Below are 57,057 nucleotides of genomic sequence, written 5' to 3'. Positions count from 1 at the left end.
GTGGTTCGGCCTATATCGCCAACGTCATTCCGTGGCGGCCTCCGGGCAACCGCACGCCGACGCCGCACGAGACGGAAATCTGCCGGCCCTTCATCGAAAGGCAGATCGAGCTGGTCAATCCCAAGGTGCTGATCAATCTCGGCGGCCCATCGGCCAAGACGCTGCTCAACACGACTGAGGGGATTCTGCGCCTGCGCGGCAACTGGCGGGTGCACACGACTGCATCGGGCAAAGCCATTCCGGCGATGCCGACGCTGCACCCGGCCTATCTGCTCAGAACGCCTGCGCACAAGAAGCTGGCCTGGCGGGATTTTCTCGAGGTCAAGGCAAAGTTGAGGGGGCTGGCGTGAGCGCCCTTCCCTTCTCCCCTTGCGGGCTAAGGTAGAGCTATAACCTTCCAAGTAATTGAATCACGTCTCTCGCCCCCGTACTCCTCCCCCGATGACCACATCCGAACCCTCCGCCGGCAGCCTGATCCGCGAGTGGCGCATGCGGCGGCGCATGAGCCAGCTCGACCTCGCCATGGAAGCCGATATCTCGCAGCGGCATCTTTCCTTCGTCGAGAGCGGCCGCGCCCAGCCGTCGCGCGATATGGTGTTGCATCTGGCTGAGCAGCTGTCGATCCCGCTGCGACAGCGCAACCAGCTCCTGCTCGCCGCGGGCTTCGCGCCGAGCTTCAGCGAAAAGCCGCTCACCGACCGAACGCTTGCGCCAGCGATGGCCGCGGTCGAGACCGTGCTCAAGGGCCACGAGCCCTTTCCGGCACTGGCGGTGGACCGGCACTGGAACCTCGTTTCCGCCAATGGCGCGATCGCCCCGTTCCTTGCCGATATTTCCGAGCCGTCCCTGCTCCAGCCGCCGGTCAATGTGCTGAGGCTCAGCCTTCATCCGGGCGGCGTGGCGCCGCGCATCGTCAACCTGGCGGAATGGCGCGCGCATCTGCTGGAGCGGCTCAAGCACCAGAACGACGCCACCGGCGACCCGGTGCTGATCGAGCTGGAGCGCGAATTGCGGACCTATCCGTCCGGGCTGAAGAGCGGCCGGCCGGGGCCGGTCGAGCCAAGCGGCATCGTCCACCCGCTCAAGCTCGCGCATGGCGATGCGGTGCTTTCCTTCATCAGCACCATCACCGTCTTCGGCACGCCGCTCGACGTCACCCTGTCGGAGCTGGCGATCGAATCCTTTTTCCCGGCCGACGAGCAGACACGGGCGGTGCTGGTGCGGCTGGCGAAGGAGCGGAGCTCTCAATAGCTCAAAGTTAGAAGGCCGTGGGACAGCACCCCCCTCTGTCCTGCCGGACATCAGGACAGAGGGGGGTGAAGGAACTCGGGGCATGAGATTCACGCAGCGGAACTATCCCTGCGGCGGTGCGGCTTTCCTGGTGCGCGTGCGCTCCAGGCCGAGCTGCCGTTCGCGCCAGATGATGAAGATGCCGGCGGCGACCACGATCACGCCGCCGGCAAGCGTGTTGAGCGAGGTTACGTCGCCGAAGACGAAATAGCCGACGACGACGCCGAGGATCATCGAGGTATATTCGAACGGCGCCACAACCGAGGCTTCGGCGTGGCGGTAGGCCGCCGTCATCAGGATCTGGCCGAGCCCGCCGCAGAAGCCCGCGACGACGAGCAGCGCAGCCTGCATCGGCGTCAACGCCTGCCAGCCGAAGGGCAACGTGAAGAGCGACAGCACCGAAGCCGTCGAGGAGAACCACAGCACGATGGTCGCCGTCTTCTCCGTCTGTACGAGATTGCGCACCAGAAGCATGGCGACCGCCGAGATCGCCGCGGCGATCAGCGCGGCCATGACGCCCAACACCTCCTGGTCGTCGAGGCCCGCGCCCGAATTGAGCAGCGTCAGTTCCGGCCAGGAGATGATCAGCACACCGGCAAGACCGATCGCGACCGCGCTCCAGCTATAGACGCGGATCGTCTCGCCGAGGAAAACCGAGGAGAACACCACGACCAGCAGCGGCTGCGCATAGTTCAGCGTGATCGCCTCGGGGAGCGGCAGCCTGGTCAGCGCGAAGAAGCCGAGCCCCATGGCGCCGACACCGACCAGGCCGCGCGCGATATGGTTAAACGGCCGCCTGGTCGTGAACGCGGTGGCGAGCTCGCCCTTGAAGGCCAGAAACGCGATGATCGGGAAGATGGCGAAGAAAGAGCGGAAGAAGACGATCTGCCCGGCCGGCACGTCGCCGGCCGTCTTGATGCAGGTCTGCATGCCGACGAAAACCGTCACCGAGACGATCTTCAGCGTGATGCCGCGCAGCGTGTTGTGGCCGACGGCATGATCGACGGTCATATTGCCTCGGAAGAAGGGTCGGAAAACGAAGCCGCGAAATAGGCCAAGAGCAATTCCAGGAAAAGGGTGTAACGGTTTTCCGTCCGGAATTGCGAAACACAACCTATGCCGCAGTTTTGTCGAGTGGCCGTTTCGTGTAAAGAGCGCGCACCTTAAAATTCTTGGACCAGCCAAGCTGGCCTTCCGCCCGAAATCGACAGGAAAAGTCTAGGAATGCGCACCGATACCGGCCATGTCTTCAGGCTCGAAGATTATCGCCCCAGCGACTATCTCATCCCCGCAACCAGCCTGGACTTCCGCCTGTCGCCGGACGCGACCCATGTCACCGCGCTGCTCACCATCGAGCGACGCGAGGACATCGCCGCCTCGGCGCCGCTGGTGCTCGACGGCGACGGGCTGACGCTGCTCGGCGTTGCCATCGATGGACGTGCGCTTCCGACCGGCGACTATGAGGCGACGCCGGACCGGCTGACGATCCTGAAGCCACCCGCGGCGCAGCGCTTCGAGCTGCGCCTGGAGACGGAGATCGCGCCCTCGCGCAACGAGGCGCTGATGGGCCTCTACCGCTCCAACAACGTCTATTGCACGCAATGCGAGGCCGAGGGCTTTCGCCGCATCACCTATTTCCTCGACCGTCCCGACATCCTGTCGGTATACACCGTGCGCATCGAGGCCCCGCACAACGAGGCGCCGCTCTTGCTTTCCAACGGCAATCCCGTCGAACGCGGCGCGCTCGCCGACGGCCGGCACTACGCGGTCTGGCACGACCCCTTCCCGAAACCCTCCTATCTTTTCGCGCTGGTGGCGGGCGCGCTCGGCAAGGTGGCGGGCAGCTTCACCACAATGTCCGGCCGGGAGGTCGAGCTCGGCATCTATGTCGAACCCGGCAAGGAGCGGCTTGCCGGCTATGCGATGGACGCGCTGAAACGCTCGATGAAATGGGACGAGGACGCCTTCGGCCGCGAATACGACCTCGACGTCTTCAACATCGTCGCCGTGTCCGACTTCAACATGGGCGCGATGGAGAACAAGGGCCTCAACGTCTTCAACGACAAATATGTGCTGGCCGACGAGGAGACCGCGACGGATGCCGACTTCGCCAATATCGAGGCGATCATCGCGCATGAATATTTCCACAATTGGACTGGCAACAGAATCACTTGCCGCGACTGGTTCCAGCTCTGCCTGAAGGAAGGGCTGACGGTTTACCGCGACCACGAATTCTCCGCCGACCAGCGTTCGCGGGCGGTAAGGCGCATTGCCGAGGTGCGCACGCTGCGCGCGCACCAGTTCCCGGAAGACCAGGGGCCGTTGGCGCATCCGGTCAGGCCGCGCCGCTACCGCGAGATCAACAACTTCTACACGGCGACCGTCTACGAAAAGGGTTCGGAAGTGGTGCGCATGATCCGCACCATCCTCGGCGCGGAGACCTTCCGTGCCGGCATGGACCTTTATTTCGAGCGGCATGACGGCCAGGCCGCGACGATCGAAGACTTCTTGAAAGTCTTCGAGGACGTCTCGGGCCGTGACCTCGCGCAATTCGCGCTTTGGTATCACCAGGCCGGCACGCCGAACCTGACTGTGAGCTCCACGCACAATGCGGCGGCCAAGGAGTTCACACTGGAGATCGAACAGTCGGTGCCGCCGACGCCGTCCGAAAGCCGCAAGCGGCTGATGCATATTCCTTTAGCCTTCGGCCTGGTCGGCGCCAACGGCAAGCCTGTCACCTGGACGGCCGTGGAGGGCGCAACTGTCGATGACGGCGTCATCCATATCCGAAAGCGCCGGCACACGGTGCGGTTTTCGGGCGTCTCGGAACGGCCTTCGGTGTCGCTCAACCGCGGCTTCTCGGCGCCGATCACGCTTTCGGTGCAGCAGAAGCCTGACGACCTGTTCTTCCTCGCGGCGCATGACAGCGATGCCTTCTCGCGCTGGCAGGCGTTCAACACGCTCTTGACCGACGCGCTGATCGCCGCCTTCCGCCAGATCCTCGGCGGCAAGCAGCCGGCCTTGGCGGCAAAGCTGACCGCGCTGGCCGGCAGGATTGCCGGCGACGAGACGCTTGAGCCGGCCTACCGGGCCTTGGCGCTGGCGCTGCCCGGTGAAGCCGACATTGCCCGCGACATCGGCAAGGGCATCGACCCCGACGCCATCTTTGCAGCGCGCGAGGCGCTGGCGCGGACGATCGGCGAGGTTAATCGCGAGGCATTCGCGGCGCTCTATGACAGGCTTGCCGACAAGGGTCCGTTCAGCCCCGATGCTGCGAGCGCAGGACGGCGCGCGCTGCGCAACACTTTGCTCGACTACCTCTCGCTGCAGCCGGGTGGCGCGGGCCTCGCCGCGCGGCACTTCACCGCCGCCACCAACATGACCGATCGCGCCGCGGCGCTGGCCGTGCTGGCGCATCGCCACCCACGCACGGCCGAGGCCGAAGAGACGCTGGCCGCCTTTGAGGCCCGCTATCGCGGCGACGCGCTGGTGCTGGACAAATGGTTCCAGATCCAGGCCGGCGTGCCCGGCGCGAAGACTGTCGAGAAGGTGCGCGAGCTGATGCGGCATCCGGCTTTCTCGATCGCCAACCCCAACCGGGTGCGTTCGCTGATCGGCACCTTCTCCAGCGCCAACCAGACCGGTTTCCACCGCGCCGACGGCGAAGGCTACCGCCTCTTCGCCGAGACGGTGCTGGAGGTAGAGAAGCGCAACCCGCAAGTGGCGGCGCGGCTGGCGACGGCGCTCAGGTCCTGGCGCTCGCTGGAGCCTAAACGGCAGGCCAAAGCGAGGCAGACACTGCTCGACATGGCGAAGGTTGAGAACCTGTCGGCTGATCTGCGGGATATTGTGGAGCGAACGCTGGCTTAGCGCTCTCTGCCTTCTGCTCCTGTGGGAGAAGGGAAAAGACAAATTTCAATCAACTTTTAATCTTTTTCGCCCGCGCCTCTGGACAAGGCGAATCGGCTTTGATTCTTTAATGGCGATTCGGGCGTGCGGCTTATCCGGATCATCCAGTATACGGCAGATCGGGGAGTGCCATTTATGGCCAAGGCGGACGCGTGGGGCGCGCCCGGAGGGAAGGCTTTTGCGCGTCGCAAGGCAAGGAACGATGGACTTGCCGGCAATACACGCCTGATCGCCGAACCAGCCTATCAGCGGCTCTTAGCCGCCGAGCCGCTGCTGCGCCGTTCGATCCCGGCTCTGATCATTATCTTCCTGATCGTCATCGCCGCGCTGCGCTTCGTGTCGCTGATGAACGAGCATGACGAGATCGAGCGCGACGTCAAGGCCGTGCTGGCGCTGGGCGCCGGCCAGATGGCGCAGGCCGTCACCGCCGACTCCAGCGCGGCCGGTGCCAACGCCGTAAGCCTCCTGGAGAACACCAGCCGCCAGGGCGCCATGAGCCGCGCTCATGTGCTTGCCATCACCGACGCCGACTTCAAGGTCATCGCCGTCTCGCCGCTGTCCACGGGCTGGCAGGGCCGCGCGCTCGACAGCCTCGTGCTGGGCGGCCAGCCGCTGTTCATGTTCGGCGACCGCGCCGGCGTGATGGATGTCAGCATCTCAGGACAGGACTGGTTTGCCGCCGTCAGCCTCGGCGGCGATCGCAAACATGCAGCCGCCGTGCTGGTGCCGCAGGAAGCGGTGTTCGACAGCTGGCGCAAGTCGATGTCGCTCAACGTTACGCTGTTCGTGCTGACGGCAGGCGTGCTGATCGTCATCCTGTACGCCTATTTCGGCCAGGCGGCGCGTGCCCAGGCCGCGGATCGCATCTATCTCGAGGCGCATCAGCGCATCGACATGGCGCTGGTGCGCGGCCGCTGCGGCCTGTGGGACTGGGACATGGTGCGCGGCAAGATGTACTGGTCGCGCTCGATGTACGACATGCTGGGCTACGAGCCCTGCGACACGATGCTTTCCTTCGGCGAGGTCGACGAGATCATCCATCCCGACGATGGCGACCTGTTCGAGCTCGCCAACCGCATCGTCGAACGCGAGATCGATCATATCGACCAGGTGTTCCGGATGCGCCATGCCGACGGACAATGGGTGTGGATGCGGGCCCGCGCCCAGGTGATCGATCCGGAAGCGCCGGAGATCCAGCTGATCGGCATCGCCGTCGACGTCACGGAGCAGCGGCACCTGGCGCTCCGGTCGGAAGCGGCGGACATGCGGCTCAGGACCGCGATCGAGAACATCAACGAATCCTTCGTGCTGTGGGATGCCGCCGAGCGGCTGATCATGTGCAATTCGAAATTCCAGAAGGACAATGGGCTGTCGGACCGCGACGTCGTGCCCGGCATTCTCCGCGACTCGGTGGAGGAGCGGATGCTGGCCTTCGCCTCGGAGCGCCGGCTCGCCAACGCCAACGGGCCGCAGGGCGGCGTCAGCTTCGAGCGCCAGCTCGCAGATGGTCGCTGGCTGCAGGTCAATGAGCTCAGGACCCGCGACGGCGGCATCGTCTCGGTCGGCTCCGACATCACCCAGATCAAGCTGCATCAGGAAAAGCTGGTCGATAGCGAGCGCCGGCTGATGGCGACGATCCACGATCTCAGCCTCGCCCGCCGCGCCGAGGAGGAACGCGCCAGCGAATTGGTCGAGCTCAACCGCAAATACATGAAGGAAACCGAGCGCGCCGAGGCAGCCAATCGGGCAAAATCCGAATTCCTCGCCAACATGTCGCATGAGCTGCGCACGCCGCTCAACGCCATCATCGGTTTCTCCGAATTGATGCAGCAGGGCCTGTTCGGGCCGCTCGGCTCGGAGCGCTACGAGGAATACGCGACCGACATCAACGGCAGCGGCAAATACCTGCTCGGCGTCATCAACGACATCCTCGATATGTCGAAGATCGAGGCCGGCCAGTTCTCGCTCGACCGCGAGGAGATCGACCTCTGCCCGCTGATCAGGGAGACGGTGCGGGTGATCTCACTGCAGGCGGCGGAAAAGTCGATCAATGTCGAGACGCGCATCGCCGACGCGATGCGGGTCTACGCCGACCGCCGCGCGATCAAGCAGATCGCCATCAACCTTCTTTCCAACGCGGTGAAATTCACCGGACAGGGCGGCAAGATCACGGTCAGGGCGCGCAACACCTCGGGCGCGCTGCTGCTCACCATCGAGGACAATGGCTGCGGTATCCCCAAGCAGGCGCTGAGCAAGCTCGGCCGGCCCTTCGAGCAGGTGCAGAACCAGTTCTCCAAGAACCACACCGGCTCGGGCCTCGGGCTCGCGATCTCGCGCTCCCTGGCCGAGCTGCAGGGCGGCGCGCTGAAGATCCGCTCGACCGAAGGCGTCGGCACCATCGTGTCGGTGCGCATTCCGCTGAAGAAGGCGCCAGCGGCGGTGAAGGCGGCGGCTTGATCAGAAGCGACCGGCACCGGGCTGAAGCAAACTTGAAAAAGTTATCCATTTTATCTATTTTGGATAAGAGGTGACTTTCCATGCGTGTGACATCGACGGAATTCCAGCAGAATGTGGGCCGCTTCCAGGACGCCGCTCAGCGGGCGCCGGTGGCGATAACCAAAAATGGCCGGACCCACACGGTGCTTCTTTCGGCCGCGATGTTCGAAGTGCTGGTCAAGGGCCGGGTCGCCCGCCCCGTCGAAGAACTTGACGATGAGACGCTGAAGGCTATTGCCGAGAGTGCGGTGCCCTCCCAGCATGACGAGCTGGATCAGATGCTCAAAGACTGGACGCCGTGAGCCTGTCCAAGCCTGTTCCCGGCCTGGTGATTTCCTATTCCTACCTGTGGTCGGACGAGCATAGGCAAGGCATCGAAGAGGGCCGCAAGAACCGCCCGTGTGCGATTGTAGCCGCACGTCGGATTGTGGAGGGACGTGAAGTCGTCACGGTGGTTCCGATCACGCATTCCCTCCCGGCCGATCCTGCCGATGTGGTCGAAATGCCTGCGCCTCTCAAGGCTTACCTTGGGCTCGATGATATGCCGTCATGGGTCGTAGTGAGCGAAACCAACGATTTCCTTTGGCCGGGGCTCGATCTCAGACCAATTCCCGGAAGCAGTCCCTTCCGCTTCCACTATGGAATGCTGCCGCCACGCTTCTACGCTCATCTGCGCGATCGGCTTCTGCAGGCACATGCGCGCCGCAAGCTCCGCCGCGTGCAACGCACCGATTAGTGTCGCGACCTCAGGGCCCTCCCGCACCCCGCAGAAGAAGGTAGAAGTCTTTCCTGACCTTCCGCGACGTCTCCTTGAGATGTGCCTCCAGCACGGCGAAATCCGGCAGGTCGGTGACCGCTAGAAGCAGGTCCGAAAGCCCCGGAGGGACATCGTCGCGCTGGAACTCGCCGGTTAGGCAAAGCCTGATCATCTGGGTCAGCGCCAGATACAGCCGGTAGGCTTCGCCAAGTTCTTCACGGATATCGGCGCCTGCGAAACCGGCGGCCAGCCGCGCCAGAATGTCGGCTGTCGCCGTCACCCTACGGCCGGGTTCGACATTGCCGGTGATGACCGCAATCTGGGCGATGAATTCGAGATCGATGAGCCCTCCGGGGATCAGCTTGATGTCCCAGAGGTCGCGCGGCGGCTTCTCCTTCTCGATCAGTGCCCGCATGTCCGAGGCTTCGGCTTTCACCATGGCGGCATCGCGCGGCTGCGCCAGCACCGCCGCCACTTCCGTCTCGAGCTCGGCGCAGAGCTCAGCATCGCCACCGATGGCGCGGGCCCGTGCCAGCGCCATATGCTCCCAGGTCCAGGCGTCCTGGCGCTGATATTTCTTGAACGCGTCGATATGGGTGGCGACCGGTCCCTTGTTGCCGGAGGGGCGCAGGCGCAGGTCCAGATCGTAGAGCACGCCTTCGGCCGTTGGCGCCGAGACGGCGGCGATCAGGCGCTGCGTCATGCGGGTGTAGTAATGCGAGGGCGCCAGCGGCTTCTCGCCGTCGGAGTCCTCGGCATCGGCATCATGGTCGTAGAGCAGGATGAGATCGACATCCGAACCCGCCGTGAGCTCGCGGCTGCCGAGCTTGCCCATGCCGAGCAGCGCCACCCTGCCGCCGGCGATCCTGCCATGGCGCAGCGCGAATTCGCCGATCACCGCGTTGAGCGCCGCCTCGATGGTGAGGTCTGCGAGATCGGAAAAGGCGCGCCCCGCCCGCGCCGGATCGATAGAGCCGGCAAGCAGGCGCACGCCGATCAGGAATTTCTGCTCGGAGGCGAAGATGCGCAGCCGGTCGAGCACATCCTCGTAGGCGCGGTCGCCTTCGATGAAGGCGGCAAGCCGGGCCGAGAGATAGGCGCGGTCCGGTAGTTCAGTCAGCAATGCCGGATCGAGCAGGCCGTCGAAGACGTGCGGGCGGCGCGTGATGATGGCTGCCAGCCGCGGCGCGGCGCCCATGATGGTCGCCATCAGCTTGAGCAGCGCCGGGTTTGACTGCAGCAGCGAGAAAAGCTGGATACCCGCCGGCAGGCCGGCGAGGAACTCGTCGAAGCGCATCAGCGCCTCGTCGGCGCGCCGCGTCTGGCCGAAGGCTTTGAGCAGCGCCGGCGTCAATTCCGTCAGCCGCTCGCGGGCTTCGGCCGATTGCGTGACGCGGTAGCGGCCGAAATGCCAGCCGCGGATGACACGGCAGATGTCACTCGGCCGCTGGAAGCCCAGGCGATGCAGCGTCTGCAGCGTGTCGGGATCGTCGACATCGCCGGTGAAGACCAGATTGCCGACGCCGGCCGACAGTTCCGGAGCGGTTTCGAACAGCGCCGCATAATGGCGCTCGACCTGCTGCAGCGAGACGCGGAAGGCCTGCGTGAATTCCGCCTCGCCGGCAAATCCCAGCATCAGCGCGATGCGTTTCAGCTCCTCGTCTTCCTCCGGCAGGATATGCGTCTGCTCGTCCGCCACCATCTGAATGGCGTGCTCGACGCGGCGCAGGAACCAGTATTGCCGAGTGAGCGCGTCGCGCGCGTCGGCAGTGATCCAGCCCCGCGCGGCGAGCGCTGCTAGCATCGGCACCGTCTCGCGGCCGCGCAGTTCCGGGAAGCGGCCGCCGGCAATGAGCTGCTGGGTCTGGACGAAGAACTCGATTTCGCGGATGCCGCCGCGGCCGAGCTTGACGTTGTGGCCCTTCACCGCGATCTCGCCATGGCCCTTGTGGGCATGGATCTGGCGCTTGATCGAATGGACGTCGGCGATCGCCGCATAGTCCATATATTTACGCCAGACATAGGGCTGCAATTCCTTGAGGAAGGCCGCGCCCGCGGCGAGGTCTCCGGCAACCGGCCGCGCCTTGATCATGGCCGCGCGCTCCCAGTTCTGGCCGCGCGCCTCGTAATAGCGAAGTGCCGCCTCGACGGGGATCGCCAGCGGCGTCGAGCCCGGATCCGGGCGAAGCCTCAGATCGGTGCGGAAGACATAGCCATGCTCAGTGCGGTCCTGGAGGATGCGCACGAGACGACGGGTGAGCCTGGAGAACAGCTCGGTCGCGTCGAGTGGATCGATGACGGCCGGCGCTTCCGGATCGAAGAAGACGACGAGGTCGATATCGGAGGAGAAATTCAGCTCATGCGCGCCGAGCTTGCCCATGCCGAGCAGGACCCAGCCCGAACCCTTCGCCGGTTCCGCCGGACTCGGCAGCTTGAGCTTGCCTTGCCGGTGCGCGTCGAGCAGCAGGAAATCGACGGCGGCTTTTGTGCAGGCATCGGCTAGATCGCTGAGACGGCGCACCGTCACCGATGTCTCCGCTTCACCCGAAAGATCGGCCAGCGCGATCAGGAAATGCCCTTCGGTCTTCCATTGCCTGAGCGCCATCATCAGGCTCGATTCGGAGGCGTCATCCGCGCTGGCCGCGCCGCCGATCGCCTCGCCGATGGCGCCGAGCCGCGCTTCGATTTTCCGGTCGAACAGCGTGTCGAGAATTTCCGGCCGCCGGCGCGCGACATCGCGCAGGAAGGGCGAGAGGTCGAAGACGGCCGCCAGCAGGTCCTGCAGCGGCTCCTCGCCCGTCAGGAACGCAGCAAGGCGGGAAAGCCCCTCTTCCTCGGCGGCATCGGCGATTTCCGACAACTCGCGCCGGGCATGCTCCGCATCCAAAGGGCGGAGTGCCAGCGTGGGGCTAAGCCGGAATTCGGATTCGATTTTCTTATTCGCCATTTATCCGCGCCATCAATGCGTCTCCCGCAACGGGAAACTCATGACCACGGACAATCCGGGATTGGCGGGCAAAAGATCAAGCCTTCCGTTGTGGAAAGTCATGATCGCCTTGGCCAGGCTGAGGCCGAGACCCGAGCCCGGCTGCGAGCGGCTCTTTTCCAGGCGCACGAAGCGCTCGGTGGCCCGGGCACGATCGGCGTGGTCGGGAATGCCGTGGCCATTGTCGGTGACGGTAAGCTTGATCTCATTGCCGGCGCGCTCCAGCGCCAGCCGCACTTTTGGCGTCTCGGCAGCGTCGGTCGAGTATTTGATGGCGTTGTCGACGATGTTGGACAGCGCCTGGCCGATCAGCTCGCGGTTGCCGTTGATCGTCAACGCCTCGGGCGCGGTCGCTTCCAGCGCGACGCCCGCTTCCTCAGCCACCGGCTCGTAGAGCTCGACGACATCGCTCACCGTGGCGGCGAGATCGACGGGGCCGGTCTGTTCCGAGGAATAGCCGGCCTCCAGGCGCGAGATCATCAGGATGGCGTTGAACGTCTTGATGAGCTGGTCGGATTCCGCGATCGTGGCTTCCAGCGCCTGGCGGTAATCCTCGATCTTGTGCCGGCCGGCGAGCGTCGCCTCGGCGCGGTTGCGAAGTCTGGTCAGCGGCGTTTTCAGATCATGGGCAATGTTGTCGGAGACCTGCTTCAGCCCCTCGTTCAGCATGGCGATCCTGGCCAGCATCGAATTGAGATTTTCCGACAGGCGGTCGAATTCGTCGCCGGCGCCGGTGACCGGCAGCCGTCCGGACAAATCGCCGCCCATGATGCGACGGCTTGCGTCCGAGACGCTGTCGATGCGCTTCAGCGCGGCGCGCCCGACGAAGAACCAGATCAGAATGCCGCCAAGTCCCATCATGCCGAGCGCCAGGGTCAGCGCGCGGCTGATGACCGCGCGGAAGCGCTCGGGTTCACCGAGGTCGCGGCCGACCAGCATGATCATCTGGTTGGGCAGCCTCAGCACCAGCGCGATCGCGTTGTGGCCCTTTTCCCCTGTCGACTGGGGAGTATTGGCGCTGTCGCCGGTCTGGGGTGCGGGCTGGTCGGTAGCTCCACTGCGCAGCCGGTCGAGCTCGCCCTCGCCGAAGCGCTGGTAGGAGAAGGGCTCCGTCGTCCAGCCCTCGGTCTCGATCACCCCCGGCTCCAGGCTCTGGACATTGCCGGTCAGGATCTGGCCATTGGCATCGGCGATCAGATAGAGATTGGCGCCGGGCTGGCGCGAGCGGGCTTCGACGACGCGCACCAGCACCGGCAGGCCGCCGCGCTGATAGGCGCGGGCCAGGCCCAGCACCTCGTCGTTGATGGTCTCCTGCGTCTGCGCGGTCAACATGCGCGCCGACAGCGACGTCATGTAGAGGACGAGCAGCACCGCGCAGAGCGCAAAAAGCAGAAGATAAAGCGCCGAAAGCCGGGCCGCCGTCGTCTTCATGATGGCCGGCAGGGAAAGAGCCATCTTGCTCCCTAGCCGCCTTTCAGCATGTAGCCGGCGCCGCGGATCGTGTGCAGGATCGGCTTGTCGAAGCCCTTTTCGATCTTGCCGCGCAGGCGCGAGACATGGACATCGATGACATTGGTCTGCGGATCGAAATGATAGTCCCAGACATTTTCCAGAAGCATGGTGCGCGTCACCACCTGGCCGGCATGGCGCATCAGATATTCGAGCAGGCGGAACTCGCGCGGCTGCAGCGTGATCTCGCGGCCGGCGCGCTTGACCGAATGCGACAGCCGATCGAGCTCCAGATCGCCAACGCGGTAGACGGTCTCGGACTCGCGCGCGCTGGCTCGGCGGTTCAGCACCTCGACGCGGGCGAGCAATTCGGAAAAGGCGTAGGGCTTGGTGAGGTAATCGTCGCCGCCGGCGCGTAAGCCCGTGACGCGGTCGTCGACCTCGCCCAGCGCCGAAAGGATCAGCACCGGCGTGGTGTTGCCGCGCGAGCGAAGGGCGGCGATCACCGACAGGCCGTCGCGGCGCGGCATCAGACGGTCGACCACCATCACGTCATAGTCCCCGGCATCGGCGAGCGCGAAGCCGGTCTCGCCGTCGCCGGCGACATGCGCGGTGTGGCCCGCCTCGGCGAAGGCTTTCTGCAAGTAGTCCGCCGCCTCGCGATCGTCTTCCATGACGAGAATCTTCATGGAGCCGTTATACGCGATTTCATTGGAAGATTGAGGGGCAGTCATTCTTCATGCCTTGCACTCATTAGTCGCATGTCTTCTTCCCAAACCGGCGACCACTTTTTTGGCGACAAGCATTTCGTTCCGCATGTCGTGATCCCAAAACCGGTGCCCACTTTTGGGCGACATGCGATAAGCGGCAGCGGGTGATGGGAAACCCGCTGCCGCCGGGAGCGAAACACGGTGACTGACTTACGTGCTCGGCCCCATGTTTCCCCACGGCGGCTCGGGGGTGTTGATACCGCCATGAGGAAAGCTGAAAGTCGATGTCAGCCCTTGCCGACCGGCAGCGCGACGAAGCGGTTCGAGTCGTCGCGGGTGATCTGCATCAGCACGGCCTTGCGGCCGGCCTTTGCGGCATCGGTCATCGCCTTGGAGACATCGTCGGTGGTGTTCACCTCGTTCGAGTTGATCGAGGTGATGACGTCGCCGGGCTGGATGCCGCGGTCGGCTGCGTTGCTGTCGGGATCGACGTCGGTGACCACGAGGCCCTTGCCATTGTCGGCCTTTGTGACGGTCAGGCCGAGATCGGCAAGCGTGTCGGGTTTAGCGGCGGGCGCCGACTGCTTGTTGCTGTCGTCGTTCGACGCCTGCTTGTCGCTCGCGGGCAGCGTGCCGAGATCGACCTTGACCGCTTCTTCCTTGCCGTTGCGCCAGACGGTAACATCGACCGATTTGCCCGGCGCGAATGCGCCGATCATGCGGGCGAGCTCCTTCGGCGAGGCGACGTCCTTGCCGTCGACCTTGGTGATGACGTCGCCAGCGACGATGCCCGCCTTCTTGCCCGGACCGCCATCCTGGGCGCTCGAGACCAGCGCGCCCTTGTCCGACTTCAGGCCGAGCGACTCGGCGATGTCGGAGGTGACCGGCTGAATCTCGACGCCGAGCCAGCCGCGCTGAACCGAGCCGCTCTTCATCAGATCCTGGACGACCTGCTTGGCGGTCGAGGCCGGGATGTCGAAGGCGATGCCGACGCTACCGCCCGACGGCGAGAAGATAGCGGTGTTGATGCCGATCACCTGGCCGTTGAGGTTGAAGGTCGGACCGCCCGAATTGCCCCGGTTGACCGAAGCGTCGATCTGGATGAAATCGTCATAGGGGCCGGCGCCGATGTCGCGGCCGCGGGCCGAGACGATGCCGGCGGTGACAGTGCCGCCAAGGCCGAAGGGATTGCCGACGGCAACCACCCAGTCGCCGATGCGGACCTTGGAATCGTCGGCGAAGTCGACATAGGTGAACTTGTTGCCGCCGCCATCGACCTTGAGCACGGCAAGGTCGGTGCGCGGGTCGGTGCCGATCAGCTTGGCGTCGAGCTCCTTGCCGTCATTGGTGACGACGCTGAAATCCGAGCCTTCCGTGACGACGTGGTTGTTGGTGACGAGATAGCCGTCTTCCGAGATGAAGAAGCCCGATCCTTGAGCGACCGGACGCGGCTGGCCATTGCCATGGTCGCGGTGGTTGAAGCGGCGCATGCCGAACTGGCCACCCGGACCCTGGTCGCCGAAGCCGCGGAATTCCTTGAAGAAGCGGCGCAGCTGCGGATTGTCAGGCAGGTTGTCGAAGCCGTCCTGATCGTCCGAGCCGTCGTCGGCCGTCGGCTGGATCTTGGCCTTGACCTTGACGCTGACGACCGCCGGCGAGACATGCTCGACGACATCGGCGAAACTCGGCACCTGCGGAGCTTCGACGCGCACGGCATCGGCCAGCACGGGGGCGGTGCCGGTGGCAAGCGCGCCCGCGCCGACCGTTCCGACAACGGCCAGGGAAGCGACGGCGGCCATCAGGCGCTTTCGGGTGCGGGAATATGAATTGGGGGCAATGTTCATGGGATTTCGTTTCCTCTTTCGAAGGGATGCACTCAGGCGATGCATCCTCGGGCAAGAGAATTAGAGAGCCGCACATTACGGCGCCATTTCCACTACATGAAAGTTTTGTAATGTTGGGGATTGGCGACGATGCGCGGGATCACGAGGTCAAAATGACCAAACGCCGTACCAACGAACTCGAGTCTCAGTCGAATCGGGGACCAAGACGATCGAAAGCATCAAGCGCACGATAGCCAAGGGCGGTTGCGATCAATCGCCAAGCTCGGCGATGGCGCTAGTCGCGCAGCATCTTATCCAGCGCCGCCTGTTCCTCGGCGCTCAGGTTGCTGTCCGGCACAGTTCGGCGCGAGCGGGCGCTGAATACGATGAAGATGCCACCTGCGATAAGCAGGAGCACCGGCGTGCCCCACAAAAGCGCGTTGCGCAGGCTGAAGCGCGGCTTCAAGAGCACGAACTCTCCGTAGCGCGAGGCGACGTAATCCATCACCTGCTGGTCGGTGTCGCCGGCCACGAGGCGCTGGCGCACTAGGATGCGCAGGTCGCGGGCAAGATCGGCGTCGGATTCGTCGATCGACTGATTCTGGCAGACCATGCAGCGCAGACCTTCCGACAGCACGCGCGCCCTCGCCTCCAGCGCAGGATCCTGCAACACTTCGTCGGGCTTCACCGCCTGTGCCGCGCCGCCGAAAAACAGCGCCAGCAACAGGACCAGCGAGGCAAGTGAAAACCTCGCCCTCATGTCGGGTCCGCCAGGGCTGCGGCCGGTGTTCGCCCCTTTGCCGGCGCGCCGACGCGCAGGCGGCGGTCGAGCAGCGACATGGCCGCGCCCGCCATCATCACCAAGCCGCCACCCCATATCAGCGTCACCAGCGGCTTCCACCACAGGCGCACGACGACCGAACCGTCATTGTTCTCGTCGCCGAGCGACAGATAAAGCTGGCTCAATCCAATCGTCCTGATGCCGGACTCGGTCGTCACCGTCTGGCGCACCGGGTAGAAGCGTTTTGCGGAGTTGATCGCGCCATCGGCGTTGCCGTCGGCGCCCAGCAGCAGGAAGCGGCCGCGATCCTCGGTGAAGTTCGGACCTTTCTGCGGGGAGAGCCCTTCGAAACGCAGCGTGTGGCCGGAGAGTTCCACCGTTTCGCCAGGGCGCATAGAGAGGATCTTCTCGGTGCCGAAGCAGAGCGTGCCGACGATGCCGAGCAAGGTCAGCCCGAGGCCGAGATGGGCCAATGCCGTGCCGAAGACGGAACGCGGCAGGCCGGCGAAGCGACGAAGCATGACGGCCGGCGCCACGGAGCCGAAGCCGGATTTGACGGCAAGGTCGGTCAGCGCGCCGCCGACCAGCCAGACGGCAAGACCGACGCCGAGGGCGGCAAAGACAGAGGCACCGTTGATGAACAGGCCGGTGACCAGCATCGCGGCGATCGCCAGGGCGAAGGCCGCTATCAGCCGCTGCGAAGCGGCAATGGCGTCGCCGCGTTTCCAGGCAAGCAAGGGGCCGAACGGCACGATCGCGAGCAGCGGCAGCATCAGCGGGCCAAAGGTCAGATCGAAGAACGGCGCGCCGACCGAGATCTTGCCGCCGGTCAGCGCCTCCAGCGCCAGCGGGTAGAGCGTGCCGACCAGCACCGTTGCCGTGGCGGTGGTGAGGAACAGGTTGTTCAGCACCAGCGCGCCCTCACGCGAGATCGGATGGAACAGGCCGCCCGCCGTCAGCCGCGAGGCGCGCAGCGCAAACAGCGTCAGCGAGCCGCCGATGAAGAGCGTGAGGATGCACAGGATGAAGACGCCGCGCGCCGGGTCGGTGGCAAAGGCGTGCACCGAGGTGAGCACGCCGGAACGCACCAGGAAAGTGCCGAGCAGCGACAGCGAGAAGGTCAGAATCGCCAGCAGCAGCGTCCAGATCTTCAGCGCCGAACGCTTTTCCATGACGATCGCCGAATGGAGCAGCGCGGTGCCCGCGAGCCACGGCATGAAGGAAGCGTTTTCGACCGGATCCCAGAACCAGAAGCCGCCCCAGCCGAGCTCGTAATAGGCCCAGTAGGAACCCATGGCGATGCCGCCGGTCAAAAACATCCAGGCGACAAGCGTCCAGGGCCGCACCCAGCGTGCCCAGGAGGCGTCGATACGACCCTCGATCAGCGCCGCGACGGAGAAGGAGAAGCAGATCGAGAAGCCGACATAGCCGAGATAAAGCATCGGCGGGTGGATCGCCAGGCCGAGGTCCTGCAGGATCGGGTTGAGGTCGCGGCCTTCAATCGGCGCCGGATTGAGGCGGATGAACGGGTTGGACGTCGCCAGGATGAACAGGAAGAAGGCGGCGCCGATCATGCCTTGCACAGCCAGCACATTGGCCTTGAGCGTCGCCGGCAGATTGTTGCCGAAGACGGCGACCAGCGCGCCGAAGAAGGTCAGGATCAGCACCCACAGCAGCATCGAGCCTTCGTGGTTTCCCCAGGTGCCGGTGATCTTGTAGATCATCGGCTGCAGCGAATGGGAGTTCTCCCACACGCTCGCCACCGAGAAGTCCGAGCCCGCATAGGCGCTTGCAAGGGCGGCGAAGGACAGTGCGGTCAACGCGAAGCCGGTGACCGTGACCGGACCGCCGACCGCCATCAGCCGCTGGTTGCCGGTGCGGGCGCCGACGAGCGGCACCATCATCTGCACCAGCGACAGCGCGAAGGCGAGCACAAGCGCGAAATGTCCGGTTTCGACCATTAGTTCACCTTTGCCGCAGGTTCTGGCCGCAAAACCGCTTGGCACTTTTGCGGAACCTGCTCATCAGTTCGTGCTTTCCTGCCAGACGCCCTTGGCCTTCAGGCCGTCGGCGACTTCCTTCGGCATGTAGCGCTCGTCGTGCTTGGCCAAGACGCTGTCGGCAACGAAGACGCCGTCCGGGCCGAAGGCGCCCTCGGTGATGACGCCCTGCTCCTCGCGGAACAGATCGGGCAGGATGCCGGTATAGGTGACCTTGACCGATTTCTGCTTGTCGGTCACCGAGAAGGCGACGGTGGCGCCCTGCCCGCGCATGATGGTGCCCTTCTCGACGAGACCGCCGAGCCGGATGCGCTGGCCGGGCGGCACACTCGCCGTGGCGAGATCGGCCGGCATGTAGAAATAGGAGGCCTTCTGTCCCAGCGCATAGAAGGTGAGCCCGGCAGCGGCACCGAGGAAAGCCAGCCCCGCCAGGATCACCGACATCCGCTTCTGCTTGCGCGTCATTGCCTTACTCCGTCGCCGTCACGCCGAGCGAGGCGGCGAAGGCGGTGAATTTCTTGGCCTGTTCACTGTCCGCGCCAAAGGCGGCGACAGCGCGGCCGAGCGCGTCGCGCGCCTGGTCGGCCTTGCCAAGCACGACATAGGAACGGATGAGCCGCATCCATCCTTCCTCGTCGCGGGGATTCTGCTTCAATTTGCCGTCGAGACCGGCGACCATGGTCTCGATCATCGCCTGCCGGTCCTGCGGCGACATCTGCTGCGCGGCTTCCACCTGTTGCGCGTCGGGGCCGTTGGCCGGCGCGGCATCGGCGACAGCGGACTCCCCGGCCTCGACAAGCGCCTGCTGGACGGCGCTGCGCCAAGGCGAATCCGGCGCGAGTTGGCCGAGCATCTTTTGCCAGGTGGCAACGGCATCGGCCTTCTTGCCTTCCTGGGCGAGGCCCACCGCCAGGTAGAAATTCGCCTTGGCGTTGGCCGGATCGAGCTTCAGGGCTGCCTCGAAGGCTTTTTGAGCGTCGGCCGAAACGATGCCGCCTGCAGCGCCGGCGATCGCCTCGCCAAGACCCGACTGGCGCACGGCGCTGTCGCCGTCGAGGCGGATGGCGTTGCGGTAGGCGGTCACGGCGTCAGGAAAGCGCTGCAGCCGAAGATAGATCGGCGCCAGCACGTCCCAACCCTTGCCGTCCGACGGATTGGCGGCGAGATGGGCTTCAGCGCGGGCGACCAGTTCGTCGACCGAGGAATCGGCCGGGTTCTTGGCCAGACGTTCGGCAAGCGGCTGCGAAGGCAGATCGGGAGAGCCGAGCATGCCGTAAAGCCCCCAGCTCAGCAGGGGAACCGCAAGCACGGCCACGCTGGCGACCCATCTGGCGCTGCGCGAGGGCTTGGGCATTGCGGCGCCCGGTTGCACAGCCGCGCCCAGACGCAGGATGCGGCGGCCGATCTCGGCACGCGCCTCCTCGGCCTCGCCGGGCTGGATCAGGCCGCGCGCCATGTCGCGGTCGAGCTCGGACAGCTGGTCGCGATAGACTTCGAGATCGTGATCGCCGGCCGGCGACGCGCCTTTCATGCCGCCGGTAAGCGGCAACAGCACCGCCAGGCTGGCGCCCAGCGTGAGGATTGCGGCTATGACCCAGAACAGCATGCCCATTCCAATAACGGCAGAGCCCTGTCCTGCCAACACGACCAGCGTGCGACGCTTTGACGGCGGGCTCGCCGCCCGGCCTTGAACGAACTCAACCCGAGCAAATAATTAGGCAGGCCCGGCTTGTCTTCTAGCTCAGCGGCGTCCAGCTGCCGTCGGCGTTGCGGCAGGCCGTGCCGCGCGCGGTGACGCCCGCGCCGCTTGTATAGACGGTGTGGGTGTACTGGCGGCAATCCTGCGAGCCTACCCGGTAGGGCTGGGCCGCGACGACCTCGCCATAATGCGAGGAGTTGTCGCTCTTCCACGTCACCTTCTGGCCACTGGTGTTGTATTCCAGCGCCTTGTATTCCGCTTCCAAGCCCTTGCGCTTTTCGGCATCGCTGAGGCCCGAGCCGATCGACCCGCCGATGAGCCCGCCATTCATGGCCGAAACGATGCTGGTCGATACCTTGCCGCCGGTCGGCGGCGTGGAAACAGGCGTGACAGGAGAGGTCGGGCCACCCTTGCCCAGCGTCGTGCAGCCGGAAATAGCGAGCAGGGCGGAAACGAGCGCGACGCGAATCTTCATGCCGACAACCGGTTCTCTTCAGCGGGATGGAACTGGATGGACTGGGGGCGCGCCATCAGGAGGTTTTCATCGCCATAGTGTTGATATTTGTCGGAAATTTGGCCATTGGCAGCCGCACGCAAACCGATGAAAAACATCACTGAAGGCTCCGCAATCTCACCACCACCCTCAAGCCGCCCATGCCGGACCGTTCCAGCGCCAGCGAGCCTCCATACTCGTTGACGAGGTCGGCGACAATGGCAAGGCCAAGCCCCGTTCCCGGCTTCGTCTCGTCCAGTCTTTTGCCACGCTTCAATACCTCCCGGGCGCTGTCCTCGGGAATGCCCGGACCGTCATCCTCTATAACGATCTCAAACAGGTTGCCGCTCCCCGAAATAGTGGCGATCGTCACGGCAACAGAACTCTTTGCCCATTTCATCGCATTGTCGAGCAGATTGCCGAGCAGTTCCTCGAGATCCTCGCGCTCACCCGCAAAGACGATCTCGGCCGACGGCAGGGACAGCGTCAGCACGGTTTGCGGGTTGAGCTTGCGCAGAACGCGCACCATGCGCTCGACCAGCGGCGAAACCGGCGTGCGGAAGACGACGCTGTCGCGCTGCGCGGCGACACGCGCGCGCTGCAGATAGTGGTCGACCTGTTTCTGCATGGAGGCAGCCTGCTCGGCGATCAACTGGCCCTTGGCGCCGCCGAGCGCGCGCCCTTCGTTGATCAGCACGGCCAAAGGCGTCTTCAGCGAATGGGCAAGGTTACCGACCTGCGTGCGCGAGCGCTCGACGATGCGCCGGTTGTTCTCGATCAGCGCGTTGGTCTCGCTGGCCAGCGGCTCGATCTCGGCCGGGAAGCTGCCGTCGAGCCGCTGCGCGGTGCCTTCGCGCACCATGGCCAACGCGTTGCGGACCCGGCGCAAAGGCTGGAGACCCAGCAGAATGGCGATAGCGTTGATGGCGATCATGCCGACGCCGAACAGCGAGAGATAGGTGAGCAGGCGGCGCTGGAAGCTCGCGATCTCCTGTTCGAGCTCGCTGTGGTTGCCCATGACGCGGAAGCGGGCCGCGCGGTTCTTGGCGTCCAGCACGAACTCGCTCTCGAACACTTCGAGCCGCTCGCCCTTGATGCCTGCCATCGAGTAGATGCGCTGGAAATTCGCGTTGAAAGGCACCTCCGCCACGCTCGGCGACGGCAGCGAGGTCGTCATCGAGGAGGAATGGATTTCGCCATGCACGCCTTCGGAGGCGGGCTCCACCGACCAGTACCAGCCGGAATTCGGCTCGGAAAAGCGCAGGTCGCCAAGGTCGGGCGAGCCGGTCAGCGCGCCGCTGTCGGAAATGCCGACGGAGCCGATCAGGTTGAACAGATGCGCCGAAAGCAGGCTGTTGAAGCCGCGTTCGCTGGCCTGGCGGTAAAGCGTGGTGATGAGGGTGAAGATGACGACCAGCGTCAGGATCGCCCAGATGGTTGAGAAGGCGATGACGCGAAAGGTCAGCGAGCGCGGCCAGAGCCGCAGCCTTGAAAGCCACGTTCTCATCGTTGGCTTCAGCGGTTCCGCGTCACGCCTCCGGCTCACGCATGCGATAGCCCATGCCACGCACGGTTTCGATCATGTCGATGCCCATCTTCTTGCGAAGTCTGCCGACAAACACCTCGATGGTGTTAGAATCGCGGTCGAAATCCTGGTCGTAGAGATGCTCGACCAGTTCGGTGCGCGACACCACCTCGCCCATATGATGCATCAGATAGGCGAGCAGCCGGAACTCGTGCGAGGTGAGCTTGAGCGGCACGCCGTTCACGTCGGCCTTGGACGCCTTGGTGTCCAGCCGCAGCGGTCCGCAGGTAAGCTCGGACGAAGCATGGCCCGCCGCGCGACGGATCAGCGCCCGGACCCGGGCCAGCACCTCCTCGATATGGAAGGGCTTTGTCACATAATCGTCGGCGCCGGCGTCGATGCCGGCGACCTTGTCGCTCCAGCGGTCACGCGCGGTGAGGATCAGAACCGGCATCTTGCGGCCGCCGCGGCGCCAACGCTCGACGACGCTGATGCCATCCATCTGCGGCAGGCCGATATCGAGGACCACGGCATCGTAAGGCTCGGTGTCGCCGAGGAAGTGCCCCTCCTCGCCGTCATAGGCGCGGTCGACCACATAGCCGGCATCGACCAGCGCTTCGGCCAGTTGCCGGTTGAGATCCTTGTCATCCTCGACGACGAGCACGCGCATGGGTTGAAGCCTGTTGTTGGGTAGAGGTATAGGCCGATTCCGCCGACCAGGGAAACGAGAGGGTCAGCCCATCGGAACGACGATTTCCGAGCGGCGCGGACGCTGTCCATCCTTACCGGGAACGAGCACGACGATGACGCAGACCTGCTGGCCGCCCCGCGTCACCTGCGAGGCCTTGGCCAACGTACCGCCATTCTGCGCGGCGACCTGCTGGCCGATCGCGTAGCAATCGTTGGCGGCAAGCACGACCGGTTGGTCGACCGACGGGTCGATGACCGGCATCGCCGTCGTCTGCGACACAAAGAGGCCGGCTGCGGCAAGCGCCAGCGCTGCTTTGCGGAGGTGAAAGCCAAAATTTTTCATGATCACGGTTCTAACGCATATGGGCTGAACGTGAAATGAACGGTGAACGATCGAAAATCCATGCCCGCCATTCCCCCTGCGCGTGCGGCCCCAATCCCGGCTTTGAATTCATAACCGGAAAAACAGTCGATCCGCTACGCTTTTTGGCCTGCCCATTCCGCCCCCCGCGCTACCTAGTGTAGAAACGCCGAACGGCCATGGGAGGATGCGATGACGCGCGAGGATATTGTCGATCTCTACCGGGGCTACAGCGCCTGCCTGAATGACCAGGACTGGGGCAGTCTCGGCCGCTTCGTCGGCGAGGAGGTGCAGTATAATGGCGAGACGATCGGCCTTTCGGGCTATCGCCGCATGCTTGAGGGCGATTTTGAGGCCATTCCCGACCTGCGCTTCAACATCGAGCTGCTGATTTCGGAGCCGCCGCGCTTGGCGGCGCGCCTGCATTTCGACTGCCGGCCTAAGGGCGTGCTGTTCGGCCTGCCGGTCCACGGCAAGCGCGTCAGCTTTGCCGAAAACGTGTTCTACGAGTTCCACGACAGCCGCATAAGGGAGGTCTGGTCGGTCATCGACAAGGCCGCGATCCAGGCGCAGCTTTAGGGTGTGTTGATATTCAGGTGAGGCCGGCCTGCAAATGCCGGCTTCCTCCGCTTCCGGTGCTCACGTACCTTAAGTACGCTCCGCTCCGGTTCTCGGAAGCCACCTAGTTTGGTCGCTTCGCGCCCGTCTTCGACTCCGGCTCGGCCTGACCTGAATCTCAACACACCCTATGCGCTTTCCTGGGTCAGCGCGCGGAAGCGCAGCAACCCGTGATAGACCGCAAGGTCCTCGTCATAGCGCGCCTCGGCAAATTCCAGCGACAGCCGCGTCTGGCTGCGCGAGCCGATGGAAAGGGCGGCGCCATCGAGGCGCGCCTTGATACTGTCCATGATGAGGCGCGTCTCGGCCTCGCCTTGGGCTTTCGACCAGATATGCAAGGTGACAAGCTGGTCATTGTCATTGTCGGCGCCGGTCTCGAGGTCGAAGGCGCTGGTGCGGCCGTAGGTGACATGCGGATAAGCGGTCTTGGCGTCTGCACGCTCGAGCAGGCCCGCGCCGCCGAGCAGCGCCGACAGCGACGCGTCGGTTTTCAGCCTCAGGAACAAGGCCTGCATCAAATCGCCAGGCGCCGTCATCTACCGTCCATCGCCAAACATGTCTCCGCGCCACGCCAATCTCCGGCAACGTAGCCGCGCTCGAGATCCGATGCCAGATCGCGAATCGTCCCAGCTATAACGTGAACGGCGAAGGTCTCGAATTTGTTACGTTTTCGTCAAATCACGACACCGGAGCCGCGCCGCCTTCTTCGGTGCGCTTGGCAATGAACTCGTCGAGCACACCCGCAGTGGCGGCGGCGGAGGCTGGCGGCTGGAAGTCGGCGAGGATCCGCTTCCAGATGCCGGTCGCGCGCTCCGTCGCCGTCTTCGAACCGGATTGCGTCCAGTTGCCGAAATTCGACCAGTCGGCGACCAGCGGCTCGTAAAAGGCGGTGCGGTAGCGGGCCATCGTGTGCGCGGCCGAGAAGAAATGACCGCCGGGCTGCACTTCGGCAATCGCTTCGAAGCCGATGGCGTCGGCGTCGCCCGGCGTCGTGGCGCAAAGCTCGGCGACCGTCTGCAGCGCTTCGACATCGGTGATCAGCTTTTCCAGGGAGACGCTCAGGCCGCCTTCCAGCCAGCCGGCGGAGTGGATGCAGATGGTGGCGCCGGCCAACACCGAGCCCCATAGCGCGAACTGCGTCTCGTGCGCGGCCTGCGCATCGGAGACGTTGGCCGCGCTGCCGCCGCCGGAACGCCAAGGCAGGCCTGTATAGCGGGCGAGCTGCCCCGCCCCAAGCGTCGCCTTGATGTGTTCCGGCGTGCCGAAGGCCGGCGCGCCGGACTTCATGTCGACATTGGAGGAGAAGGAGCCATAGACCACCGGCGCGCCGGGCCGCACGATCTGGGCCAACGTCAACCCGGCCAGCGCCTCGGCATGCTGCAAGGTCAGCGCGCCGGCGACTGTGATCGGCGCCATGGCGCCGGCCAGGCAGAAAGGCGTGATGACCAGGACCTGGCCGGCCTTGGCGAAGTCGATGATGCCCTGCGCCATCGGGATGTCCAGCTGGCGCGGCGAGTTGGTGTTGATGACGGTGTAACAGTGGGCGCCGGCGCGGAACTCGTCGTGCGAAAGGCCACGCGCCAGGCGGATCATCTCGAAACCGTCCTCGACCTGCGGCGTGCCGCGCGCAAAGATGAAGGGGAACTTGTCCGACAGCGTCAGTTGCGCGCGGTTGACGGCATAGTGGCGCAAGCGGTTGTCGATGTCCTGCGGCTCGACGCAGGGCCCGAGCATGTGCAGCACGTCGAAATGCTGGACCAGCTTGACGAATTCCTCAAAAGCCTGGAGCGTGCCCGGCCGGCGTCCCCGCTCGAGATCGGTGACATTGGGGGCGCCGGAGCCGGCCAGAAAGGTCATCGAGCCGAGCTCGAGCGTCAGGTCGCGCGAGCGATCGCCGCCGAGTGCCGGAATGGAGCGCGGCGCCGAAGCAAGTGCTGCCTCGACCATGTCGCGGCCGATCCTGACCATCTGGCTGTCTTCGTCGACCAAAGCACCGGCCTTGGCGTAAATGGCGCGGGCCTCGGGCAGCAGCACCTTGATGCCGAGCTCTTCCAGCACGCGCAGCGCGGATGGTGGATGTTCGCGACCTGGTCGTCGGAAAAGATCGGCTGCGGCAGGAAGGGGTTCTTCAGCGACCGGTAGTTCGGGTGCCGGCTCGATTCGCTGCCCGCCTCGCCGGTGCGTCCCCGCCGGCGCTCGCGCCTGAGATCACGTGCGGCCTCATCGATCATGGCGGTTCCTCCTCATTGCCGCATCCCCTTGCCTTCGGGGTCGTAGGGCGAGGCCGCGATGACGCACGCCGGCCGTTCGACCCCGACAATGTGTACGGAAAGCTCGGTCCCCTCCCCGCGCCGGCCTTTGGACCAGACCGGCTCGAAGCCGCTGGCGTCGGCGTCGAAAGCGTCGACCTCAAGCGTCACGATGCGTCGCGAGACGCCGGCTTCGCGCTCTTTCAGCGCCGCCTCGCGGCCGATGAAACCGCCCTTGTCGAAAGCGATGAAGCGGTCGAGGCCGGTCTGGCCGGGTGTGTAGCCTTGCGTGAACTCGCGCGACCAGATGCCAAAGCTCTTTTCCAGCCGGAGCGAATTCAGGGCGTAATAGCCGATCTCGGCCAGGCCGAGATCCTCGCCGGCGGCGAGCAGCGTTTCGCGCAGGCCCGAATGCAGGGTGGCCGGGCAGTTGATCTCGAAACCGAGCTCGCCGGCGATGGACAGCCGGGCCACCCGGGCGTGCACCATGCCGATGTCGAATTCGCCGCAAGCCATGAACGGCAAGGCTGCCGCCGAGACGACCTGATGCGTGGTGCGTTCGACGATCCGGCGTGCGTTACGACCGGTGACAAGGAAGCCGGACATGGCGTCCGAGATGTCGGTGACGGAGACGCCTTCGGCAATGTGCGCCTCGAACCAGCGCATGTGGAATTCGCGCAAATAGTAGGAGCCCATGATCCAGTATTCGCCGCGGCCCCAGTTGAGCACAGTGAGGTCGCCCTTCAGCCTGCCGTCGGAGCCAAGCATCGGCGCCAACTTCGCGCGGCCGGGCTTCGGCAGCCGGCAGGCAAGCAGCCGGTCGAGCCAGGCCTCTGCACGGGGGCCCGACACAGCGTAGCGCGAGAAGGCCGTGGTATCGACAAGGCCGGCGGCGCGGCGGACCTGAAGCACCTCGTCGCCGACGATCTCGAAAGCATTGGAGCGCTTCAGCGTCGTCTGCTCCCGAAACCCCATCGGCGCGAAATAGGCCGGAATTTCCAGACCCCATGAGGCTGTCCACTCGGCCCCGGCGGCGCTCATACGGTTATAGGCGCCGGGACGCTTCAGCGGCCGGCCGGCAGACAGGCGCTCGTTGGGGAAGGTCCTGACGAAGCGGCGGGCATAGAACTGGCCCGTGGTTTGCCGGAGATACTCGCGGTTGGCGGCGAAGGCGCCGTAGCGGGCGATGTCCATGCCGAAGATATCGGCTTGCGGCTCGCCATAAATCATCCATTCGGCCAACGACTTGCCGACGCCGCCGCCCTGGCTGAAGCCGGCCATGACGCCGCAGGCGACCCAGTAGTTCCTCAGCCCTCTGACCGGGCCGACCAGCGGATTGCCGTCCGGCGTGAAGGTGAAGGCGCCGTTGACCCATTTGCGGATGCCGACCGTGCCCAGACATGGAAAGCGCTCATAGGCCTTGGCAAGCTCGGGACTGATGCGATCGATATCCTCCGGGATCAGCTCGATGCCGTAATCCCAGGGCGCACCGTCCATGTTCCAGTGTTTCGGGTTCTGCTCGTAGACGCCAAGCAGCACGCCCTTCCGTTCCTGGCGAAGATAGGAGAAGCCGTCGAGATCGACGGCCAGGCCGAGTTCCTTGTCGAGGGCGGCGATTTCCGGAATGTCCTCGGTGACGAAATAATGATGCTCCATCGGCGTCACCGGCAGGTCGACGCCGGCCATCAGCCCGACCTGCTTGGCCCAAAGACCGCCGGCGTTGACAACGTGCTCGGCGACGATCGTGCCCTTCTCGGTGACGATGTCCCAGCCGCCGTCGGCGCGCTGCATCAGCTCGACGACGCGGTTGCGCAGGATGACGTCGGCGCCGCGCTTCTTCGCGGCGCCGGCATAGGCGTGTGTTGTGCCATAGGGGTCGAGATGGCCCTCGTTGGAATCATAGAGCCCGCCCAGCACGCCATTCACATCCACGATCGGGCAGATCTCCTTGATTTCCTCCGGCGTCACCAGTCGCGCGGTCTCGATGCCGATCGACTGGAATACCGCCCAGGCCGATTTCAGCCACTCCCAGCGCTGCGGGTCGCTTGCCATGTTGACGCCGCCTGTCATGTGCAGACCGGCATTCTGGCCGGATTCGGCCTCGATCTCGCGATAGAGCTTGATCGTGTAGTCCTGCAGCGCCGCGATATTGGGATCGGCGTTGAGCGCGTGGAACCCGGCCGCGGCATGCCAGGTCGAGCCCGCGGTCAGCTCGGCGCGCTCGATCAGTGCCACATCGCGCCAGCCAAAACGCGTCAAGTGATAGAGCACCGAGGCGCCTACCACGCCTCCGCCGATGACCACTGCCCGGTAATGCGACCTCACGAGCCTCTCCCTCTCGTTGAAGGCTCTTACGATACATATCCTGGACATATGTGTCTAGACACTTCTGTCCAGAGCTTGCGCGCTGCGCCGTACCGTGCCACTTGTTCGGCCATGAGCATGACCGTTCCCCAGGACGAGCCGGCGCCCGGCAATATCAAGGTGACCCGCGCGGACTGGATCAACCTCGCGCTGCAGACGTTGATTTCCGACGGCATCGAGAGCGTGCGCGTGCTGACGCTGGGACAAAAGCTCGGCGTTTCGCGGTCCAGCTTCTACTGGTATTTCGAAAGCCGGCAGGACCTGCTCGACCAGTTGCTCAAGCATTGGCACCAGACCAACACCACTGCGATCGTCGAACGTGCCCGCCGGCCGGCCGACACCATCATCATGGGTGTGATGAACGTCTTCGAATGCTGGGCCGACGAGCGCCTGTTCGACCCGCGGCTCGACTTCGCAGTCCGCGAGTGGGCAAGGCGCTCGGACGACGTGCGGCGCATGATCGACAAGGCTGACGAGGAGCGTCTCCTTGCCATACGCGACATGTATCGCCGGCACGGCTATGAGAGCGAGGACGCCTTCATCCGCGCCCGTGTCCTTTATTACATGCAGATCGGCTATTACGTGCTCGACCTCAAGGAACCGGTAGAGGCGCGCGTCAGCCATCTCGCCGCCTATCTGCGCTCCTTCACCGGCCAGGAACCGACCGAGGCGGATGTTGCGCATTTTATGCGCTTCATCGCGGCCCGGTGATATCGATCGGCCGTTAACGGCCCGCGCACCTCCAATCAACAAAGCTTGTGCTGTGACTTCGCTGCCCTTGTGAGCGGTGATAAAATGGTCAAATAGTTTGACAGGGTGCCACCCTGAAACTGCCCGCATGCTGTTTTCGGGCGAAAGCGCGTTGGGGCGGAAGTCGGAATGGCAAGTCCTTCGAAACCACGCAAGAGAAGAGGCCGGATCGCCTCGGCGGCTCTTGCCCTCGACGCGTGGCTCGATTCCTCGCTCTATGAGATCAGCTTCAAAGCGCGCGAATTCTGGGAAGCGGCGACCATCTTTTCCCGCCGTTTCCGTGTGCATGGCTGGCGCCGCGCCATCATCGAGGTGCTGAGCGAAGGTTTCACCATGGGCGCGGGCGGCTTCGTGGTGCTTTTGGCACTCGCCATGCCGGCCTTCGACATCACCGCCGGCGACTGGCGCAGCCAGGGCGATTTCGCCGTGACCTTCCTGGACCGCTACGGCAACGAGATCGGCCAGCGCGGCATCATCCAGCGCGATTCCGTGCCGGTCGACGAGATGCCCGATATCGTCATCAAGTCGGTGTTGGCGACCGAGGACCGGCGTTTCTTCGACCATTACGGCATCGACATTCTCGGCCTGTCGCGCGCGCTCTTCGAGAACATGCGCGCCAATTCGGTGGTCCAGGGCGGCTCCAGCATCACGCAGCAGCTCGCCAAGAACCTGTTTCTGTCCAACGAGCGCACATTGGAGCGCAAGATCAAGGAAGCCTTCCTATCGCTATGGCTGGAAGCGAACCTGTCCAAGAAGGAGATCCTGCAGCTCTATCTCGACCGCGCCTATATGGGCGGCGGCACGTTCGGCATCGAGGCGGCGGCGGACTTCTATTTCGGCAAGAGCGTCAAGGATCTGAGCCTTGCCGAAGCGGCGATGCTGGCCGGCCTGTTCAAGGCGCCGACCAAATACGCCCCGCACATCAACCTGCCGGCGGCGCGCGCGCGCGCTAATGTTGTGCTGTCCAATCTGGTCGACGCCGGCTTCATGACCGAGGGCCAGGTGCTGCAGGCGCGGCTGCATCCGGCCGACGTCGTCGACCGCGGCGAGCAGAAGAGCCCGGATTATTTCCTCGACTGGGCCTTCGACGAGGTGAAGAAGATCGCCAAGCCCGGCCAGCATTCGCTGGTCGCCCACACCACCTTCGACGCCAACATCCAGAAGGCCGCGGAAGAGTCGGTCGAGTTTCATCTCCGGCAGTTCGGCAAGGAATACAATGTCACCGAAGGCGCGGTCGTGGTGATCGAGACCAATGGCGCGGTTCGCGCGATCGTCGGCGGCCGCGACTATGGCACCAGCCAGTTCAACCGCGCCACCAAAGCACTGCGCCAGACCGGCTCCTCCTTCAAGCCCTATGTCTACGCCACCGCGATGGAGCATGGCTTCACGCCGGATTCGGTCGTTTCGGGCGGCGCAATCAGCTGGGGCGGCTGGTCGCCGCACAATTACAATGGCGGCTCGGCCGGCAATGTCACGCTGATCACGGCGATCGCCAAGTCGATCAACACCGTGCCGGTGCGGCTCGCAAAGGATTACCTGGGCATCGGTCCGATCAAGGCGATGGCGGAATCGATGGGCGTCGAATCGCCGCTGGAATCGCACAAGACTATGGTGCTCGGCACATCGGGCATGACGGTGATGGATCAGGCGACCGGCTACAGCGTCTTTGCCCAGAACGGTTTCGTCGGCTCCCGCCATGGCATTACCCAACTCGTCACCCGCACCGGCGAGGTGGTCTATGACTGGGCCAAGGATGCGCCGCCGCCGCACCGCGTGCTGTCGGAAAAGGCGCTGAAATATATGAACACGATGCTGGCAGCGGTACCGGCGATCGGCACGGCGCGGCGCGCCCAGCTTCCCAACATCGTCGTCGCCGGCAAGACAGGCACCACGCAATCCTATCGCGACGCCTGGTTCGTCGGCTTCACCGGCAATTACACGGCCGCAGTCTGGCTCGGCAATGACGACTTCACGCCGACCAATAAGATGACCGGCGGCACGCTGCCGGCGATGGTCTGGCAGCGGCTGATGGTCTATGCGCACCAGAACATCGACCTGAAGCCGATCCCCGGTCTCGATCATCCGTGGGTCGATCCGGAGGTCGCGGCCAAGGCAGAGGAAGCGGCAAAGAAGGAAGCCGACGCGGCGACAGCGCAGGCCGAGGCCGAACGCCCGCCGGTGCTTTCGAGCCGCACCAGCCAGACCCTGCGGGACATGACCAAGGCGTTCCAGGCCGCGCCGGTACTGGACGCCCCCACTCCGCCGGAGACGCTTTCGGCGCTTTAGGGCGGCGCTTGCGCAAAGCCGGCTTGCCACAACACCCCGCGCCGCGATATCCCGGGCAATCTCCTCTGTCTGCGGCTCTCATGCTCAAGAACGCCATCCTGACGCTGCTTTCGCTTGCCATAGCCATCGGGCTTGGCGGCTACAGCGTCTGGTATGCGCTCAACGCGCAGGACGGCGTCGGCGCGATCCGCATCGGCCAATGGACCGCTTTCCCCGAAGTCGGGACTTTAGCCGCCGACCCCTACTCCAAAGCGCGTGTGGCACGCGAGGGCGTGCTGGCGCTCGGCCAGGCCGAGGGGCTTGCGTTCGTCGCCGAGCGCGACGATGCGGGCGAGCCGCTGAAACGCGAATGCACCTACACGATCGAAGGCGGCTATCCCACCGCCCGTTTCTGGACGCTCTACGCCGCCGACCAGTCGCTTGGCGTGATCGACACAGGCAAGCCGAGGCAGTCGGCGCTGCAATCCTACGAAGTGCTGCGCCGGCCCGACAATTCCGTCGTCATTTCCGTCGGCAGCCGACCGGCTCCCGGCAACTGGCTGCTGACCGGCGGCTCCGGCAAGATGTATTTCGTGCTGACCTTCTACGACACGCCGATCGCCTCGAGCACCGGCCTCTCGGACGTCACGCTGCCGCGCATCCTGAAGGCGGGGTGCAATGCGTAGGCTGCTGCATGCCCTGATCCTCGGCCTGCTCGGCGCCGGCATCGTGCATATCGTGGTGCTGTTCCTGGTGCCGGAATTTTCCGAACGCGATGCCTGGTCGCGGCTGGCGATGACATCCGACCTCTACAAGATGAGGCGGCTGGACGCCGAGGCCGGCGGCGCGCCGGTGGTGAAATCGGTCGACCCGCTGTTTTATGCCGCCGCCTGCCGGTTCGACCTTGCCGACGGGGTGGTCAGGATCAGGGCGCCGGGCGACGTGCCGTTCTGGTCGGCCTCGGTCTACGACCGCAACGGCCACAACATCTATTCCTTTAACGATCATAACGCCAATGGCGAGAAGCTCGACGCGGTGGTGCTGACGCCGGCGCAGATGATCGACGTGCGGCGCGGCCTTCCGGAGGATCTGCAGGGCGCGATCTTCGTCGAAGCGCCGATCGAGGAAGGCATTTTCGTCGTCCGCGCCTTCGTGCCGGACGAGAGCTGGAAACCGATCGTGTCACGCTTCCTCGAGCAGAGCGCCTGCGAATTGCAGGACTACTGAGAAAACTCGATCAGTGATGCGGCTTGGCAGGTGGCGGGGAGCCTGGCCTGTCGGAGCCGCTTTCGCCCGGCCGGGCCTCATCGGCCTGCGGATGCAACTCATAACGGACGCCGGGGAAAATGATGACCGCCGCCGCCGTCGCGGTGTCGTGACTTGCTCGATTTATAGGTGCCGCACGCGGCACAAAAGACAGGACCATGCCCATGGTTCGCGCATTCCTCTCGGTTTGACCGGAGCACAACGCAACGCCTCCAAGTTGATTAAGGGCGTAGAGGGTTAACGGAGCGCTAACGGATCGCGGCTAATTTGATGTTTGTCTTTCCTGAAGATGCCAAACCGGCCCGGCCGGATTGCGCGGTTCGGGCGTGTGTCGAGTATCGGGCGTATCCTCCGTGTCATCTTCGGATTTCAGGCAAATCGCTATCCGGACCGAAGCGGGAAAGGCCGAAAGGCTGTTCCGCGCCGCGGTGTCGGCCTTCTGTTCGCTGACGCGTCCCTCGCGCCGCGAGATCGCCCAGTTGGAGGACCTGACGCTGCCGCTGTTCGATGAGGTGTCGGTCGGGTCGCGCCGCTACGTCGCCGCAGCCCTTTCCGAATGCGACTACGCGCCGACAGCCCTGGTGCGGCGGCTGGCCGAGGAGCCGGTCGAGATCGCGGCACCTTTGCTCACCCGCTCCAACGCGCTGAGCGACATCGACCTCATCGCGCTGATCGGCCGGCACGGACTGCCGCACGCGCGCGCCATCGCACGCCGCAAGGAGCTCAACCCGACGATCGCCGACCTGATCCGCGCGCTGGAAAGACCGACGCTGGTCAAGACGCGGCCGCCGGAAACGGTCACGAAGCTCACACCGAAACCGGAGCCCGTGGCCAAGGCGGACACCGACCGTCCCGCGACCGGCGAAGCAGCGGAGAACGCGCGGCGCCGCCTGCGCTCGATGATGCGCCGGACCGGCGACACTGCCGACGTCAACACCTTCCTTGGCCAGCCGGCCTATGTGAAACTGCGCGAGACGGCGCTGACCGGCAACGCGGCCTTCTTCCAGACCGCGCTTGCCGATGCGCTGGGGATCGACTTCGCGACGGCCCGCTCGGTGACCGGGCAATCGAGCTATGGCGCATTGCTTGCGGCGCTGCGCGCCCTCGACCTCAGCGAAGACAGGGCTTTCCTGATCGCGGTCGCGGTCTATCCCGGCGAATTCCCACACCCGCAGGCGATCCGCCTGTTCCTCGACCGCTACCGGCTGCTGCATCGCGAGGCGGCGCTGGACAAGGTACGCGCCTGGAAGGCCGAGACGCTTTCGCGGGCGATCCGCGGCGATGCTCCCGACGCGGCGGACATCGAAAGCCGCGAAGCCTCGAACAGCGATGAGGCGAGTGCCGGCCTCAAGGCCTCCTGATCCGGTCTATTCTGTCTTCACCGAAAGAAGCTCTTCGACTGGAACGGCTCCCGCTTCGATCTCGACTACCCAAATGTCGGGATCGAATTTCTTCTCCCGCTCCAGCCGCGCATCGAAGGACGAGCCATCGTCGCTCGCACCGAGGGCGACGAAGAAGCGCTCATCGGGCTTGGCCGAATCGTAGCTCGTCTGCGGCGCCGGTCCATAGAGGGCGACCTCCCCCAGACGTCCGCGCGACAGCACGAAGACAGCCCCCGCCTCGGTCGCGCCGCGCTTGACCACGGCGGCAAAACCGCCGGCACTGAAGACGCGGCGCACAAGAGCCGAGACCCAGAGGTCGGTGGTTACGCGCATGGGAGATTTCCGGACGGCATGCGCGGTTTATTACAGCAAGGATGAAGGAACCGAAACGACCTTACCGCCGCTCAATTCGTCAGGCCGATCTGACGCATCTTGACGTAGACCGCTTCGTCCGGCTCGCCGGTCTCGGGCAGGCCGAACAAGGCCTGGAATTCCTTGATCGCGGCCTTGGTGCGGGCGCCGACCTTGCCGTCGAGCTGCATGTCGTTGTTGCCGAAGGCCTTCAGGCCGGCCTGGATCTTGACGATGCGGGCATCGGGCGACTGCGTGGCGCCATCCGCCGGGGCGGAGACCGGGATCGCCGACGGCCGGGCGGCGGAAATGTTGGCGGCGCCATCGGCCGGCCGCGGCGCCGGGTGGGGAATGGCCGCCGTCGTCTGGCGGGCGCCAAGCTGGTCGAGCAGCGCTCCGTCGATCTCACCCGACCCCGGCAGCCCGACTTTCAGCTGATAGGCCTGAATCGCCTTGCGCGTGGCCGGGCCCGTAAGGCCGTCCACCGTGCCGTCGTAGAAGTTGAGATCCTTCAGAATGGCCTGCACCTGTTGGACGACCGGGTCCGGCTTGGCCGCGGGCGGCGGCGGCGGCTGGCGCACGATGTTGATGGTGGTTTCCGGTTCGTTGGAGACGGTGTGCGGGAAATTCTCGATGCTGCGGGTGGCAAAGAAGGCGCCGGTATGCGGAAAAGGCTGATACCAGAGCGCATTGGCCGAGACGTAGAACAGCGTCACCAGGAAGGCGGTCGAGCCGCCGACCAGGACCGGATTGCTTGCGATCAGCTGGCCGACCGCGACCGCGCCTTCGGCAAGCACGCCGCGCTCGGGTTCGACCACCTTAGGCCGTTTTGCGGAGCGAGCCATTTCTCTCCCCATGTCTGTCCCCCTTCGGCTTCGCCGGCATGGCCAGCACGCCGGAAGGCGCGCCGGAATGCTGCTTAGGCCCGCTTACCGGCAGACCGATCGTCACCGTGGTGCCCTCACCCGGTGCGCTCTCGATGGACATCGTGCCGTCGTGCAGCGCCACCAGGCCCTTGACCAGCGATAGGCCGAGCCCGGTTCCCTCGAAACGGCGCGTGTAATCGTTCTGGATCTGCATGAACGGCTTGCCGAGATTGGCCATGTCCTCCTCGGCAATGCCGATGCCGGTGTCGCTCACCCAGAAATGGAGGCGCGAGCCGACGCGTTTGGCGCCGATCACCACGCTGCCGCCGTCGGGCGTGAACTTCACCGCGTTCGAAGCGAGATTGATCAGAATCTGCTGCACGGCGCGGCGATCGGCATTGATCTCGCCCGCATCCGGCGCGATCTGCGTGGCAAGAACTATGCTCTTGGCGTCGGCCAGCGGCCGCATCATCGAACGGCACATGTCGACCGCCTCGACGAAGCGGAACGGCTCCAGCTCGGTCGCATAGGCGCCCGCCTCGATGCGCGAGACGTCGAGGATCGAGGTGACGACCGATAAAAGATGCTGGCCGGACTCCCTGACCAGGCCGACATATTCCTTCTGGCGCGGGTCCTTGAAGGCGCCGAACATCTCATGGAGCAGCATGTCGGAAAAGCCGATGATGGCGTTGAGCGGCGTGCGCAGCTCGTGGCTGACCACCGCGAGGAAGCGGCCTTTGGCCACTTCGGCGGTCGCGGCCGCCTCCCTCGCTTCCACCAGCTCCTCGCGAAGTGCTGCAACATCGTCGTTTTCGCGCAGGACCAGGGTGAAGACGTCGCGGTCGGCTTCGCCGCGCAGCAGCTCGAGGCTGAACGGGCGGAAATTGTCGGCCGCGCTCGAACCCTCGCGCGGCAAGCGGATGCGCAGGTCAAGCCGACCCTTCGGCGCGCCCTCGCGCATGTCGGCCAAGGTGGTGAGATAAGCGACGCGGTCGGAAAGATGGACGCGGTCGAACAGGCCGGTGCCGAGCAGGAGCTCCGGTGCCAATTTGAGGATCGAGCGCGCCTTGGCGGACGCATCGAGCACGTCGCCCTGGCGCCCGACGCGCAGGACGACGGCGTCGATGACGTCCTCGAGACGATCGCCGGCAGGTTCCACCAGCCGCGAGCCTGCCGGGTTGGCGAAGGCGACGGCCCGCGGCAACAGCGTCAGCGCCCAGGCGAGCGGCAGCAGCCAATGCCAGGTGGCGATCTCGCCGAGCGGCAGGAACTGCCCGGCAAAGGGCTGCAGCACGATGGCGGCAAGCGCCGCCAGTGCACTCGACAGAGCGGCGCGCCGCGATCCCGAGACCCACCAGGTCTCGACCGGCAAGGCGACGGCGAGCAGTGCGACCGGCGAGGCCAATCCGCCCGCCGCGGCAATAGCGCCGGCAAGGGCGAGGCCGCCCAGCACGACCGCCATGCGGCCGGCGAGCGCCATATGGCCGGTGGCGGCCACCAGAAGCGCCGCGAACCAGCACAGGCCGAACGCGGCAAAGATCGCGGCTATCGTGACGGCCGCGCCGAGGCTGGACGTGACAAGCGTGACCGCGGCACCCGCGGCAAGGAAGGGCGCGGCGAGCATGACGCCGATGAAGCGGCGCTGGCGCAAGCGTTCGGCCTCACCCGTCACGGTCGGGTGAACCATGCGTTCGCAGCCAGCGGAAACCGCGCCGGGCAATTGAACGTATTTGGCTGAAATAGAACTCAACGCACGCATACCCGGTCGTAAAAAACCTGCCTGGCAGGTGACTCATCAATCGGCTTGAAACTCGCATCCACCGTTTAAGGAATGGATAAGGCTGGCGGGGCCCGGCGACGCGCTCATGGCAAATATTGTGATGCCGGCCTCGCAAAGCACGCCGAGTTGCCGCCATGGTAAACGGCGGGTTAGCCGCGAAGCCTGTGGCAAAGCGGGCCGCCACTTGATCCGGCTAACTTCTGACAGGAATAAAACCGTTTAATAGCAACGAGATATATGGTTATCATAAAGTTAATGCGTTCGATGAGATTCGAGGCAAGTCCGTTTCAAAACCAATTCCTTTCGAATTTGCCTAAAATTTGAGGAAAATTGGCGGCTTCGATGCAAGCCGTCCTTTGCGTGACTATGCCATTATCGTGCCCATAAAAGAGGTCATGCCAAGGGATGCATGATCCGTCACGGATGGATGCATCATTCATCCCGGATGAGAGGCAGATAAGATGGGCTTTCTGATCAGGATGGCTTTCTGGTTTTCGCTGGTGCTGCTGGCGCTGCCGCTCGGCGTCGGCCCGGGCGAGGACGGCCAGCAGAGCGTCGGGCCGATCCAGGCGCTGTTTGCGGCGCGCGAGGCGGTCGGCGACATTGCCGGGCTCTGCGAGCGCAAGCCCGATGTCTGCGAAACCGGCAAATCGGCCATGTACACCATTACCGTTCGCGCCAAGGAGACGGCCAAGATCGCCGCGGCCATGATCGACGACAAGCAGTCCGGGCAGCCCGGGCAGTCCGGGCAGGCAGGCACGCCTGAGACGAAGATCGCGGATCGCGCCGTCACGACCACCGGCAGTGTCGCCGAGGACATCGTGTTGCCCGCCAAGGTCAACATTCCGGTGATGTTGACGGCGAAGAACTGACTTCTTTCCGGCCGTTTTTCGGACGGAAAACCGCTACGCACTTTTCCTGGAATTGCTCTAACGCCGCGGGCCCGTCCGACCTCTCGACGCCCGCGGCGTCTTTCTTTTTCCGTGCTTTTTCCGTGACGCGGCGGTGCCGGGCCACTATATGCGGGCAATGATCACCCCGATCCAGACGATCCGCGACGACTTTGCCCTGCTCGACGAGTGGGAGGACCGCTATCGCTATGTGATCGAGCTTGGCGAAGGACTGCCGCCCTTTCCCGAGGCGGAACGCACGGCCGCGAACAAGGTGCCCGGCTGCGTGAGCCAGGTGTGGCTCACCACCGAGCAGGGCGCGGGCGCCGATCCGGTGATCCGCTTCCAGGGCGATTCCGACGCCCATATCGTGCGCGGCCTCGTCGCCATCATGCTGGCCTTGTTTTCGGGCCGGCGGGCAAGCGAAATCCAGAGCACGGACGCCGAAGCGACGCTGAAAGGGCTCGGGCTGGACGAGCACCTGTCGCCGCAGCGCGCCAACGGCCTGCGCTCGATGGTCAAGCGCATCAAGCGCGACGCGGAAGCGGCGTTGAAGCAGACGGCCTGATCTGATCCGGAGCTTCAAAAAAGCAAAACGGCGCCGCAAGGGCGCCGTAGAACTGCTTGAAAGAGCAGAAGCCTGTCAGCGGCCCTTGCGCTTGCGGCCCAGGCCCATCTTCTTGGCCAACTGCGAGCGGGCGGCCGCATAATTGGGGGCGACCATCGGGTAGTTGGCGTCGAGGCCCCACTTCTCACGGTATTCTTCCGGCGTGAGATTGTAGTGGGTCATCAAATGCCGCTTCAGCGACTTGAACTTCTTGCCGTCCTCGAGACAGACGATGTAGTCGTCATGGACGGAGCGCTTAGGGTTGACGGCCGGCTTCTGCTTCTCGGCCGACGGCTGCTCCGGCGAGCCGCCGACGCGGCCCAACGCGGCATGGACGTCGGCAATAAGGTTCGGCAGTTCCCCGACCGGCACCGGGTTGTTGCTGACATAGGCGGCGACGACATCGGCGGTCAGCTCGATCAGCGCATCACCGTTTTTCGAAGGTGTTTCGACGATTTCCATAGTGCTAAGGCCCCAACGAGAGTTGTTTCTAAAACTGCGCCCTTTTTCTGGGATCGGGCATTGCGCGAATTTCCTTCAGGAAAGGCTCTGAGATTCGCGTCGGTTATCTTAATGACGCCGCATTGAAAGTAAGTCAATTCGCATGTTGACTTATATTGGTCGATATTCATCAACTATTGCCGATTCAGCTTCAAAAATTCGTGCGCCGTGTGACTTCGCGAGATTTTTCTGGTCAGACCAGCATGGCATGACGTTGCGTCAACCACATGTTAGACATCCGATCGCCACTCGACACGGCGTTCAATGCTTGGCTAATGCTTGGATCCCCCTTTCGACCGCACAACGAATCCTGCGGCGCAACGAAGCGCAAGGACATCGCCTTTGGCGGCTGGCTCCAACAAGGCAACGCGAGGGATGCATCAGTAAGGCGCGATGTATTTGCCGTACACCCAGCCGGTGACGAAATGACCATTCTGCGCCGGATCGTGCCAGATCTCGCACCAGCGATAGCGGATCGCCTGGCGCTGCTTCCATTGTGGCTGCCGGCCGATATCGAGCAGGTTTACGCCACCGGTGCAGCGGCCGGTCATCTGCAGCATGGTGCCGTTCGGATAGGCGGCCTGTTTCTGCGAGGTATTGGACGGGTATTTTCGCGCATTGAGCGTATCGCCGAACGGCACACCCACCACTTGCCAGGCGGCAAAGACGGTTGCATGAGACTGGCTGGAAAAAGCCAGAACGGATACTGCGACCGCAACTGCCACCGCGATAAGAACACAGGATTTCATCGTTCCCCCTTCAACTTGGCTTCTGAAGACCAACTTGGACCGCGCCCCTTGAACCGCCGCTGAGCGGCGTGTTCATTCGGCATTCAAGCAAATTCCGCAGCGAGACGTAATGACCAGAGGTTCCGCCTTGATTTCCGCCTTCCCGGCCGCAAACCCGCCTGTCCCCGAGAAACATTCGGTTTCCGACACGCATCACGGTATCACCCGCAGCGACGACTATGCCTGGTTGCGGGCCGACAACTGGCAGGCCGTGTTCCGTGACCCTTCCCTGCTCGACGGCCGCATCCGCTCCCATCTCGAGGCCGAGAACGCCTATCAAGCGGTGCTGATGGCGGGCACGGCGGACCTGCGCGGCAAGCTGTTTGCCGAGATGAAGGGGCGCATCAAGGAAGACGATTCGACGGTGCCGATGAAGGACGGCCCCTATGCTTATGGCTCTTCCTTCCGGCTCGGCGGCGAGCACCCGCGCTATTTCCGCACGCCGCGCGATGGCGGCGCCGAGGAGATCCTGCTCGACGGGGATAAGGAGGCCGAGGGCAAGGCCTATTTCAGGCTCGGCGGCGTCGACCATTCGGCCGACCACAGGAAGCTCATCTGGGCCTTCGACGACAAGGGCTCGGAATTCTTCACGCTGCGCGTGCGCGATCTCGCGAGCGGCGAGGACCTTGCCGACCGGATTCCGGATACCGGCGGCGGCGGGGTCTGGGACGCCGGCGACAACGGCTTCTTCTATACCCGTCTCGACGACAGCCATCGCCCGTCGAAAGTGTTCTTCCACGCGCTCGGCGACAGGCTGGAGAACGATCGGCTGATCTACGAGGAAACCGATCCGGGCTTCTTCATGGATGTCAACGGCACGCGTGCCAATGACTGGATCATGATTGGCATCAACGACCATGAGACTTCGGAATACCGCCTGCTGCCCGCCAATGACCCGTCCGCGGAGCCGAAGCTGGTGGCGGTGCGCGAGACCGGGCTGCAATACGACCTGGAAGAAGGCGGCGACGTCTTCTTCATCCTCACCAATGCCGACGGCGCCAAGGACTTCAAGATCATGACCGCGCCGGTCGACAATCCCGTGCGCGCCAACTGGCAGGAACTGGTGCCGCACGAGCCCGGCCGGCTGATCCTGTCGGTGCTCGGCTTCAAGCATCACATGGTCAGGCTCGAGCGCAAGGAAGGCCTGCCCCGCATCGTCGTGCGCGAGCGCGCCAGCGGCGAGGAGCATTTCATCTCTTTCGACGAGGAAGCTTTTTCGCTCGGTCTCTCCGGCTCTTACGAATACGACACCGAAGTAATGCGCTTCACCTATTCGTCGATGACCACACCGGCGCAGGTGTTCGACTACAATATGCGCAGCCGCGAACGCGTGCTTTTGAAGACGCAGGAAGTGCCCTCCGGCCACGATCCGGAGCACTATGTCACGCGCCGGCTGATGGCCCCCGCCGCCGATGGCGAGCTGGTGCCGATCTCGTTGCTACACCATCGCGACACGCCGCTCGACGGTTCCGCGCCCTGCCTGCTTTACGGCTACGGCTCCTATGGAATCACGGTGCCTTCCGCCTTCAATACCAACTGCCTGTCGCTGGTCGACCGCGGCTTCGTCTATGCCATCGCGCATGTGCGCGGCGGCAAGGACAAGGGCTATGGCTGGTACGAGGACGGCAAGCGGGCAAAGAAGATGAACACCTTCGCCGATTTCATCGCCTGCGCCCGCCATCTCGTTGCCGAGCGTTACACAAAGCATGACCGCATCATTGCGCAGGGCGGCTCCGCCGGCGGCATGCTGATGGGGGGGATCGCCAACATGGCGCCGGAGGATTTCGGCGGCATCGTCGCCGAGGTGCCGTTCGTCGATGTGCTTACCACCATGCTCGATGCCAGCCTGCCGCTGACGCCGCCGGAATGGCCGGAATGGGGCAATCCGATCGCGTCCGCCGCCGACTACCAGACGATCGCGGCCTATTCGCCCTATGACAATGTGGCGGCGCTCGACTATCCGCCGATCCTGGCGCTGGCGGGTCTCACCGATCCGCGCGTCACCTATTGGGAACCGGCGAAATGGGTGGCGAGACTGCGTGAGCGCAAGACAGGCGACAATCCGGTGCTGTTCAAGATCAACATGGAGTCCGGTCACGCCGGCGCGTCCGGCCGGTTCTCACGGCTGGAGGAGATCGCCTACATTTACGCCTTTGCGTTGAAAGTGACCGGCAAAGCCTGATTTTCCGCTCGCAATCCACAAGATCGCGCGTTACGCAATGCACGGTCGTCTTGGACGCGGTCATTTGGACGCCACGTTCGAGGCCGGCCAGTTTCCATTCAACAAGGTTCGTCATGCTTCTCGTCGACACTTATCTCGACAAATCGTCCATCCAGGGCATCGGCGTCTTCGCCAGGCATCGCATCCCAAAGGGAACGCTGATCTGGAAGCTCGACCCGCGGTTTGACCGGCGCATTCCCGTCGACACCTATGAGAGCCAAACGGGACCGGTGAAATCCTATCTCGACCGCTATTCCTATCCGGACCGGCACGACCCGAGCTACATCGTGTTCGAAGCCGACGACGCGCGCTACATGAACCATGACGACGATCCGAACTGCGACGTCTCCTCACCCGAGGAGACTTACGCGCTGCGCGACATCGCGCCGGGCGAGGAACTTACCTGCAACTACAATCACTTCTTCGAAAGCGGCTTCGATTTCCTAGGCGACCGCCACCCCTAGCGGCACGAGCGTTGGATCAGGTGGTTCAGGCGGAGAGCAATTCCGGCTGGCGTCCCATGGCCAATCTGCCACGCAGTTTTCGGATGCCTGCCAAGGCCTTGCCGGAAACGATGCCTAAAGCAATCCCACCGGCGATGGCCAGCAGTTGGAAAATCGGAACCGGCAGCTTGCCCGCGGCGGGCGCCATCAATATTTCCGGGACGAAACGGTGGAAAAGGTAGATCGGAAAAGCCGCGACGGCGACCTGCGCAACCAGGCGCCCTACCCCAGCCGGCACGCGAACACGCGGCAGGTAAAGAAGGACCAAAAGCGCCGCGAAGATCATCAGATATTTGACCGTCGTCCCGAACCAGACCGACTCCCAGAAGGCCAAATACCCCAGCACAGCGGCGGCAAGCGCAGTCAGAGCCAGCTTTTTCGCCGGAGTATCGGCAAAACCGGCACACCAACCGAACGCGGCCAAATGGAAAACCCAATGGATCGCGAAAATCTGGCGGTTGCCCAGATCGACGAACGATGGGGACGAAAAGCGCGCGGCAGCGGCAACGCCCAAAAGGCCGAGCGCGAAAACGAAGGGGTGAGCCCGGGCAAGCTTGCGGACTGCAGGAATGGCAAAGATTAGAGCGAAGAGCAGGAGCGTCTGCGAATAGGCCTCGATGAACCAATAAAGATACGGAATCATCTCGTGACGCTCCGGTTCGGCATAGCCGAAATTCCCAGTAAGCGTCATCGAAGCCCAGGGGATCGTTCGCCAGGCTGCAGCGTAAGCGGCGACAATGAGAAAATACGGGATCAGGACGTCGATCGCAGGTTTGAGCGCGTGCCCAATTCGACCGGCAAGGAAATGGGCCGACTGGAAACGAGCAAGGCTGTAGCCGGCCAGCAGCATCATGACGCCGGAGCCGCCGGGGATAGGCCATAGCGTTTCGTGATGCACGACCACCAGCAGGATTCCGATAACCCTCAGCACTAAATCGGTCGGCATCTCGCTTGCGTGCCGGTGTTCGGGAAGTCCCGCCGCCTGGCGGTTTGCCAGCTCGGCAATGCTCAAGCGTTCCCAGCCGTCCGGCAGGTTCATGCCGAGACGCTCGAGTTCCAGAGCCAATTGCAGGAAGCGAAGGGAGTCCCCGCCAAGAGAGACAAAGCTGTCATTGCGGCCGACGGCCAGGGGATAGAATACGCGGGCGTAGGCACCGAGCAGACCGCCCCGCTCACAACGGATTTCCGTCCGCCCTTCCAACATCTCCTGCTGGAGGCAGGCATAGTCGATCTTGCCAGAGGCAAGTCTGGGAAAGTCCTCGCGCGTCGCAACCCGAACCAGATTGGCCGGCAGGCGGCTGATCTCGGCAAGAATGCGCCGTGCTCTCCCCGTCGGGTCGGCTCCGATCACATAGGCCTGCAATCCCCGATCGTCGCCAACCACCGCAGAGGCAATGCCGGCCCGCTCCAGCGCCTGCTCCATCGTGTCGAAGCCGATCCTGAGGCCTGCGATCTTGGCGAAGCGGCTTCTGCGCCCGACGATGCGGAAGAAACCATGTTGGTCCCGCACGGCAATGTCGCCAGTGTTCAGGGTCTTGAGCTCTGCGCCGCGCGCGAGGTCGCGGCGCCGCGTGCCGTAACCCATCATTACGTTCGGACCGCGATAGACGAGCTCTCCGGGAATGCCTGGTTGGCTGATCGGCTCGCCTGCAGCGTCGACAATACCGAGGCTGCCGCCCGGGATCGCTACGCCGATCCGATCCTCCTTGTCGGAAAGGCTCTCAGGCGGCACGAAAGCCATGCGTGCCGTCGCCTCGGTCTGGCCATACATGACGAAGAAGCGGCCGCCCCTGGCGCGCATATGGTTCCGATAAAGGCGGATGAGATCCGGGCCAAGCGCTCCGCCCGCCACCGTCATCATGCGCAACGCCTTGAGCTCGGCGTCGCGGAAACGCACCCGTTCCAGAAGTTCGTAAGAATACGGGACACCAGACAGATTCGTGCAGCCGCCGTCGTCGATCGTGCTGAAGAAAGCGCTGTCCATGACTGACATGCCGGGGAAGAGGACGCTAGCGCCCGCAACCAGATGCGAATTGAGGACCGACAGCCCATAGGAATAGTGGAGAGGCAGCACGAGAGCGGCCCGGTCGAAGGAAGAGAGTTCGAGATAGGCCGCGATCGAGCGCGCATTGGATTCGAGATTGCCGTAGGAAAGCCTGACCGCCTTGGCGGCGCCCGAGCTGCCGGAGGTCATCAGCAGCAGCGCGAGATCGGGATGCAGCGGCTCCGCATCTCCAGCAGGTCGAGCTTCCTCAACGAGACGCCAGCGGCCGTCGATTGGCCTGTAGGTGAAATCCGGCTGAAAGGCTGCCTGGAAATCGGCCCAAAGCCTGACGTCGCACGGCGGCAGCATGGCCGCTGCGTGCCCAGCCTGCAGGGCTCCGACATAGGCGGCGATTGCGTGCTCGGAAGCTTCCGCCGCAATCGCCACGAGCCGCTTTTGTCTTTGTCCCAACTGCGAGGCGAAGCCAAGCGCATGACTGCCGAGTTCCCTGTAGGACAGCATGCGTCCGCCGGCGAGGACAAGCGCCACGCGCTGCTCGTCATGGCTGAATTCGGACACAAGGTCGATGGAAGGCGTGGGCAAGCTTCGGTCCTCGGGGAATTGGCCCGAAGCGCCTATAATACATGAGTATTCAAGTCAACTAATGCCTTCGATTGAGAATGCCAACCCGCTTTACGCCATCACGTATGGTCGCGGGTTTGACGCCGCGTGCGCAGGTCAACTCGCCGGCTTGCGCGCTGGATAGCCGTTCGGATGCGGCGGGACGGCCTTCAGATAGGCCGCGATCGCAGCCCGGTCGTCGGCGGTCAGTTGCGCCATGTTGCGCTGCACGTCGACCATAGCGCCGCCGACCGAATCGAAATCGGGCGTGAAGCCGGTTTCGAGGTAATTGGCGATGTCGGCCTCCGACCAGTCCTTGGTGCCGCCCTGCGGGGTGATATTGGGCACGACGCCCGAGCCTTCGGCGGCCACGGCGCCCGCCAGCCACTCGGCCTTCTTGACGCCGCCGGCGAAGTCGCGCGGCGTGTGGCATTCGCCGCAATGGCCGGGCCCTTCGACAAGGTAGCGGCCGGCCAGCACCTTGTCCGTCGTGCCAGCGGGCAGGGCGATCACCGGTTCGGGGCTGAGATAGAGAAGCTTCCAAAGGCCGATGCCGCGGCGGATGGTGAAGGGGAAGGACAGCTTGTGGTCCGGCGCCTTGCCGGCAACCGCCGGCAGCGTTTTCATGAAGGCATAGAGATCGGCAATGTCGGCCGGCTTCATGCGCGCGTAGGACGCATAGGGAAAGGCCGGATAGAAATGCTCGCCCGAAGGCGAAACGCCCTTGAGCATGGCGTTGGCGAAGTCCTCCTCGCTCCACGCGCCGATGCCGTCCTTCTGATCCTGCGAGATATTCGGCGGCACGAAGATACCGAACGGCGTTTTCAGTTCCAGCCCGCCGACCAATTGCAGCCGAGCGTCGCCCTGCGCGCCCGGCTTGGCGTGGCAGGAGGTGCAGCCCCCCGCGTAGAAGATGCGCTTGCCCTTGGCGGCGTCGCCGGGGCCGAGTTGCGCGACGGTGCCGGCGTCCAGTTCGACCGGAGCCGACAGGGCCCAGCCGGCGGCGGCCGCGGCGCCGCCAAGCACGACGACGGCGCCGACAAGCTTCTTCAGCCAGGCCATCGTCAGGCGATCAGGTCTTCTTGATCCGATAGGTCTGATGGCAGGTGCCGCAATCGCCGCCCAGCGTGTTGAGCTGCGCCTTCAGCGCGTCGACATCGGCCGGCGGGGAAGCGACCGCGGCCTTGGTATCGGCCAGGAACTTGTCCTCGGCCGCCTTAAAGCCCGCCATGTCTTCCCAAATCTTCGGTGCGGCTGTGGTGTCGCCCTTGTCGGAGCCGGCCGGGAACAGCGTGTCGACATCGAACTTCTCGGCATTGGCTTGCAGCGCCTTCAGCGCGTCCAGCACGGCGGCGGCATCGAAAGGCGTCTCGCCCTTGACCACCTTCGAGATCTGCCCGGCGAGCTTGCCGCGTTCCTTCATCAGGGCCTGGCGACCCTTGATCGGGTCGGCATAGGCCGAGCCGGCAAAGGCAAGCATAGAGATGGCGATGACAAGCTTTCTCATTCAATTGGCTCCGTGGATGAAGAGAGTTCGCTGGCGCAATTCCGGACGGAAAACCGTTCAACGCTTTTCCTGGAACTGCTCTGACGTTAACGGGCGTGATGGCGGGATTATTCCCCGGCACCGTGACGATTTTTCCGGGTTTCTCCTGAAAAAGAAAAGCCCCGGCGAACCGGGGCTTTTCGTCAAAATCACTCAGGCTTTAGCCTTCTCATAAAGCTCCAGGACGTAGTCCCAGTTGATCAGGCTGTCGACGAAAGCTTCGAGGTATTTCGGCCGCGCGTTGCGGTAGTCGATGTAATAGGAGTGCTCCCAGACGTCGACGCCGAGGATAGGCGAGCCGCCATGGACCAGCGGGTTCTCGCCGTTCGGGGTCTTGGAGATTTCCAGCTTGCCGTTCTTGACCGAGACCCAGGCCCAGCCGGAGCCGAACTGGGTGGTGCCGGCGGCAATGAAATCCGCCTTGAACTTGTCGTAGCCGCCGAGATCGCTGTCGACCGCCTTCTGCAGCGCGCCCGGCAGCTTGTTGCCGCCGCCGCCCTTCTTCATCCACTTCCAGAAATGGATGTGGTTGTAGTGCTGGGCGGCGTTGTTGAAGAGCCCGGCATTCTTGCCGAAGGACTGCTTCACGGCCTCTTCGACCGACAGGTCGCCCATTCCGGCCTCGGCCGCCAGCTTGTTGCCGTTGTCGACATAGGCCTTGTGGTGCTTGTCGTGGTGATACTCCAGCGTCTCCTTCGACATGTAAGGCTGCAAGGCCTCGTAGTCATAGGGCAAGGCGGGCAACTCAAAAGCCATGGATGGTACTCCCTCGAGGAAAAAAGTCCGGTGATATTACCGGGCTAAGATAGGTCTGGAATGGATCGGGGCAACTCCGGAATGGAGCGCCGAGCGACTTTTAGAGCAATTCCAGGAAAAGTGCGAAGCGGTTTTCGTGCGGAATTGCGCAAAACAGGAAGATGGAGCGTGTCGCCGTTTCCCTGAAACGGTGAAACGCTCCAGCGGGTCAGGGGGCGGACGTCGAATGCGCCCATTCCCAATAGAGCTCGCGCGCCTTTTTGGCCACCGGACCGGGCTGCAGGTCGCGATTTTCGATGCGCGTGACGGGCACCACTTTCGAGTGGTTGCCGGTCGAGAATATCTCGTCGGCTTCGAGGAAATCGCGGACCGACAGCGTCTTCTCGGTGGTCCTGAAACCGTAGTCGCCGAGCAGGCTGATGGTGCGCGAGCGGGTGATGCCCGAGAGAAACGTGCCGTTCGGGGCCGGAGTCATCACATGACCGTCCTTGACCAGGAAGATATTGGAGGTCCCGGTCTCGGCGACATTGCCCAGCATGTCGAGCACCAAAGCGTTGTCGAAGCCGCGGTTCTTGGCCTCCAGAATGGCACGGCCATTGTTGGGATAGAGGCAGCCGGCCTTGGCGTTGGTGGGCATGGTCTCGATGGTCGGGCGCCGGAACGGCGAGACGCCGATCGAAAAGCCGGATGGCGGGATCATCGGCGATTCATAGAGGCAGAGGCAGAACCGGGTCGAGGCCGGGTCGGCCGGCACGCCCATATAGCCGCCATGCTCGGCCCAATACATCGGCCTTATATAGACCGCCGTCTTGCCGTCGAATTTCTTCAGGCCATCCCAAGTCAGGCCGACGATCTCTTCCGTCGTCATCGAAGGCTTCAGGCCAAGCGCGATCGCGGAAGCGTTGACGCGAGCGGAGTGCAGATCGAGGTCGGGCGCGACGCCCTCGAACCAGCGGCCGCCGTCAAAGACGCTGGTGCCGAGCCACATGGCGTGGCTGCGCGGCCCGAGAATGGCGACGTTGCCCTCGTACCAGTCGCCGTCCACATAGGTCCAAGTCGCGGTTTGCGCCGCCGCCGCCAGTGTCATGGTCGCCGTCCAATTGAGTGATTTCAGTCCGCCATAGGACGATGCTTTGACGGCTGGCGTCAATTGACGTCGGGAAAAATCGTTGAGGCCAGAGGCACTTGGCCGCAATCAATGCTTGCGCGGCAAGCCTGCGCGCCGCAAAACTTGAGACATGCATCATGCGGCTTATGTCTTCGACGCCTATGGCACGTTGTTCGACGTGCACGCCGCCGTGCGTCGCCACGCCGGCGAGATCGGCCCGGACGGCCAGCTTCTCTCCGAAATCTGGCGCGCCAAGCAGCTCGAATATTCCTGGGTGCGGACGCTGATGGGATCATACGCCGACTTCTGGCAACTGACCGAACAGGCGCTGGATTTCGCTTTGCGCAAGGTGCCCTCGGCCGATCCGGCGCTGCGGACGAAACTGCTCGAAGCCTATTGGCGGCTCGACTGCTATCCGGAAGTGCCGGCAGTGCTGAAAGCGCTTAAGGCGTCGGGCGCGAAGCTCGCTATTTTATCCAACGGCTCGCCTGAAATGCTCGACGCGGCGGTCAAATCCGCGGCGCTCGACCAGATCCTCGACGACGTGTTTTCGGTCGACCAGGTCAAACGCTTCAAGACCGACCCGTCGGTGTACGACATGGTGGTCACCGGCTGGCGGCTTTACCCCGGCGCGGTCTCGTTCCAGTCGTCGAACCGCTGGGACATCGCCGGCGCGACGAGATTCGGTTTTCGCACGGTCTGGATCAACCGGACCAACCAGCCGGACGAGTATCGCGACCTCCCGCCGGGGCTGATCTTGCCTTCGCTCGAAGGTCTCCTGGCAGAGGTCTGACGCCGCTGTTGCTGCAGGGCAACAGCTGTGGCGCGGTCACAGCTTCGCCTTTTTCTGTCCACCCTCAGGCCAGAATTGGAACCGCCTATCGCCGCCGACTGTTATGAATGCCGCCGCGACGTGCCCGCGGGTTCATGCTTTCTTGCGAATTAAGACCTAGAAAAGGCAACCATGTCAGACGCTTCCTTCCGCATCAGCCGCCGTGGCTTCCTCAATTTCACAGCCCTCGGCGCTGCCTCGGCCGCCGTGTCCGCCTGCACCACCACCGGTCCGGCCCCTGCTCCCATCCAGCCGCCGCCACCGACCTATGTCGAGCCGCCGCTCGGCGATTACGCGACGATGTATGGCCCGATGTCGGACAACGGCTTCGACCTGCCAGCAATTCCGGTGAACAAGATCGATCACCAATTCTTGCGCCAGATCGTTCCCGATCCGACCGGACAGCGCCCTGGCACCATCGTCGTCGATACCACCGGCCATTTCCTTTATCTGGTGCGCGAGGGCGGCCAGGCGATCCGCTACGGCGTCGGCCTTGGCCGCGCCGGCTTCGAATGGTCGGGCGACGCGGTCGTGCAGTGGAAGCAGAAATGGCCGAAATGGACGCCGCCGGACGAGATGGTCGCGCGCCAGCCGGAGCTGACGCAATTCAGCGCCAAGAATGGCGGCATGCCGGGCGGCCTGAAGAACCCGCTCGGGGCGCGTGCGCTCTATCTCTTCCAGGGCAACCAGGACACGCTCTACCGCTTGCACGGCTCGCCCGAATGGTGGTCGATCGGCAAGTCGGTATCGTCGGGCTGCGTGCGCCTGATCAACCAGGACATCATCGACCTCTATGACCGCGTGCCGACCAAGACCCCGGTCATCGTGACGGCCAACATCGGCGCGCCGGAAGAGAACATGCCGGAGCGCAAGGCGATCCCGATCGACAACGGTGTGCCGACGGGCTCGATCCTGCTCGGCCCGGTCAAGAATCTCACCAACGAGATTTTCTGACCTCTTTCTGCCCATGTGCATGGGCAACATGCACCGATCATCAGCGGTGCTCGGCCAAAATCGTGGCCAGCACCGCGACGCCGCGTCGCAATGCCTCCGCGTCGAGCCCGGCGTAGCCCAGGATGAAGCCGGCCGTTTCCGGCCTGGGTCTGCTCGGATCATAAAGGGGCGACACGGGATATAGGCCGATGCCGGCAGCGCGCGCCGCGGCGATGATCGCCAGTTCGCGTCCGGCATCGATGCCGTTCATCCAGGCGACGACATGCAGGCCGGTATCGGCTCCGGCGACAGTGACCTGCGGCCCCAGATGGTCAGCCAAAGCCTTCAGCAGGACCTGTCTGCGCTCAGCGTTCTTCCTGCGGATGCTGCGCACGTGGCGTTCGTAGGCGCCGCTCGCCAGCAGCTCGGCCAACACGTCCTGCTCCAGCATCGGAGCATGCCGGTCGGTCAGGCGCTTGGCCTCGCCGAATGCCCGGCGAAGGCTCAGGGGAACGACGAGATAGCCGAGCCTCAAGGTCGGCGAGAGCGTCTTGGACAGCGTGCCGACATAAATCACCGAGTCCGCGTCCAGCGCCTGCAACGGCGGAATGGGGCTGATGTCGTGACGGTATTCGCCGTCATAATCGTCTTCCACAATATAGGCCCCCGTACCGGCGGCCCAGGCCAGCAGCGACCGCCGCCGCGTCGCCGAAAGCACGCCGCCGAGCGGAAACTGGTGCGAGGGCGTCACATAGGCGAGACGGGCCGGCGGCAGCTTTTCCGTCCTTAGCCCATCCGCATCGACAGGAACGGGCACGGCAATGCCTCCGGCCGCCTCGAAGGCGTGGCGTGCCAGCAGATAGCCCGGGTTCTCGATCACAAAGGGGTCACCGGGGTCGAGCAGCAGGCGCGCGCAGAGGTCGAGCCCCTGCTGCGAGCCGTTGACGATGACGATCTGGTCCGGCGTGCAATTGATGCCGCGAGCCCGCCAGAGATAGGCCTGAAGCGCGTTACGCAGACCGGAAGACCCCTGCGGGTCACCATAGCGCAGCCGCGCGGCGCGGTTGACGATTGCCTTGTTCGACGCCCGCCGCCAGGCCAGCACGGGAAAGTCCGCTCCGGACAGGTCGCCATAGCGGAAATCGGCAATCTTGACCGGCTGCGCCAACGCCGCCGGAGGCAGGGTCAGCAACCGTCGCGCGAATGCAGACAGGTGCCGTGGCGAAGCGGCCGCGACGGGCGCTTCTCCCGACGCCTTCTCCAGTCCCGGAGCAACGATCGCGCGCGACCCCTGCCGGATGACCAGGTAGCCCTCGGCATCGAGTTGGCTGTAGGCCGCGGTCACCGTGGTCCGCGACGCGCCCCATTCGGCGGCAAAGGCCCGCGTCGACGGCAAGCGATCACCGGGCCTGTAGGCGCCGCTGTGGATCTGCGCCTTGACGGCCGCGATGATGCGGCGCGCCACGCCGTCCTGCTCAAACTGGACCACAAAAAACCTTCAAAACTGGATGTTCCAAGCAATCCAGCTTTCCGGCATCTTGCTGTGCAACGCAAGGAGTTTTCACCATGTATATCCCGCCTGCCTTCCGCGACGACGATCAAGAGAGCCTGATGGCCACGATCCGCGCGGCGCGTCTGGCGACGCTGGTCACCGCCACGGCGGAAGGTCCGCTGGCGACGCCGTTGCCGCTTTTGCTCGACGAGAACGAGGGCGAGCATGGCGTGATCTACGGCCATGTCGCAAAGGCAAATCCGCAATGGCGCGTGCCGCTGGTGGGCGATGGGCTGGCGATCTTCATGGGGCCGGACGCCTATGTGACGCCGGCCTGGTACCAGACCAAGCAGGAGACCGGAAAGGTTGTCCCGACCTGGAACTATGTCGCGGTCCACGCCCGTGGTCCTGTCGAATTCTTCGAGGATGCCGACAGGTTGCTCGAGGTCGTGACGCGACTGACCAACCTGTATGAAGGAGAACGCGCCGCGCCCTGGGCCGTGTCGGACGCGCCGGCGGATTTCATCCAGTCGCAGCTCAAGGGTATTGTCGGCTTGCGCATGCCGATCACGAAGCTCGAAGGCAAGCGCAAGATGAGCCAGAACCGCAACGCCGCCGATCGCGCCGGTGTTATTTCCGGCCTGTCATCGAGCGACCGTCCGTCGGACCGCGATGTCGCGCCACTCATCCCGGTTTGAAACGCAATCCCTTAACGAGCCCGTCATGCCGGACCTGACCCAGTTCGCCCTGTATTTCGCCGCGGCGTTCCTGCTCGCCATCACGCCAGGGCCGGGCATCTTCTATGTCGCGGCGCGCACGCTGGCCGGAGGACGGGCGGAAGGCATCGCCTCGAGTTTCGGGACCGGGCTGGGCGGCATGGTCCACGTGCTGGCCGGCAGCCTTGGCGTTTCGGCAATCGTGCTTGCGAGCGCGGAGCTGTTCACGGCGCTGAAGCTGATCGGCGCCGTCTACCTCGTCTGGCTCGGCTTCCGCACCTTTCAGTCCGCGCGCCGCGAGGCAAAGACGATGCTGGAAGGCGGGACGCCGGCGGCTGCCGTCGGCGCCGGCCGAGGGTTTCGCGAAGGCGTGCTGGTCGAGGCCTTGAATCCGAAGACGGCGGCCTTCTTCCTGGCCTTCATTCCGCAATTCGTGAACCTCAGCGCCGGCCATGTCGCCCTGCAATTCATGACCCTCGGCTTCGTTTCGGTAACGCTCAATAGGCTCGCCGACGTCGTGGTCGCATTCGCGGCCAGCCGTATCCGGCAAGGCGCGGCCGGGCGCAACAATGCGATGCGCCGCCTGCGCGAGGCGTCAGGCGGCGCGATGATCGCGCTCGGCATCGGCCTGGCCATCGCCAAGCGCCCCGCTCTCTGATCACCAAGTGCGGACGCTGTGTCGCTCTCCGATGTTCGGACGCGACGGAATATCCGGCGGCTGCTTCCCGTCAGGTGCAAACCCACTCGCGGATCTTGCACTCCTTGTTCTCGCCTCCGCACTGGGCTGTCGCCTTGTCCTCGGCTTCGCGGCGGTTCGTGGCCGACGCTGCGCCCCAGAACGGCGTCGCCGCGCCGCGGCTCTTGCCGACCGAGAGCGCGGCGCAGTGCTCATAGGGAAAGCCGGTGCCGTCATCATCGTCCCAATGGCGATGGTTGCGGAACACCTCGACCACCCGGCAGCCCTTGCCGTCCGCGTTCTCGCAATGCTTGAGCGCTATGTCTTCCGCTTCCTGCCGCTTGTCGGCGCCCCAGAAGAAGCCGTGACGGCCGTCGCCCGGCGAATAGGCGATCGCGCCCCAGATGCCCTTTTCCTCGCTCGCCGACGCTGGCGGTGACGGGGCGACCAGGTCAGCGGCGTTGCTCGCAATCGTAAGCCCGGCGAGCGCCGCAAGCAGCGGGATCGAAAGACGGGGATTGATCAGCATCTTCGTGCTCCAGTTGCAGCTATTCAGCAGTCGACCGTCATGCCCGGCTCTAGCCGCCCATGCGCGCGACCGAGACGACGATGCAAGTGTTGCCGGTCGGGACCAGCAACGCCTGGCCGGCATTGTCGGCCAGGTTGAAAAGCATCGAGTTCGAAAGATTGTCCGCCAGCAGGCTGCCCTTCGGAAGCGTGCCGGCGACTTCCTGGCAAGAGCGAGGGAACGGCGCCACGCGCACGAAGCCGCCCTCGCAGCTCTGGCCGACAGGCGAGGCAAAAACGACGCCCGCGGCCTGCGTCTTGTAGTTTGGCAGGTTGTAGCTCATCCCGGCGACGGCCTGCACGGCGTGGGTATCGGGCGAAGCGTTGTCCCATTGCGTCTGGATCGCATAGGTCGACCCGGCAGTCAGAGCCTGCCCCATCGTGGCAAAGAGATTGGCGCAGGTGCGGACACCTGCCTGTGCGACATGCGCCTGGAAGGGATTCTTGTTTGCCGAGGCGTCGGCCGTCGCGGGCAAGACTTCTGCCGGCTTGCCCTGCATGGGCGCCTGCGCCTGCGCGGAGGCCGTGCCCGCGACGAATGTTCCAAGCGCGGGATAGAGACGGAACGACAGGACGACCGCCGCCGCGACCAAGACCGCGAACGCGCCGAGCAGCGCCGTGTTTCGCACCAGGCGCCGGCCTGGCGAACGCTGTGGCGGCGCACTTGCCGGCGGCTCCGGCAGCGCGACCGGCTGGGAGTGCGTCAGGATTCTGTCCTCGATGGATTGGCGTGTCATCTCAAAGTCTTTCTAGTTGATGGCCGACAGCGCGGTCTTGAGTCCCTTGAACGGGGCATCGATGCTGACGGTCGCTCCCGACGGCAGAGAATAGGAAACCTGGACCGTGGTCTCTTTGCCGATCTGCTCGCGAAGCACCGGGCCGACGGGCACATAGCCGACGCAGACCGACGCATCGCAACCCTGCAGCTGAACGTCGACCGGCTGTTTGCGGCCGGCAAGTCTCAGCGAAAGCTTGCTGCCCTTACCTGCCGCGCTTGGAGTCCGCAATATCATGAAGGGTTTGCCTTTCTCGTCGGCCGCGAGCGACCAGCTGAAGACCAACGCCTGGCTTTGGTCGATAAAAGACTGGCCGATGTTGCACACCTTCTTCCTGGCCTGCAGGTTCTCGTCGCAGATCAGCGTCCAGTTCTCGAACGGACGAGTGGTGCGCTGATAGTCGCCAAGCTTCACGCCCGCAGGCACCGCCACGTCGGAAGGCTTTATCCGATAGGCGGGCTGGGCCGCCTCCTGCCCGACCGCACGCGGACCGGACAGGAGCAGGCAAGCCATGCACAGTGCGACGGCAGAGACGGCTCGTCCGGCCGTGAAGGGGCTTTTTGCGTGAGCATGATTATTCGAAGAACCGCTACGCACTTTTCGCGATCACGCTCTAGTTCAGGGTAAAGCTGACACCCGCGCCGACACCCCAGTGCCCACCCGCCGTCGTGCCGGATACGTTTGCCCGGGCTCTGCCATCTTCGCTGGTGTAACCGGCGCCGAACGCGACGGCGCCTTCGCCGCGCCAGTAGCCGCCACCGGCCGCCACGCTCAGCTTGCCCGGACGGTCGTCATAGCGCAGCGAGGCGGCCGCAAGGCCGATCGCGGCAGCCTGGCGCGCCTCGCCCCGAGCCTCGCCCATATCCATGTTGAGCTGGCTGAGCTTGGAGTCGGTGTAGGCATTGGCCTGCTGCAGCGTGGTTGCCGCCACCTGGTTGGTATAGGCCTTGGAGTTGTCGAACGTTGTCGCCAGCCCGTTGTTGAATTGTAGCACGTTGACTGCATCGGTATCGGCGGTGCCGGCGCCGACATTGTGGATGACGACGGGCGCATTCACGTCGCCGCCGACAAGCGTCAGCGAATTGGACTTGGTGCCGTCCGGGTTCTTGTCATACTGGACGGCGAACTCATTCAGATTGCCGACACTTCCCTGCACTGCTTCGACAGCCTGATTGGTCGCGTAGAGCTGGCTGCCATTGATGGCGTCGGTGGAGGAGGCACTGATCCGTCCCGCCGCCACATTGGTGACGGTGCGCTCGTTGCCGACGCTGCCGACGCTCACCGTGCTCGTCGGAGCGGTTCCGGCGAAGGTGTAGCTGACGCCGTTGATCGTCGTGCCGGTGGTGGCGACTGCCGCGGCGGTCGTCGAGCCGGCGCCGAGCGCGACGCTGCCCGGCTCATTGGCCGTGGCGCCGGCGCCGAGCGCCATGGACTGGGCGCCGTTGGCGGTCGAGTTGGTGCCGAAGGCGATGCTGTCGGCCTGATTGGAAGTCGCGTTCTGCCCGATCGCGATACCGCCCGGCGCCGTCTGCTGCACGATGGCGCCGTTGCCCATGCCGATGCCGTTGTCGCCGTTGACGGTGGTGCGCGGGCCGATCGCGACCGAATCGGTGCCGACCGCCAGCGAGTCCGGGGCGGTCGAATTGGCGTGGAAGTACATGGTCGGCGTCACCGCGAAGGAGCTCAGCGCACCCTTCAACTGACGGAGCGTGACCGCGTCCTGGTCCTGAGTGCCGTCGGCCACGTTGATGATCTGGCGATAGGACGTAGAGGTACCCACCGAGACGGCGCCGAGCAGGGTCATGTCCGAGGTGTTGTAGGGAATAAGGCCGGTGCCGGAGAGGATCGATCCCGATGCGGGCGCGACCGCGCGATCCGAAACCGAGCCGGAGCCAAGCGCCACGCCGTCGGCGATGGTGACAGCTGTGCCGCGGCCGAGAGCCAGCGAATTGGCGGCGGATGCCGTTGCCTGGTAGCCGAGCGCCGACGAACCAACCCCTTGCGCGAAGGCATCGGTGGCCGGCAGCGTGGTGTCGTTGGTGCGCACGTAGCGGATGCCGTCGCCATTGGCGTCAGTGTAGGCAGTCGAGGTATCGCCGGCAAAATTGTTGATCGTGTTGCCAAGCGTGGTGATGTCGGCGGTGTTGGCGGCGATGTCGGTCGTGTTCTGCGTCACCTGCTGGTTGGTGGCGAAGAGCTGCGAGCCGTTGACCGCGTCGGTCGAGGAGTTGCTCAACCGCCCGGCCGCGACGTTCTGGATCTGGCGCTCCGCGCCCACCGAGCCGACCGAGAATGCGCCGGCCGGCGTTCCGCCAGCGAAGGTGTAGTTGACGCCGCCGATCGTCGTGCCGCCGACATTGGTCGTGGCTCCCGATACCGAATTCAGGCCGATCGCCACGTCGCCGGCATTGTTGGCGACGGCATTCGGGCCAATTGCGACGGAGTCCGTCCCCAGGGCCTGGGAATCGGCAAGCGTCGAATTGGCATGGAAATATTTGATGCCGCCGCCGGTGTTGATGTTGTTGATCGTGTTGCCGAGAGTGGTGATGTCCGCGGTGTTGGCCGCGATATCGGTCGTGTTCTGGGTTACCTGCTGGTTGGTCGCGAAGAGCTGCGAGCCGTTGACCGCGTCGGTCGAGGAGTTGCTCAACCGCCCGGCCGCGACGTTCTGGATCTGGCG

Annotated in this window: 52 protein-coding genes and 1 pseudogene (1 of these 53 only partly in view); 21 read left to right on the top strand and 32 right to left on the bottom strand. The window is 64.3% G+C overall.

From position 1 onward, the window contains the following. On the top strand, positions 1-350 hold the 3' portion of the coding sequence (locus LB553_RS08775; protein ID WP_224512374.1) for a uracil-DNA glycosylase. The gene continues 571 nt to the left of window position 1, outside the view; 350 of the gene's 921 nt are visible here — the last part of the coding sequence; the start codon falls outside the window, past its left edge; its stop codon occupies positions 348-350. 91 nt (positions 351-441) lie between these two features. Next, positions 442-1,251 (top strand): helix-turn-helix domain-containing protein, encoded by an 810-nt coding sequence (locus tag LB553_RS08770; RefSeq protein ID WP_224512373.1) that lies wholly within the window; start codon positions 442-444, stop codon positions 1,249-1,251. A gap of 102 nt (positions 1,252-1,353) precedes the next feature. On the opposite strand, the gene LB553_RS08765 is transcribed toward LB553_RS08770, so the two are convergent. After that, on the bottom strand, positions 1,354-2,301 hold the full coding sequence (locus LB553_RS08765; RefSeq protein WP_224512372.1) for a DMT family transporter: 948 nt from the start codon (positions 2,299-2,301) through the stop codon (positions 1,354-1,356). A gap of 213 nt (positions 2,302-2,514) precedes the next feature. Between LB553_RS08765 and pepN the strand changes: the two genes are divergently transcribed. The 4 genes from pepN (at position 2,515) to LB553_RS08745 (ending at position 8,431) form a co-directional block, all read left to right on the top strand. Next, the gene (gene pepN, locus LB553_RS08760; protein WP_224512371.1) at positions 2,515-5,160 is read left to right on the top strand and encodes an aminopeptidase N; all 2,646 of its coding nucleotides are present in this window, start codon (positions 2,515-2,517) and stop codon (positions 5,158-5,160) included. A 174-nt stretch (positions 5,161-5,334) separates the two neighbouring features. Continuing rightward, positions 5,335-7,656 carry a PAS domain-containing sensor histidine kinase gene (locus LB553_RS08755; RefSeq protein ID WP_224512369.1) on the top strand — a complete coding sequence of 774 codons (2,322 nt, stop codon included), beginning with the start codon at positions 5,335-5,337 and terminating at the stop codon, positions 7,654-7,656. A gap of 80 nt (positions 7,657-7,736) precedes the next feature. Beyond that, positions 7,737-7,997 carry a type II toxin-antitoxin system prevent-host-death family antitoxin gene (locus LB553_RS08750; RefSeq protein ID WP_224512367.1) on the top strand — a complete coding sequence of 87 codons (261 nt, stop codon included), beginning with the start codon at positions 7,737-7,739 and terminating at the stop codon, positions 7,995-7,997. Beyond that, positions 7,994-8,431, top strand: coding sequence for a hypothetical protein (locus LB553_RS08745; RefSeq protein WP_224512365.1), 438 nt, complete (start codon positions 7,994-7,996; stop codon positions 8,429-8,431). Before LB553_RS08750 ends, LB553_RS08745 begins: the two co-directional genes overlap by 4 nt. A gap of 10 nt (positions 8,432-8,441) precedes the next feature. On the opposite strand, the gene LB553_RS08740 is transcribed toward LB553_RS08745, so the two are convergent. From LB553_RS08740 to LB553_RS08680, 13 genes are all read right to left on the bottom strand, one after another. Then, positions 8,442-11,399: a bifunctional [glutamine synthetase] adenylyltransferase/[glutamine synthetase]-adenylyl-L-tyrosine phosphorylase gene (locus tag LB553_RS08740; protein WP_224512363.1), complete on the bottom strand. Its 2,958-nt coding sequence runs from the start codon at positions 11,397-11,399 to the stop codon at positions 8,442-8,444. 12 nt (positions 11,400-11,411) lie between these two features. Further along, positions 11,412-12,893, bottom strand: a complete 1,482-nt coding sequence (locus LB553_RS08735) for a sensor histidine kinase (RefSeq protein WP_224512361.1) — start codon at positions 12,891-12,893, stop codon at positions 11,412-11,414. Between the two features lie 8 nt (positions 12,894-12,901). After that, positions 12,902-13,576 (bottom strand): response regulator transcription factor, encoded by a 675-nt coding sequence (locus LB553_RS08730; protein ID WP_040991372.1) that lies wholly within the window; start codon positions 13,574-13,576, stop codon positions 12,902-12,904. A 308-nt stretch (positions 13,577-13,884) separates the two neighbouring features. Then, positions 13,885-15,441: a Do family serine endopeptidase gene (locus LB553_RS08725; protein ID WP_224512359.1), complete on the bottom strand. Its 1,557-nt coding sequence runs from the start codon at positions 15,439-15,441 to the stop codon at positions 13,885-13,887. A 274-nt stretch (positions 15,442-15,715) separates the two neighbouring features. Continuing rightward, a complete protein-coding gene (locus LB553_RS08720) occupies positions 15,716-16,180 on the bottom strand; it encodes a cytochrome c-type biogenesis protein (protein ID WP_224512357.1) in 465 nt (154 codons plus the stop codon). Further along, positions 16,177-18,162 (bottom strand): heme lyase CcmF/NrfE family subunit, encoded by a 1,986-nt coding sequence (locus tag LB553_RS08715; protein WP_224512355.1) that lies wholly within the window; start codon positions 18,160-18,162, stop codon positions 16,177-16,179. Before LB553_RS08715 ends, LB553_RS08720 begins: the two co-directional genes overlap by 4 nt. Positions 18,163-18,225: 63 nt before the next feature. Continuing rightward, on the bottom strand, positions 18,226-18,666 hold the full coding sequence (gene ccmE, locus LB553_RS08710) for a cytochrome c maturation protein CcmE (protein ID WP_140845772.1): 441 nt from the start codon (positions 18,664-18,666) through the stop codon (positions 18,226-18,228). Between the two features lie 4 nt (positions 18,667-18,670). Further along, entirely contained in the window at positions 18,671-19,807 is a 1,137-nt protein-coding gene (ccmI, locus tag LB553_RS08705; RefSeq protein ID WP_224512352.1) for a c-type cytochrome biogenesis protein CcmI, read from the bottom strand. Positions 19,808-19,937: 130 nt separating this feature from the next. Further along, positions 19,938-20,375, bottom strand: a complete 438-nt coding sequence (locus LB553_RS08700; RefSeq protein ID WP_224512350.1) for a hypothetical protein — start codon at positions 20,373-20,375, stop codon at positions 19,938-19,940. After that, positions 20,372-20,515 carry a hypothetical protein gene (locus tag LB553_RS08695; RefSeq protein ID WP_224512348.1) on the bottom strand — a complete coding sequence of 48 codons (144 nt, stop codon included), beginning with the start codon at positions 20,513-20,515 and terminating at the stop codon, positions 20,372-20,374. The genes LB553_RS08700 and LB553_RS08695 overlap by 4 nt, the downstream gene beginning before the upstream one ends. Then, complete coding sequence (locus LB553_RS08690) at positions 20,512-21,900, bottom strand: ATP-binding protein (RefSeq protein ID WP_224512347.1); 1,389 nt, start codon at positions 21,898-21,900, stop codon at positions 20,512-20,514. Before LB553_RS08690 ends, LB553_RS08695 begins: the two co-directional genes overlap by 4 nt. Before the next feature lie 22 nt (positions 21,901-21,922). Then, positions 21,923-22,588, bottom strand: coding sequence for a response regulator transcription factor (locus tag LB553_RS08685; protein WP_040991360.1), 666 nt, complete (start codon positions 22,586-22,588; stop codon positions 21,923-21,925). 63 nt (positions 22,589-22,651) lie between these two features. Then, positions 22,652-22,951: a hypothetical protein gene (locus LB553_RS08680; protein WP_224512345.1), complete on the bottom strand. Its 300-nt coding sequence runs from the start codon at positions 22,949-22,951 to the stop codon at positions 22,652-22,654. Positions 22,952-23,161: 210 nt separating this feature from the next. On the opposite strand from LB553_RS08680, the gene LB553_RS08675 reads away from it, so the two are divergent. Beyond that, complete coding sequence (locus LB553_RS08675; RefSeq protein ID WP_224512343.1) at positions 23,162-23,548, top strand: ester cyclase; 387 nt, start codon at positions 23,162-23,164, stop codon at positions 23,546-23,548. Positions 23,549-23,715: 167 nt separating this feature from the next. Here LB553_RS08675 and LB553_RS08670 read toward each other — a convergent pair whose 3' ends face one another. The 3 genes and pseudogenes from LB553_RS08670 to LB553_RS08660 all read right to left on the bottom strand — a co-directional run bounded on the left by LB553_RS08670 (position 23,716) and on the right by LB553_RS08660 (position 28,161). Further along, entirely contained in the window at positions 23,716-24,123 is a 408-nt protein-coding gene (locus LB553_RS08670; RefSeq protein WP_224512341.1) for a DUF3168 domain-containing protein, read from the bottom strand. Between the two features lie 142 nt (positions 24,124-24,265). Next, positions 24,266-25,818: pseudogene (locus tag LB553_RS08665) on the bottom strand (trimethylamine methyltransferase family protein). Positions 25,819-25,830: 12 nt separating this feature from the next. Next, complete coding sequence (locus LB553_RS08660) at positions 25,831-28,161, bottom strand: GcvT family protein (RefSeq protein ID WP_224512337.1); 2,331 nt, start codon at positions 28,159-28,161, stop codon at positions 25,831-25,833. 111 nt (positions 28,162-28,272) lie between these two features. Between LB553_RS08660 and LB553_RS08655 the strand changes: the two genes are divergently transcribed. From LB553_RS08655 to LB553_RS08635, 5 genes are all read left to right on the top strand, one after another. Next, positions 28,273-28,911, top strand: a complete 639-nt coding sequence (locus LB553_RS08655; protein ID WP_224512335.1) for a TetR/AcrR family transcriptional regulator — start codon at positions 28,273-28,275, stop codon at positions 28,909-28,911. Positions 28,912-29,079: 168 nt separating this feature from the next. Further along, positions 29,080-31,236: a transglycosylase domain-containing protein gene (locus LB553_RS08650; protein ID WP_224512334.1), complete on the top strand. Its 2,157-nt coding sequence runs from the start codon at positions 29,080-29,082 to the stop codon at positions 31,234-31,236. A gap of 80 nt (positions 31,237-31,316) precedes the next feature. After that, on the top strand, positions 31,317-31,901 hold the full coding sequence (locus tag LB553_RS08645; protein WP_224512332.1) for a DUF1214 domain-containing protein: 585 nt from the start codon (positions 31,317-31,319) through the stop codon (positions 31,899-31,901). Beyond that, complete coding sequence (locus tag LB553_RS08640; protein ID WP_224512330.1) at positions 31,894-32,442, top strand: DUF1254 domain-containing protein; 549 nt, start codon at positions 31,894-31,896, stop codon at positions 32,440-32,442. Before LB553_RS08645 ends, LB553_RS08640 begins: the two co-directional genes overlap by 8 nt. 392 nt (positions 32,443-32,834) lie before the next feature. Next, positions 32,835-33,842: a DUF2336 domain-containing protein gene (locus LB553_RS08635; RefSeq protein ID WP_224512329.1), complete on the top strand. Its 1,008-nt coding sequence runs from the start codon at positions 32,835-32,837 to the stop codon at positions 33,840-33,842. A 6-nt stretch (positions 33,843-33,848) separates the two neighbouring features. Here the strand turns inward: LB553_RS08635 and LB553_RS08630 are convergent, their stop codons facing one another. The 3 genes from LB553_RS08630 to LB553_RS08620 all read right to left on the bottom strand — a co-directional run bounded on the left by LB553_RS08630 (position 33,849) and on the right by LB553_RS08620 (position 36,767). Further along, positions 33,849-34,196 (bottom strand): DUF1491 family protein, encoded by a 348-nt coding sequence (locus LB553_RS08630; RefSeq protein WP_224512327.1) that lies wholly within the window; start codon positions 34,194-34,196, stop codon positions 33,849-33,851. A 71-nt stretch (positions 34,197-34,267) separates the two neighbouring features. Continuing rightward, on the bottom strand, positions 34,268-35,059 hold the full coding sequence (locus tag LB553_RS08625; protein WP_224512325.1) for a peptidoglycan-binding protein: 792 nt from the start codon (positions 35,057-35,059) through the stop codon (positions 34,268-34,270). Continuing rightward, positions 35,034-36,767: a sensor histidine kinase gene (locus LB553_RS08620; protein ID WP_224512322.1), complete on the bottom strand. Its 1,734-nt coding sequence runs from the start codon at positions 36,765-36,767 to the stop codon at positions 35,034-35,036. The genes LB553_RS08625 and LB553_RS08620 overlap by 26 nt, the downstream gene beginning before the upstream one ends. A 554-nt stretch (positions 36,768-37,321) precedes the next feature. Here LB553_RS08620 and LB553_RS08615 point away from each other — a divergent pair. After that, positions 37,322-37,732 (top strand): DUF5330 domain-containing protein, encoded by a 411-nt coding sequence (locus tag LB553_RS08615; protein ID WP_224512321.1) that lies wholly within the window; start codon positions 37,322-37,324, stop codon positions 37,730-37,732. Between the two features lie 157 nt (positions 37,733-37,889). Continuing rightward, positions 37,890-38,318, top strand: coding sequence for a SufE family protein (locus tag LB553_RS08610; RefSeq protein ID WP_224512661.1), 429 nt, complete (start codon positions 37,890-37,892; stop codon positions 38,316-38,318). 75 nt (positions 38,319-38,393) lie between these two features. On the opposite strand, the gene LB553_RS08605 is transcribed toward LB553_RS08610, so the two are convergent. Both LB553_RS08605 and LB553_RS08600 read right to left on the bottom strand, forming a co-directional pair. Then, positions 38,394-38,819 (bottom strand): MucR family transcriptional regulator, encoded by a 426-nt coding sequence (locus LB553_RS08605; protein ID WP_027164827.1) that lies wholly within the window; start codon positions 38,817-38,819, stop codon positions 38,394-38,396. A gap of 419 nt (positions 38,820-39,238) precedes the next feature. Then, positions 39,239-39,607, bottom strand: a complete 369-nt coding sequence (locus tag LB553_RS08600) for an SH3 domain-containing protein (protein WP_224512659.1) — start codon at positions 39,605-39,607, stop codon at positions 39,239-39,241. 109 nt (positions 39,608-39,716) lie between these two features. On the opposite strand from LB553_RS08600, the gene LB553_RS08595 reads away from it, so the two are divergent. Together LB553_RS08595 and LB553_RS08590 are read left to right on the top strand one after the other, a co-directional pair. After that, positions 39,717-41,828 (top strand): S9 family peptidase, encoded by a 2,112-nt coding sequence (locus LB553_RS08595; protein WP_224512319.1) that lies wholly within the window; start codon positions 39,717-39,719, stop codon positions 41,826-41,828. A 113-nt stretch (positions 41,829-41,941) separates the two neighbouring features. Continuing rightward, positions 41,942-42,331, top strand: a complete 390-nt coding sequence (locus tag LB553_RS08590; protein WP_224512317.1) for an SET domain-containing protein — start codon at positions 41,942-41,944, stop codon at positions 42,329-42,331. Positions 42,332-42,356: 25 nt separating this feature from the next. On the opposite strand, the gene LB553_RS08585 is transcribed toward LB553_RS08590, so the two are convergent. The 3 genes from LB553_RS08585 to LB553_RS08575 all read right to left on the bottom strand — a co-directional run bounded on the left by LB553_RS08585 (position 42,357) and on the right by LB553_RS08575 (position 46,482). After that, a complete protein-coding gene (locus tag LB553_RS08585) occupies positions 42,357-44,957 on the bottom strand; it encodes an AMP-binding protein (protein ID WP_224512315.1) in 2,601 nt (866 codons plus the stop codon). 135 nt (positions 44,958-45,092) lie between these two features. Next, positions 45,093-46,037, bottom strand: coding sequence for a cytochrome c (locus tag LB553_RS08580; protein ID WP_224512313.1), 945 nt, complete (start codon positions 46,035-46,037; stop codon positions 45,093-45,095). A gap of 10 nt (positions 46,038-46,047) precedes the next feature. After that, the gene (locus tag LB553_RS08575; protein WP_224512311.1) at positions 46,048-46,482 is read right to left on the bottom strand and encodes a c-type cytochrome; all 435 of its coding nucleotides are present in this window, start codon (positions 46,480-46,482) and stop codon (positions 46,048-46,050) included. Between LB553_RS08575 and LB553_RS08570 the strand changes: the two genes are divergently transcribed. Then, positions 46,466-46,696: a hypothetical protein gene (locus LB553_RS08570; RefSeq protein ID WP_224512309.1), complete on the top strand. Its 231-nt coding sequence runs from the start codon at positions 46,466-46,468 to the stop codon at positions 46,694-46,696. The two genes, LB553_RS08575 and LB553_RS08570, sit on opposite strands and share 17 nt — an antisense overlap. Here the strand turns inward: LB553_RS08570 and LB553_RS08565 are convergent. Then, on the bottom strand, positions 46,675-47,277 hold the full coding sequence (locus LB553_RS08565) for a superoxide dismutase (RefSeq protein ID WP_140845750.1): 603 nt from the start codon (positions 47,275-47,277) through the stop codon (positions 46,675-46,677). The genes LB553_RS08570 and LB553_RS08565 overlap by 22 nt on opposite strands. Positions 47,278-47,485: 208 nt before the next feature. Next, positions 47,486-48,364: a branched-chain amino acid aminotransferase gene (locus tag LB553_RS08560; protein WP_224512307.1), complete on the bottom strand. Its 879-nt coding sequence runs from the start codon at positions 48,362-48,364 to the stop codon at positions 47,486-47,488. 151 nt (positions 48,365-48,515) lie between these two features. On the opposite strand from LB553_RS08560, the gene LB553_RS08555 reads away from it, so the two are divergent. Next, the gene (locus tag LB553_RS08555; RefSeq protein WP_224512305.1) at positions 48,516-49,178 is read left to right on the top strand and encodes a haloacid dehalogenase type II; all 663 of its coding nucleotides are present in this window, start codon (positions 48,516-48,518) and stop codon (positions 49,176-49,178) included. Positions 49,179-49,349: 171 nt separating this feature from the next. Beyond that, a complete protein-coding gene (locus tag LB553_RS08550) occupies positions 49,350-50,171 on the top strand; it encodes a L,D-transpeptidase (protein WP_224512304.1) in 822 nt (273 codons plus the stop codon). Positions 50,172-50,211: 40 nt separating this feature from the next. Here LB553_RS08550 and LB553_RS08545 read toward each other — a convergent pair whose 3' ends face one another. Continuing rightward, positions 50,212-51,639, bottom strand: coding sequence for a PLP-dependent aminotransferase family protein (locus LB553_RS08545; protein ID WP_224512303.1), 1,428 nt, complete (start codon positions 51,637-51,639; stop codon positions 50,212-50,214). A 77-nt stretch (positions 51,640-51,716) separates the two neighbouring features. On the opposite strand from LB553_RS08545, the gene LB553_RS08540 reads away from it, so the two are divergent. Continuing rightward, positions 51,717-52,340, top strand: coding sequence for an FMN-binding negative transcriptional regulator (locus LB553_RS08540; RefSeq protein WP_224512302.1), 624 nt, complete (start codon positions 51,717-51,719; stop codon positions 52,338-52,340). Between the two features lie 25 nt (positions 52,341-52,365). After that, positions 52,366-53,016, top strand: coding sequence for a LysE family translocator (locus LB553_RS08535; protein ID WP_224512301.1), 651 nt, complete (start codon positions 52,366-52,368; stop codon positions 53,014-53,016). Between the two features lie 70 nt (positions 53,017-53,086). On the opposite strand, the gene LB553_RS08530 is transcribed toward LB553_RS08535, so the two are convergent. From LB553_RS08530 to LB553_RS08515, 4 genes are all read right to left on the bottom strand, one after another. Next, positions 53,087-53,563, bottom strand: coding sequence for a DUF4189 domain-containing protein (locus tag LB553_RS08530; protein WP_224512300.1), 477 nt, complete (start codon positions 53,561-53,563; stop codon positions 53,087-53,089). Positions 53,564-53,612: 49 nt separating this feature from the next. Then, a complete protein-coding gene (locus LB553_RS08525) occupies positions 53,613-54,338 on the bottom strand; it encodes a hypothetical protein (RefSeq protein ID WP_224512299.1) in 726 nt (241 codons plus the stop codon). Between the two features lie 12 nt (positions 54,339-54,350). Continuing rightward, positions 54,351-54,890: an invasion associated locus B family protein gene (locus LB553_RS08520; RefSeq protein ID WP_224512298.1), complete on the bottom strand. Its 540-nt coding sequence runs from the start codon at positions 54,888-54,890 to the stop codon at positions 54,351-54,353. 100 nt (positions 54,891-54,990) lie between these two features. Continuing rightward, a partial coding sequence (locus tag LB553_RS08515; RefSeq protein ID WP_224512295.1) for a YadA-like family protein occupies positions 54,991-57,057 on the bottom strand: 2,067 nt, incomplete at its 5' end.

Source organism: Mesorhizobium sp. CA8, from assembly GCF_020164955.1.
In the GTDB taxonomy this organism is placed as follows: Bacteria; Pseudomonadota; Alphaproteobacteria; order Rhizobiales; family Rhizobiaceae; genus Mesorhizobium.
Note: the sequence above shows the minus strand (reverse complement) of the source record. Positions and strands in the feature narration are given on the sequence as shown.

Bases quoted from the DNA above. Each gene is read 5' to 3' on its own strand.
- LB553_RS08555 (WP_224512305.1), top strand. From the start codon at position 48,516: ATGCATCATGCGGCTTATGTCTTCGACGCCTATGGCACGTTGTTCGAC.
- LB553_RS08645 (WP_224512332.1), top strand. From the start codon at position 31,317: ATGCTCAAGAACGCCATCCTGACGCTGCTTTCGCTTGCCATAGCCATC.
- LB553_RS08570 (WP_224512309.1), top strand. From the start codon at position 46,466: ATGACAAGCTTTCTCATTCAATTGGCTCCGTGGATGAAGAGAGTTCGC.
- LB553_RS08560 (WP_224512307.1), bottom strand. From the start codon at position 48,364: ATGACACTGGCGGCGGCGGCGCAAACCGCGACTTGGACCTATGTGGAC.
- LB553_RS08535 (WP_224512301.1), top strand. From the start codon at position 52,366: ATGCCGGACCTGACCCAGTTCGCCCTGTATTTCGCCGCGGCGTTCCTG.
- ccmI (WP_224512352.1), bottom strand. From the start codon at position 19,807: ATGCTGTTCTGGGTCATAGCCGCAATCCTCACGCTGGGCGCCAGCCTG.
- LB553_RS08610 (WP_224512661.1), top strand. From the start codon at position 37,890: ATGATCACCCCGATCCAGACGATCCGCGACGACTTTGCCCTGCTCGAC.
- ccmE (WP_140845772.1), bottom strand. From the start codon at position 18,666: ATGACGCGCAAGCAGAAGCGGATGTCGGTGATCCTGGCGGGGCTGGCT.
- LB553_RS08730 (WP_040991372.1), bottom strand. From the start codon at position 13,576: ATGAAGATTCTCGTCATGGAAGACGATCGCGAGGCGGCGGACTACTTG.
- LB553_RS08630 (WP_224512327.1), bottom strand. From the start codon at position 34,196: ATGCGCGTAACCACCGACCTCTGGGTCTCGGCTCTTGTGCGCCGCGTC.
- LB553_RS08715 (WP_224512355.1), bottom strand. From the start codon at position 18,162: ATGGTCGAAACCGGACATTTCGCGCTTGTGCTCGCCTTCGCGCTGTCG.
- LB553_RS08725 (WP_224512359.1), bottom strand. From the start codon at position 15,441: ATGAACATTGCCCCCAATTCATATTCCCGCACCCGAAAGCGCCTGATG.
- LB553_RS08690 (WP_224512347.1), bottom strand. From the start codon at position 21,900: ATGAGAACGTGGCTTTCAAGGCTGCGGCTCTGGCCGCGCTCGCTGACC.
- LB553_RS08525 (WP_224512299.1), bottom strand. From the start codon at position 54,338: ATGACACGCCAATCCATCGAGGACAGAATCCTGACGCACTCCCAGCCG.
- LB553_RS08700 (WP_224512350.1), bottom strand. From the start codon at position 20,375: ATGAAGATTCGCGTCGCGCTCGTTTCCGCCCTGCTCGCTATTTCCGGC.
- LB553_RS08530 (WP_224512300.1), bottom strand. From the start codon at position 53,563: ATGCTGATCAATCCCCGTCTTTCGATCCCGCTGCTTGCGGCGCTCGCC.
- LB553_RS08750 (WP_224512367.1), top strand. From the start codon at position 7,737: ATGCGTGTGACATCGACGGAATTCCAGCAGAATGTGGGCCGCTTCCAG.
- LB553_RS08550 (WP_224512304.1), top strand. From the start codon at position 49,350: ATGTCAGACGCTTCCTTCCGCATCAGCCGCCGTGGCTTCCTCAATTTC.
- LB553_RS08575 (WP_224512311.1), bottom strand. From the start codon at position 46,482: ATGAGAAAGCTTGTCATCGCCATCTCTATGCTTGCCTTTGCCGGCTCG.
- LB553_RS08595 (WP_224512319.1), top strand. From the start codon at position 39,717: ATGACCAGAGGTTCCGCCTTGATTTCCGCCTTCCCGGCCGCAAACCCG.
- LB553_RS08565 (WP_140845750.1), bottom strand. From the start codon at position 47,277: ATGGCTTTTGAGTTGCCCGCCTTGCCCTATGACTACGAGGCCTTGCAG.
- LB553_RS08740 (WP_224512363.1), bottom strand. From the start codon at position 11,399: ATGGCGAATAAGAAAATCGAATCCGAATTCCGGCTTAGCCCCACGCTG.
- LB553_RS08590 (WP_224512317.1), top strand. From the start codon at position 41,942: ATGCTTCTCGTCGACACTTATCTCGACAAATCGTCCATCCAGGGCATC.
- LB553_RS08685 (WP_040991360.1), bottom strand. From the start codon at position 22,588: ATGCGCGTGCTCGTCGTCGAGGATGACAAGGATCTCAACCGGCAACTG.
- LB553_RS08615 (WP_224512321.1), top strand. From the start codon at position 37,322: ATGGGCTTTCTGATCAGGATGGCTTTCTGGTTTTCGCTGGTGCTGCTG.
- LB553_RS08655 (WP_224512335.1), top strand. From the start codon at position 28,273: ATGAGCATGACCGTTCCCCAGGACGAGCCGGCGCCCGGCAATATCAAG.
- LB553_RS08680 (WP_224512345.1), bottom strand. From the start codon at position 22,951: ATGAAAAATTTTGGCTTTCACCTCCGCAAAGCAGCGCTGGCGCTTGCC.
- LB553_RS08520 (WP_224512298.1), bottom strand. From the start codon at position 54,890: ATGGCTTGCCTGCTCCTGTCCGGTCCGCGTGCGGTCGGGCAGGAGGCG.
- LB553_RS08650 (WP_224512334.1), top strand. From the start codon at position 29,080: ATGGCAAGTCCTTCGAAACCACGCAAGAGAAGAGGCCGGATCGCCTCG.
- LB553_RS08625 (WP_224512325.1), bottom strand. From the start codon at position 35,059: ATGGCTCGCTCCGCAAAACGGCCTAAGGTGGTCGAACCCGAGCGCGGC.
- LB553_RS08600 (WP_224512659.1), bottom strand. From the start codon at position 39,607: ATGAAATCCTGTGTTCTTATCGCGGTGGCAGTTGCGGTCGCAGTATCC.
- LB553_RS08765 (WP_224512372.1), bottom strand. From the start codon at position 2,301: ATGACCGTCGATCATGCCGTCGGCCACAACACGCTGCGCGGCATCACG.
- LB553_RS08675 (WP_224512343.1), top strand. From the start codon at position 23,162: ATGACGCGCGAGGATATTGTCGATCTCTACCGGGGCTACAGCGCCTGC.
- LB553_RS08540 (WP_224512302.1), top strand. From the start codon at position 51,717: ATGTATATCCCGCCTGCCTTCCGCGACGACGATCAAGAGAGCCTGATG.
- LB553_RS08620 (WP_224512322.1), bottom strand. From the start codon at position 36,767: ATGGTTCACCCGACCGTGACGGGTGAGGCCGAACGCTTGCGCCAGCGC.
- LB553_RS08640 (WP_224512330.1), top strand. From the start codon at position 31,894: ATGCGTAGGCTGCTGCATGCCCTGATCCTCGGCCTGCTCGGCGCCGGC.
- LB553_RS08735 (WP_224512361.1), bottom strand. From the start codon at position 12,893: ATGGCTCTTTCCCTGCCGGCCATCATGAAGACGACGGCGGCCCGGCTT.
- LB553_RS08670 (WP_224512341.1), bottom strand. From the start codon at position 24,123: ATGACGGCGCCTGGCGATTTGATGCAGGCCTTGTTCCTGAGGCTGAAA.
- LB553_RS08755 (WP_224512369.1), top strand. From the start codon at position 5,335: ATGGCCAAGGCGGACGCGTGGGGCGCGCCCGGAGGGAAGGCTTTTGCG.
- LB553_RS08720 (WP_224512357.1), bottom strand. From the start codon at position 16,180: ATGAGGGCGAGGTTTTCACTTGCCTCGCTGGTCCTGTTGCTGGCGCTG.
- LB553_RS08580 (WP_224512313.1), bottom strand. From the start codon at position 46,037: ATGGCCTGGCTGAAGAAGCTTGTCGGCGCCGTCGTCGTGCTTGGCGGC.
- LB553_RS08770 (WP_224512373.1), top strand. From the start codon at position 442: ATGACCACATCCGAACCCTCCGCCGGCAGCCTGATCCGCGAGTGGCGC.
- LB553_RS08605 (WP_027164827.1), bottom strand. From the start codon at position 38,819: ATGGAAATCGTCGAAACACCTTCGAAAAACGGTGATGCGCTGATCGAG.
- pepN (WP_224512371.1), top strand. From the start codon at position 2,515: ATGCGCACCGATACCGGCCATGTCTTCAGGCTCGAAGATTATCGCCCC.